At 39.8% G+C, this 57,671-nt stretch carries 42 protein-coding genes and 2 tRNA genes (2 of these 44 cut by a window edge); 17 read left to right on the top strand and 27 right to left on the bottom strand.

The window, feature by feature from the left end; genetic code table 11:
* The 3 genes from dapF to mltG all read left to right on the top strand — a co-directional run.
* Nucleotides 1-61: the final stretch of a diaminopimelate epimerase gene (dapF, locus tag NT175_05425; protein MCX6234155.1), read on the top strand. It extends 728 nt beyond the left edge of the window; 61 of the gene's 789 nt are visible here — the last part of the coding sequence; the start codon falls outside the window, past its left edge; its stop codon occupies nt 59-61.
* A gap of 62 nt (nt 62-123) precedes the next feature.
* On the top strand, nt 124-669 hold the full coding sequence (locus NT175_05430) for a GNAT family N-acetyltransferase (GenBank protein MCX6234156.1): 546 nt from the start codon (nt 124-126) through the stop codon (nt 667-669).
* Nucleotides 670-701: 32 nt separating this feature from the next.
* On the top strand, nt 702-1,799 hold the full coding sequence (gene mltG, locus NT175_05435; protein MCX6234157.1) for an endolytic transglycosylase MltG: 1,098 nt from the start codon (nt 702-704) through the stop codon (nt 1,797-1,799).
* 34 nt (nt 1,800-1,833) lie between these two features.
* Here mltG and ychF read toward each other — a convergent pair whose 3' ends face one another.
* The 5 genes from ychF to NT175_05460 form a co-directional block, all read right to left on the bottom strand.
* On the bottom strand, nt 1,834-2,931 hold the full coding sequence (gene ychF, locus NT175_05440) for a redox-regulated ATPase YchF (protein ID MCX6234158.1): 1,098 nt from the start codon (nt 2,929-2,931) through the stop codon (nt 1,834-1,836).
* A 65-nt stretch (nt 2,932-2,996) separates the two neighbouring features.
* Complete coding sequence (pbpC, locus tag NT175_05445) at nt 2,997-5,375, bottom strand: penicillin-binding protein 1C (GenBank protein MCX6234159.1); 2,379 nt, start codon at nt 5,373-5,375, stop codon at nt 2,997-2,999.
* Nucleotides 5,335-7,551, bottom strand: a complete 2,217-nt coding sequence (gene selD, locus NT175_05450) for a selenide, water dikinase SelD (protein MCX6234160.1) — start codon at nt 7,549-7,551, stop codon at nt 5,335-5,337. Before selD ends, pbpC begins: the two co-directional genes overlap by 41 nt.
* 34 nt (nt 7,552-7,585) lie before the next feature.
* On the bottom strand, nt 7,586-8,623 hold the full coding sequence (gene mnmH / locus NT175_05455; GenBank protein ID MCX6234161.1) for a tRNA 2-selenouridine(34) synthase MnmH: 1,038 nt from the start codon (nt 8,621-8,623) through the stop codon (nt 7,586-7,588).
* A 41-nt stretch (nt 8,624-8,664) separates the two neighbouring features.
* A complete protein-coding gene (locus NT175_05460; protein ID MCX6234162.1) occupies nt 8,665-11,853 on the bottom strand; it encodes a UvrD-helicase domain-containing protein in 3,189 nt (1,062 codons plus the stop codon).
* Between the two features lie 166 nt (nt 11,854-12,019).
* Between NT175_05460 and NT175_05465 the strand changes: the two genes are divergently transcribed.
* Nucleotides 12,020-13,264 carry a peptidase C1 gene (locus tag NT175_05465; protein MCX6234163.1) on the top strand — a complete coding sequence of 415 codons (1,245 nt, stop codon included), beginning with the start codon at nt 12,020-12,022 and terminating at the stop codon, nt 13,262-13,264.
* Nucleotides 13,265-13,280: 16 nt separating this feature from the next.
* Here NT175_05465 and NT175_05470 read toward each other — a convergent pair whose 3' ends face one another.
* Both NT175_05470 and NT175_05475 read right to left on the bottom strand, forming a co-directional pair.
* A complete protein-coding gene (locus tag NT175_05470; protein ID MCX6234164.1) occupies nt 13,281-14,357 on the bottom strand; it encodes a T9SS type A sorting domain-containing protein in 1,077 nt (358 codons plus the stop codon).
* 64 nt (nt 14,358-14,421) lie between these two features.
* Nucleotides 14,422-18,879 (bottom strand): translocation/assembly module TamB domain-containing protein, encoded by a 4,458-nt coding sequence (locus tag NT175_05475; GenBank protein ID MCX6234165.1) that lies wholly within the window; start codon nt 18,877-18,879, stop codon nt 14,422-14,424.
* Nucleotides 18,880-18,944: 65 nt separating this feature from the next.
* Between NT175_05475 and tsaD the strand changes: the two genes are divergently transcribed.
* Nucleotides 18,945-19,964 (top strand): tRNA (adenosine(37)-N6)-threonylcarbamoyltransferase complex transferase subunit TsaD, encoded by a 1,020-nt coding sequence (gene tsaD, locus NT175_05480; GenBank protein MCX6234166.1) that lies wholly within the window; start codon nt 18,945-18,947, stop codon nt 19,962-19,964.
* Between the two features lie 24 nt (nt 19,965-19,988).
* Here the strand turns inward: tsaD and NT175_05485 are convergent, their stop codons facing one another.
* The gene (locus NT175_05485) at nt 19,989-20,291 is read right to left on the bottom strand and encodes a hypothetical protein (GenBank protein ID MCX6234167.1); all 303 of its coding nucleotides are present in this window, start codon (nt 20,289-20,291) and stop codon (nt 19,989-19,991) included.
* Nucleotides 20,292-20,324: 33 nt separating this feature from the next.
* Nucleotides 20,325-21,884 (bottom strand): DUF4301 family protein, encoded by a 1,560-nt coding sequence (locus NT175_05490; GenBank protein MCX6234168.1) that lies wholly within the window; start codon nt 21,882-21,884, stop codon nt 20,325-20,327.
* An 84-nt stretch (nt 21,885-21,968) separates the two neighbouring features.
* Here NT175_05490 and NT175_05495 point away from each other — a divergent pair.
* The 4 genes from NT175_05495 to NT175_05510 all read left to right on the top strand — a co-directional run bounded on the left by NT175_05495 (nt 21,969) and on the right by NT175_05510 (nt 26,325).
* Nucleotides 21,969-22,055: transfer RNA gene (locus NT175_05495), tRNA-Leu, on the top strand.
* A 2-nt stretch (nt 22,056-22,057) separates the two neighbouring features.
* Nucleotides 22,058-22,141 (top strand) — tRNA-Leu (locus tag NT175_05500).
* A gap of 53 nt (nt 22,142-22,194) precedes the next feature.
* A complete protein-coding gene (locus NT175_05505) occupies nt 22,195-24,552 on the top strand; it encodes a hypothetical protein (GenBank protein MCX6234169.1) in 2,358 nt (785 codons plus the stop codon).
* A 24-nt stretch (nt 24,553-24,576) separates the two neighbouring features.
* On the top strand, nt 24,577-26,325 hold the full coding sequence (locus tag NT175_05510) for a hypothetical protein (GenBank protein MCX6234170.1): 1,749 nt from the start codon (nt 24,577-24,579) through the stop codon (nt 26,323-26,325).
* Nucleotides 26,326-26,363: 38 nt separating this feature from the next.
* On the opposite strand, the gene NT175_05515 is transcribed toward NT175_05510, so the two are convergent.
* Nucleotides 26,364-27,080, bottom strand: a complete 717-nt coding sequence (locus tag NT175_05515) for a hypothetical protein (protein ID MCX6234171.1) — start codon at nt 27,078-27,080, stop codon at nt 26,364-26,366.
* 105 nt (nt 27,081-27,185) lie between these two features.
* Between NT175_05515 and NT175_05520 the strand changes: the two genes are divergently transcribed.
* A complete protein-coding gene (locus NT175_05520; protein ID MCX6234172.1) occupies nt 27,186-28,742 on the top strand; it encodes a DUF5106 domain-containing protein in 1,557 nt (518 codons plus the stop codon).
* Nucleotides 28,739-29,953, top strand: a complete 1,215-nt coding sequence (locus NT175_05525) for a YCF48-related protein (GenBank protein MCX6234173.1) — start codon at nt 28,739-28,741, stop codon at nt 29,951-29,953. The genes NT175_05520 and NT175_05525 overlap by 4 nt, the downstream gene beginning before the upstream one ends.
* A 1-nt stretch (nt 29,954) precedes the next feature.
* Here NT175_05525 and rplT read toward each other — a convergent pair whose 3' ends face one another.
* From rplT to ffh, 12 genes are all read right to left on the bottom strand, one after another.
* Entirely contained in the window at nt 29,955-30,302 is a 348-nt protein-coding gene (gene rplT / locus NT175_05530; GenBank protein ID MCX6234174.1) for a 50S ribosomal protein L20, read from the bottom strand.
* Nucleotides 30,303-30,384: 82 nt separating this feature from the next.
* The gene (gene rpmI / locus NT175_05535) at nt 30,385-30,579 is read right to left on the bottom strand and encodes a 50S ribosomal protein L35 (GenBank protein MCX6234175.1); all 195 of its coding nucleotides are present in this window, start codon (nt 30,577-30,579) and stop codon (nt 30,385-30,387) included.
* A 33-nt stretch (nt 30,580-30,612) separates the two neighbouring features.
* On the bottom strand, nt 30,613-31,128 hold the full coding sequence (infC, locus tag NT175_05540) for a translation initiation factor IF-3 (GenBank protein ID MCX6234176.1): 516 nt from the start codon (nt 31,126-31,128) through the stop codon (nt 30,613-30,615).
* 81 nt (nt 31,129-31,209) lie between these two features.
* The gene (thrS, locus tag NT175_05545) at nt 31,210-33,150 is read right to left on the bottom strand and encodes a threonine--tRNA ligase (GenBank protein MCX6234177.1); all 1,941 of its coding nucleotides are present in this window, start codon (nt 33,148-33,150) and stop codon (nt 31,210-31,212) included.
* 75 nt (nt 33,151-33,225) lie between these two features.
* On the bottom strand, nt 33,226-34,251 hold the full coding sequence (locus tag NT175_05550; protein MCX6234178.1) for a deoxyhypusine synthase: 1,026 nt from the start codon (nt 34,249-34,251) through the stop codon (nt 33,226-33,228).
* A gap of 15 nt (nt 34,252-34,266) precedes the next feature.
* Entirely contained in the window at nt 34,267-35,109 is an 843-nt protein-coding gene (gene speB / locus NT175_05555; protein MCX6234179.1) for an agmatinase, read from the bottom strand.
* A gap of 11 nt (nt 35,110-35,120) precedes the next feature.
* Complete coding sequence (locus NT175_05560; protein ID MCX6234180.1) at nt 35,121-35,738, bottom strand: pyruvoyl-dependent arginine decarboxylase; 618 nt, start codon at nt 35,736-35,738, stop codon at nt 35,121-35,123.
* A 306-nt stretch (nt 35,739-36,044) separates the two neighbouring features.
* Nucleotides 36,045-37,994 (bottom strand): OmpA family protein, encoded by a 1,950-nt coding sequence (locus tag NT175_05565; GenBank protein ID MCX6234181.1) that lies wholly within the window; start codon nt 37,992-37,994, stop codon nt 36,045-36,047.
* A gap of 23 nt (nt 37,995-38,017) precedes the next feature.
* The gene (locus NT175_05570) at nt 38,018-38,599 is read right to left on the bottom strand and encodes a 7-carboxy-7-deazaguanine synthase QueE (protein MCX6234182.1); all 582 of its coding nucleotides are present in this window, start codon (nt 38,597-38,599) and stop codon (nt 38,018-38,020) included.
* A 111-nt stretch (nt 38,600-38,710) separates the two neighbouring features.
* Nucleotides 38,711-40,030, bottom strand: coding sequence for a T9SS type A sorting domain-containing protein (locus NT175_05575; protein MCX6234183.1), 1,320 nt, complete (start codon nt 40,028-40,030; stop codon nt 38,711-38,713).
* Nucleotides 40,005-40,895: a bifunctional 5,10-methylene-tetrahydrofolate dehydrogenase/5,10-methylene-tetrahydrofolate cyclohydrolase gene (locus tag NT175_05580; protein MCX6234184.1), complete on the bottom strand. Its 891-nt coding sequence runs from the start codon at nt 40,893-40,895 to the stop codon at nt 40,005-40,007. The genes NT175_05575 and NT175_05580 overlap by 26 nt, the downstream gene beginning before the upstream one ends.
* A gap of 17 nt (nt 40,896-40,912) precedes the next feature.
* The gene (gene ffh / locus NT175_05585; protein MCX6234185.1) at nt 40,913-42,247 is read right to left on the bottom strand and encodes a signal recognition particle protein; all 1,335 of its coding nucleotides are present in this window, start codon (nt 42,245-42,247) and stop codon (nt 40,913-40,915) included.
* A 151-nt stretch (nt 42,248-42,398) separates the two neighbouring features.
* Here ffh and NT175_05590 point away from each other — a divergent pair, with 151 nt between their 5' ends.
* The 4 genes from NT175_05590 (at nt 42,399) to NT175_05605 (ending at nt 48,025) form a co-directional block, all read left to right on the top strand.
* A complete protein-coding gene (locus NT175_05590) occupies nt 42,399-43,583 on the top strand; it encodes a DUF362 domain-containing protein (GenBank protein ID MCX6234186.1) in 1,185 nt (394 codons plus the stop codon).
* Nucleotides 43,584-43,668: 85 nt separating this feature from the next.
* Nucleotides 43,669-44,484, top strand: coding sequence for a hypothetical protein (locus NT175_05595; protein MCX6234187.1), 816 nt, complete (start codon nt 43,669-43,671; stop codon nt 44,482-44,484).
* 110 nt (nt 44,485-44,594) lie between these two features.
* Complete coding sequence (locus NT175_05600) at nt 44,595-45,728, top strand: hypothetical protein (protein ID MCX6234188.1); 1,134 nt, start codon at nt 44,595-44,597, stop codon at nt 45,726-45,728.
* Nucleotides 45,729-45,775: 47 nt separating this feature from the next.
* Nucleotides 45,776-48,025, top strand: coding sequence for a glycoside hydrolase family 3 C-terminal domain-containing protein (locus NT175_05605; GenBank protein ID MCX6234189.1), 2,250 nt, complete (start codon nt 45,776-45,778; stop codon nt 48,023-48,025).
* 127 nt (nt 48,026-48,152) lie between these two features.
* Here the strand turns inward: NT175_05605 and NT175_05610 are convergent, their stop codons facing one another.
* From NT175_05610 to NT175_05630, 5 genes are all read right to left on the bottom strand, one after another.
* Nucleotides 48,153-48,866 carry a hypothetical protein gene (locus NT175_05610; protein MCX6234190.1) on the bottom strand — a complete coding sequence of 238 codons (714 nt, stop codon included), beginning with the start codon at nt 48,864-48,866 and terminating at the stop codon, nt 48,153-48,155.
* A 144-nt stretch (nt 48,867-49,010) separates the two neighbouring features.
* Nucleotides 49,011-49,457: a response regulator gene (locus NT175_05615; GenBank protein ID MCX6234191.1), complete on the bottom strand. Its 447-nt coding sequence runs from the start codon at nt 49,455-49,457 to the stop codon at nt 49,011-49,013.
* A 287-nt stretch (nt 49,458-49,744) separates the two neighbouring features.
* Entirely contained in the window at nt 49,745-53,248 is a 3,504-nt protein-coding gene (locus tag NT175_05620; protein ID MCX6234192.1) for a C25 family cysteine peptidase, read from the bottom strand.
* Between the two features lie 278 nt (nt 53,249-53,526).
* Nucleotides 53,527-54,057: a hypothetical protein gene (locus tag NT175_05625; GenBank protein MCX6234193.1), complete on the bottom strand. Its 531-nt coding sequence runs from the start codon at nt 54,055-54,057 to the stop codon at nt 53,527-53,529.
* Nucleotides 54,058-54,277: 220 nt separating this feature from the next.
* A complete protein-coding gene (locus tag NT175_05630) occupies nt 54,278-55,858 on the bottom strand; it encodes a sigma-54 dependent transcriptional regulator (protein ID MCX6234194.1) in 1,581 nt (526 codons plus the stop codon).
* A gap of 332 nt (nt 55,859-56,190) precedes the next feature.
* Between NT175_05630 and NT175_05635 the strand changes: the two genes are divergently transcribed.
* Together NT175_05635 and NT175_05640 are read left to right on the top strand one after the other, a co-directional pair.
* A complete protein-coding gene (locus tag NT175_05635; GenBank protein ID MCX6234195.1) occupies nt 56,191-57,339 on the top strand; it encodes a cysteine synthase family protein in 1,149 nt (382 codons plus the stop codon).
* A gap of 213 nt (nt 57,340-57,552) precedes the next feature.
* Nucleotides 57,553-57,671, top strand: the start of a protein-coding gene (locus NT175_05640) for a hypothetical protein (protein ID MCX6234196.1). 418 nt of this gene lie beyond the right edge of the window; the window shows 119 of its 537 coding nt (coding positions 1-119); it begins with the start codon at nt 57,553-57,555; the stop codon falls past the right edge of the window.

A 57,671-nucleotide genomic window follows, 5' to 3' on the forward strand; every position in this document is an offset into this window, starting at 1 on the left:
TTATGATATCTGGATAGAAGGACCTGCAGTTTTAGTTTACAAGGGACAAATCAGGTATTGAACACCCAGTCAAACCACCTAATAACGGAACCGGTTCTTTTCAACCGGCAGAAAAGTCATACTATGGCTGGAAAAAACATTGTACTCCGCGCACCTGAGCCAGCAGATATCGATCTCCTCTTTGAATGGGAAAATGAAAGGTCTATCTGGCAGATCAGCAATACTCTAACTCCTTTTTCGAGATTCGTACTCGAACAGTACCTCATGAATGCCCATCTTGATATATACACTAACAAACAACTCCGGCTCATGATAGATCGGATAGCCGATAGCCATCCAATAAAAACTATAGGCACCATCGACCTGTTTGATTTTGATGCATCACATCACCGTGCCGGAATAGGAATACTGATCTGCAAGGATGAACAGGGAAAAGGATATGCCTCTGAGGCTATTGAAATGATAATAGACTACTCCAACGACTTTTTACAGTTGCATCAGTTATATTGTAACATAGCGTCAGATAACACCAAAAGCCTGAATCTTTTCAAAAAGCATAAGTTTGAAATCGTCGGGCTCAAAAAAGAATGGTTATATATTCATAACCATTGGAAAGATGAATATATGCTCCAAAGAATTATTAAAAAATCTGCTGGAGTGACTTTGTGAATCAGGTTAACCATTGAATCCATTGACAATCAATGCCTTCATACTATCACGGTAAATACGGCTATCATGCAAGGAAGAAAAAGAAACGGAAGTTCTTCGTTATTCTCTTGATCATTGTCCTGTTTATTGTAATCATTCCCCTGACAACGACAGCTTATTTTGCTTTTAGGGCTTTTTTTAATCCTAATGTATGGATAAAAGATGGTTCTCCTACATCAGTCTATATTCCGACAAATACCAGTTTCGATGACCTAAAAACCATGCTATACAGTAAAGGGATGATCATTCACAGGAGGACATTTGAATGGCTGTCCCATTTCAAAGACTATGATCAGCATGTAAAGCCAGGCAGATATATCGTCTATCCCGGAATGTCAAATAATGAACTTGTAAGAATGTTGAATGCCGGAGAACAGACACCTGTGAAGGTTATAATTAACGACATCCGTACAAAAGAGGAACTTGCCGGGCACATTTCCAAACAAATAGAGGCCGATTCCGTATCCTTGATACAACTAATGAACGCTGGCGAATATATTAAACAATTCGGATTCACCGATCAGAACATATTGATGATGTTCATACCCAACACATATGAATTCTATTGGAATACAACCGCCAGTAAATTTATGGAACGGATGAATAAGGAGTATTCTACTTTCTGGAATTCTGAAAGATTAGCAAAGCTAAATCAGACAGGACTGAGCAGAGAAGAGGTCACAATTCTGGCATCCATTATCGAAAAAGAAACCAATAAAAACGAAGAAAAACCAAGGATAGCCGGTGTATATTTAAACCGGCTAAGGAAGGGTTGGCTATTACAAGCTGACCCGACTGTTGTATATGCTGTTGGGGATTTTTCCATACAAAGGATTCTTTACAGTCATAAAGAAATCGACTCACCATATAATACTTATAAAATTGCGGGGCTTCCTCCAGGACTTATTTGTTTGCCCTCAATAGCCTCTATCGATGCGGTATTAAATTTTGAAAAGCACAACTACTTCTACTTCTGTGCCAGGGATGACTTCTCTGGTTATCATGATTTTTCAGCATCCTATTCTCAGCATCTCATCAATGCCCAACGTTATCAGAAGGCATTGGACAGGATGGATATCAGAAGTAGATGAAAAATGAAGGATGAAAAATCAGTAGCCGGGTATTTTAGACATTGAACCGAATATGGAGGATATCGCCTTCCTGGACGAAATAATTCTTTCCTTCGACCCAGAATTTTCCAGCTTCTTTACATGCATGTTCAGAGCCGAATGTGATAAAATCATCATATTTAATCACTTCAGCCCTTATGAATCCGCGTTCCATGTCACTATGAATAACGCCGGCGGCTTGCTGGGCGGTCATACCTTTATGAATGGTCCAGGCTCTTACCTCCTTTGGGGCAGCAGTAAAAAATGATTCAAGGTCAAGTAATTTATAAGCCGACCGGATGAGCTTATCCACCCCCGGTTCATTCAATCCTGCATCGGCCAGAAACGCTTTTCTGTCATCCGGATTCTCCAGCTCGGCGATCTCTGCTTCCAGCTTGCCAGCGATGACCAGCACTTCAGTATTTTGATTTTTTAAAGCTTCACGCACTTTTTCGACATAGAAATTTCCGCTGACAGCAGATGCATCGTCGACATTACACACATATACAACAGGTTTATCGGTCAGCAGGAACAGGTCGGAAATGAAGCGCTTGTCTTCATTTTCAATATGCGCAGTGCGTACCGATTGGAAATTTTCGAGGTGCTGTTTGAGAACATGAAGAATTTCGAGACTTTTCTTTGCCTCCACATCGCCGGCTTTGGCTACTTTATCGAGCCTGGGTAGTTTACGGTTTATTATATCAAGATCTCTCACCTGCAATTCGAGATCCAGTATCTCTATATCACGAACCGGATCAACCGATCCTTCAATATGTGGTAAATTATCATCGTCAAAGCATCTTAAAACATGAATAATTGCATCCGATTGCTGGATATCGGCAAGGAATTTTCCACCTGCACCATCACTCTGTGAAGATCCCTTAGCCAAGCCTGGTATGTCGACGATCTCAACTGTAGCATGGGTGATTTTAGCGGATTTGACAATTTTATCAATAGCATATAACCTGTTATCAGGTACCGGGATCACACACAGATTTGATTTGGAAGAGCTGAAAGCGGCGCGGGAAGTAGCAGCCTTTGTACTTGACATACAATTGAATATTGTTGTTTTTCCCGTACCCGACAGGCCAATAATACCGCATTTAAGTGACATAATAAAGAAATTTAAGTAACAAAGATAAGAAAATGATTTATGTGCTACAAGTTGGAAGTCTTAAGCTACATGAATTTTACAGTAATCCAGATATCGGTATTTCGGCCTTTATCGTCATTACATGAAATTTTCACTCTCCCTGTTTCAGGCTGGAAGAAGAGTTTTCCGGTCGGCAGTGATGAATCAAAAAATTTGTCATTGATATACCAGTAAATTTTGCTGACATCGTTTTCGACCTGGCAGGAAAGCAATAACTTTTGATTCTTGCCGGCCAAAAGGATATATTCTGCGCCATTTGACAATGATGAAATGACCGGTGCATGACCGGCAAATACGTGCTGACATAATGGATTATGAGGGGGTATCAGGTCATAAGGTATATGTTTCATATCGAAAAAGCTGATGATTTCCGGTGGGTGATTAGGGTATAAATGTATTACATATCCCTCTTCCGGGAGACATAAACGGCAATATGAAAAATTCTTATGATCATCGGTACAAACCTGGATTAGATGGAGACATTTTTTATTAGATGATATTCCAGGAATATAATAATCCATCAGCAGATCAGTACAAAAATCGTTTGGCACAGCCCCCGACCTGGCGCACACCAGACGGTAATCAAGATTTTCAGGGGGAGAGAACCAATCCTTTTCCGACTTCTCGTTTAATATATTAAAGATAGAGAAAAGTAAAGGAGCTGCATACTGAGAGCCATTAAGTTCCGGGACACCATATCCGTTGAAATTACCGATCCAAACACCCACAGTGTAATTTTTATTGTATCCGATACTCCAGGCGTCACGCCGGCCGTAGGATGTGCCGGTTTTCCAGGCAATCCGCGGCAAATCGAGGCGGTTTTCAAATCCCGCAGGCATATCCGGACGCTTTACACGTGTGAGCATTTCTGTCACCAAATATGTAGCAGATGAATCCAAAAGGGTATCTTCATTATATATATTGTGTCCTCTGTAATACTGCAGATCGGAGAAAAGCCCATCATGTGCAAATATCGAAAACAGACCCGTTAGCTCCTCCAGTGTAACACCACAGCCACCAAGAATAACAGATAATCCCAATTTTTCTTTATGTCGTTGTATTGTCTTAAAATCAGCACTACTCAATTTCTTTATAAAGAATTCCAGAGATATTTCATTTAAAAGTTTCACAGCTGGGACATTTAAAGACTGTGTAAGTGCATCTTCAACAGTGATATATCCCCTGTAATCCTGATCATAATTCTCCGGAATATAGCCATTGAAATTTTCAGGAACATCAGTGATGACAAATTTGGGAGTAATCATGCCCTTATCTATAGCCAGAGCATAAAGGAAGGGTTTTAGTGTGCTACCGGGTGAGCGTGCGGCTTTGATCCCGTCAACCTGCCCTTGATCCTGCCGGTTATAAAAGTCAGCCGATCCCAAATAAGCTTTAACCTGCCTGCCGGCATTTTCGACGACAATAGCCGCTGCATTAGTAATTCCTAGATGACGTACTTGTTTGATGTACTCTATTGTAAGGTTTTCTATGCGTGACTGAATGGACCGGTCGATATAAGTAAATATTTGATCTTGTCCGGAATTTTCGGAGTGCAGCCGGATGGCTAAGTGCGGTGTTAATCGTGGGGGGGCATGTCGTAAAGCATCAAGTGGTTCTTTCATAGCATCCAGCGTTGCTGTCTCAGCAAAAAATCCTCGGCTATGAAAATATTCAAGCCACATATTCCGCACTTTTTCAATCTCGGGATTATCTTTTCCTAATACTAGTCCTCTTGGGTCATTAGGAATGACAGACAGGGTAACCACCTGTGCCAGGCTAAGATTTTGGGGCTTTTGCTGAAAATATATTAATGCTGCAGCTTTCACACCTTCAACATTGCCACCGTATGGGATCATATTCAGGTACAACTGGAGTATCTCATTTTTTGAAAGGTGCCATTCAAGTTGTAAAGCTCTGAACATCTCAATGATTTTATTGCGGTATGTTCTAGGCTTTGGTTCCAGTAGCCTGGCCACCTGCATGGTAATAGTTGAGGCACCCGATACCCGTTCTTTCCTTATCATGTTTTTCACAACAGCACGAATCACAGCTACTGGATTTACACCAAAATGGTAATAAAAGTATTTATCTTCTTTAAAGGTTATAGTTTTTTTCAGGTCATCAGTAATCTCATCTGGTAAGGCTTTCAGGCGCCATTTATCATCTTTGCCCAGGAAAACATAAAGAAGTGAGCTATCCTGAGCCAGGATTTCCTGAGAGTATGGGATTTCGGTATTGACAGGATAAAGATGATCCAGAATAATAAATAGTCCAAAAAAAATGACTATACAAACTGATAAAATGACAATTGAGCGCGGCAGGCGCCTTATTGTATCAGTCGCCAACTGGCGATATCTGCTTATATCACTTATTAATGACTTTAATCTTTCCTTCACCCTTTTCATTAAATTGTCCAATAATAGCAGCAGAATGAAGACCTTTCTGATGGAGTTGTTCTATAAGATGGTCTATATGCGGATCCGGGACAGCGAGCAGGAGACCACCGGAAGTTTGCGGATCACTAAGAATCAGTTGCAATGGCAATGTAATCGAGTTATCCCAGTCCAGCCAGGGTGCAACAAAATCCAGATTATTCTTTGCACCTCCAGGAAAAATATTTGAGGGAATAACATCCCACACTTCGCTGATGACAGGTACTTTATCATAGTAGATAGTTGCATCGACCTTGCTTGAACGAGACATTTCAGACAGATGACCGGTTAACCCAAAGCCTGTGACGTCTGTACATGCATGTATTTGATATCCGCTACAAACCTCAAAAGCCGTGCGGTTCAGTTCACACATTATTTGCACTATTTTCGCTTCCGTTGCTTTATTCACCATTCCTTTTTTGAGTGCGGTTGACAGTATGCCTAATCCCAGTGGTTTGGTCAGAACAATCCAGTCACCGGGTTGAGCTGTGGAATTCCTCCATATTTTATCAATGTTTATGATCCCCGTAACAGCGAGTCCAAATTTGGGTTCATCGTCTTCGATAGTATGGCCACCGATAATGGCCACATCAGCCTGCTTAGTGATATCTGCGGCACCTTTCAGGATAGTTGAGAGTATACTGATTGGCAGCCTTCTGGATGGAAAAGCGACGATGCTAAGTGCAAATCTGGGCTGTCCTCCCATGGCATAGATATCGCTCAATGAGTTGGCGGCGGCAATAGCTCCAAAATAATATGGGTCATCCACAACCGGAGTGAGGAAGTCAAGGGTTTGAACAATGGCCGTTGTTTCATTAATTCTGTAAACAGCCGCATCATCAGATGTGTTCAGGCCAACCAGGACATGGGCATCATCAGGCAGAGGCATATTTTTGAGGACCTGTTCCAGATCCTGTGGTTTCAACTTGCAGGCACACCCCAAACCATGAGTCAGCTGAGTTAACCTGACATCGGTTGATACTTCATTTCTGGACTCCATGTTATCTGAAGGAGTAAATTTCCTGACTGCTGTTATAATTTCATCAGAAGCCTTTTCTATTTCTGCTAAAGTTGTGTATTTACCGACTGAAAAACGGACTGTTCCCATTGCATATAAAGCCGGCACATTCATAGCCTTAAGTACTGGAGATATTTCTTCGGTTCCGGTATGGCAAGCAGCACCGGCCGATGCCGCCACCCGATTCATTTCAGAAAGCAGCAGGTTGGCCTCTATCTGTCTGAAGCCAATACTGAGTGTATTGGGTAATCGTAATTCAGGATGACCATTCAAATGGATATCATGTATGGATTCCAGCAGTCGGTTATGTAACAGATCGCGCATTTGCTGCATATGGTTGATATTCTTATCGAAATCGCGAAGGGCAATTTCAGAGGCTTTACCCAATCCAACTATTTCCATGACATTTTCAGTGCCTGCCCTCCTGTTCATTTCATGATCAGCGCCATGCATATATTTTTCTAAATTCGTACCACGTCGCACATACAAAGCACCGACACCTTTTGGGGCGTACATTTTATGACCTGCCAATGATAATAAATCCACATCCAGTTCTCTGACATCAGTTTTAATCTTTCCCACCGATTGTGCAGCATCAGTATGGAAAGGAACCGAATGCTCATGACAAATTCTTGCCAGCTCGCCAATAGGTTGTATGCTGCCGGTTTCATTGTTAGCATGCATTATGGTCACCAGAATTGTTCCGGGCAAGATCATTTTATGCAGGTCAGCGGGATTCACTATTCCATATTCATTGACAGGCAAATAGGTGATCCTGAAACCATTTTTCGCAAGATACCTGCATACTTCACTAACGGCCGGATGCTCAATAGCGCTTGTTATGATATGATTGCCTTTATGCTTGTTAAGGTTAGCAATACCTTTTATGGCTAGGTTATTCGACTCGGTTCCGCCACTTGTGAAAATAACTTCATCAGCTGAGCAGTTGAGCAAATCCGCCACCTGGATTCTGGCTTGTTCCACAGCTTTCCTGGCCTGAATGCCATAGTAATGAGAACTAGATGGATTGCCAAAAGCAGAATCCAGAAATGGCATCATAGCATCTATTACTTCCACATCAACCGGTGTAGTGGCATTGTAATCAAGATAGACCGGTAATATATTATCCACTATATTCATAAAGTTTTCTATGTTTTCATCGCATTTAATGGAAGCTGAGGGAGCGTTGATAAAATATCCTTATTTGGTCAGCATTCTCTGAAGGATTATCCGTTTCCAAAAGGAGATGAAGTTTGGGTTGATTTATCCTCGACTCAATGCTGTATGTGTATGTTTTATCATAATAAGAGAGAACGATCTCAATGGCTTTCCTGAAATCTCCCTGTTCTATTGCTTCTAATACAATTTTTGTGTTGACACCGCCAAGACGTTTGCTGATTCGCAAAACTGCATTTTTAAGTTGAAGTTGATTCATATTGGCGTATTCTTTTTCTAGTCTGTCGATTCTCTGTGATTTTTCTGTTTCCAGGATCAGCAAGGGACTTCTTAACAACTGTGCAAAGAGGACATCCGGGATTCTGTCAAATCCGATAGACTGGCTTTCATCCTCGATCCAAGTTGTCCGTGATAAGTCGAGATTCATCCACTCCCAATGGAGATCATTCTCAAATTGTTCATTAGTTGGTTGTCCGGGCAAACCCAGAGATCCGAATGCAGATCCCTTGTGCTTAGCAATATCTTCGAGGTCAATAATCTGTTCTCCTGATGTTTTTAAGGCATTAAGAATTAATGTTTTACCACTTCCGGTCATTCCTCCGATGACGACGAACTGAGCTATTCTTAAAAAATCCTGTCGAATAAATCTTCTATAGGCTTTATATCCTCCCTTAATAACAGTAATATTCAATCCTGCCACATCCAGCAACCATGCCATAGCCTCGCTGCGCATACCTCCACGCCAACAATGGATTATCAGTTGCTTTCCTTTAGCTATTACCAGCGCTTCTCTTACCAATTCCGGGATTCGTGGTCCGACAAATTCAAGCCCGGTGAAAACGGCAGAATCCCTACCTGATTTATTGTACATTAATCCTATCCTGGCTCGTTCGTCATCACTCAATAAAGGTATATTATATGCACCAGTTATATGTCCACGGCTGAATTCAGCTGGTGACCGAACATCAATAACGGGAATCGTTCCCAATAGTCCGGCTATTTGATCAATATCTGAATATCTGATCATGAATTTATCAAAGCAGGATTAAGAATATTAAGGACATTACCTTACCCATTGACTTCAACGACTTTATCGGGTCGTTCAATATAAAGAAGAAATTTTCTGATATTCCCGTATCCCATTTTAGCCAAGGTATGAGCATAGGTATTGATCTGCATTTCATGCTTTTCATCGGGGCTGCCTGTTTTATAATCAAAAATCAATGTTGCATCGGAATTAAGCACAAGTCGGTCGGGACGATAAGTCAGGCCTGAAGGCAATAATACTTCTGATTCGGTGAGTACGTTTAATCCCGGTTTAAAGTAATCATTTATAACCGGATCCTTTACTAAATCCAATATCAACCCGCTGAGTTCAATTTTTTGTTCCCCATCAATAATTCCTGACCTGACATAATCGGATAACACTGGATCAACATCATCCTGAGTCAAGATTTTAGAAAGGATAGAATGAATGAGATTCCCCCGTTTCCGACTTCTTTCAGGATCCGTAATGTCCCAGATTTCAGGGGCTTGTGTGCTCAATAGTATAGTATGAGTCCATTCGCCAGTAGTCAAAGGTCTCAGGTTATAATTCCTGTCATCTTTCTCTTTTCTTATATCCTGACAGACTACTTTACTTCCAAATGTATAAACCGTACGGTCCTCACTCCAGAAGCCACGTTTTTCGAGATAATAACGCAATATTGATGGGACTGATTTCACCTCTTTGGATTTTAAAGGCGGCATTACTGAAATGATGTATAATCTATCGACCGGCCTGGTCATCACCACATATAGCAAATTGATCATATCCAACATTGACTTTTCATTTTCCTCGTCATACAGCGGGCCGAATTTGGATTCTTTTAATTGGGAGGTGACCGGAATCAAGGCTGTATTAAGTCCAGGTAACTTCTTCTCTTCCAGGTCAGTCCAGACATTATTTTTCGCCAATTTAAGCTTTTCGTCAGCAAATGGAAAAATGACAACAGGGAACTCCAGACCTTTTGCTTTGTGTATGGTCATGACACGAACGGCATCCGAACCCTCGGGGATCTGAATAGAAAGCTTTTCGTTGTTTTCATTCCACCAGTCAAGAAATCCATAGATGCCCGAGTTGTATTTGACAGTATATTTCAAAACAGCATCAAGATAAAACTGTAAATATGGATTATCATGCCTATTCATATGGAAAAAACGGATCAACTCCTCGTTCAGGTCGTACACAGGCAATTTCAGAAGGCAGGATGGATCAATTTCAATTTTCAGACTTTTAAGAAAGGATAAAAACCGGTCGTGAGTGTATGGCTTTTCTTCAGAGATAAAAAAATTATTATTCAAATAAGAATCCAGGGTCATATCCGGAAGAAACTTATTAATCAATAAATAATTGACTATCTCTATTTCAAGTATTGCTCCCGGCGAAAGTAGATATTCAGTAAACGCAATAAGAAAACGGATATCGGGTGAGTTTTTTAACAACAATGATTCATATGAAACAACATCTATTCCTTCTTCCAGTAAATATCTTGCCAAATCACTGGCATCATCATTCTTCCGACATAAGATAGCAATATCCTTTAAGTGAAATTCATCATTCTGAAGTTCCGCGATTAACTCCTTCACCCTGGAAAAATTATATTCCTCAAATGAATCAGTTGCATTCTCTTTACTATGGAACTCGCATTGCAAATAGCCACCGATGTTTTCAGGCTGATATTGCTGATCATGCTGGTCATAAATCTTCCTGAAATCATCTGAAAGAAGTTGTTTTATTACGGTGAAAAAATCATTATTAAAGCTGACAATCTCAGCTTTAGAACGGAAATTCTGTTTAAGATGCAATATTTCATGATTTTGAAGGATACTCCCTTCAACCTCCGATAAAGAAGGATTATTCTCTTTCTTAAAAACTTCAGGCAATTTGATGAATTGTTCGACTTCACCGTTTCTCCATCGATAAATTGCCTGTTTACCGTCACCGACAAGCATATTCAAGTTTCCGTACGATAGCGAATTATGCAAGAGGGGCAGGAGATTTTGCCACTGGAGGATGGAAGTATCCTGAAACTCATCGATGAGGAAATGCCTGTATTTTTCACCAAGTCGCTCATAAATGAATGGTACAGGTTCGCTGACAACAAATGATGCTAGCCTCTTGTTGAACTCTGATATATGAATAAACCTGTTACGCAATTTCATCTCATTCATCACCTTCTCAATTTCATTAAGAAGGGCCATTGGGAAAATATTGCGCTTCAATATTTTACTTACTAAATATTCCTGGTAATTACGTTCCCTAATTACTCTGATTTTATGGTAAGCATCCAACAAATACGGTTTTAACATTTCGATGGAGGCTTTATCATCAGTTGTCGCTGAATTGCTGCACCACCGGTCGCTGTCGATTGTCTCCCTGACACGTTGGTTGGGTTCCAGTTTATCAAATTCCTTACGGAAGATATACTCGAAATACTTTATCAATCCCTGTGTATGATAATAAAAAGCACTCCGCTGGATGTGATTATCATCAATTTTTTCCAGAACTGCCGAAGCAAGGCCAAATAGTGAATTCTCAAAAGTATAGACTATTTCGCCAAGTGTTCTGTTGATCTGCATGAAGTCATCGAAGGAAAGATTCTTCAATTTCTCCAGATACTTCTCCCCTTCTTCGTTTAAAATAGCTTCGGTAAACTTCTGCAGGTCATAATCGATTTGCCAGCTATCTTCCTGGCTGACTTTTGTTTCAATAAAATCCATGAGCACCCTGGTCAGGTTGGACTCAGTACCTGCCTGGCTGATCAGAAGGTCAATGGTCTTAGATTTAAGATTATCCGTATCCAGTTCAACATCAAAGTCATAAGGAAGGTGAATATCATGAGCAAATGTTCTGATGATTCTGTAAACAAAGCTGTCGATAGTGGAAATGGCAAAATCTGAATAATGATGCAAAATAAGCGTCAGCGCATCTGAAGCTCTTTGAGTGACGGTTGAGGCATTCATGCCTGTTTTTTCCATGATTTCCGGTAACAGAAACCTCACGGCAACAGATTGTTTAAACTGCTCCGGATCAGAAAGCTGCCTGAGATAAAGAAGCACACGCTCCTTCATCTCATTAGCTGCTTTATTTGTAAAGGTGATGGCCAGTATATTCCTGAAGCGGGATGGATCAGAAATCACCAGTTCCAGGTACTTTTTAACCAGTGTGAAAGTTTTCCCCGATCCGGCAGACGACCGGTAGATCAACAGGCTCATGTATCATAATTTGCGCCAATAAAATTACGCAAATTTCTGATCGGTCTAATCTTTATATGATCTGCTTTTTATGGATGCAGTGTTGAAAGGGAAGTCATCAATGTTGGTAAAAAAATCTGTACTTTAGCCAAGCATAAAAATGATACAAACTTTCAATTTTATTCAGATGAACAGAAAAATTTCTATTTTATTTTTATTGTGCATCCTCTTCAACTCATCTTTAACAATCGCACAGGTAAAACCAGCTAAGGACACAGGTGTATATAAAGAAAAGCAATCCGGATATTTCAGGGATGTTATCCTGAAATCCATTAATAAAGATGACCAAAAGGATGGGGAGTCAGGATCTTCAACATACTTTACGGTTGATTTCACCGGGTATAATTTCCCAAACGACATCACGAAGTATACCACATTCTGGCATAATCCACCCCTTTCGCAGGGTATAACAGGCACGTGCTGGTGTTTCGCAGGAATATCCTTTTTCGAATCAGAAATAAATCGTCTTGCAGGTATTCAAGTAAAGCTATCGGAAATGTATATTGTATACTGGGAATATGTTGAGCGTGCCAGAGCATTCGTAAGGAACAAAGGAGATATATATTTTGCCGAAGGTTCTGAAGCCAATGCTGTCATCAGGACCATGAAAACTTACGGAGCTATACCATTCGATGCTTACACGGGCAAGCCAAAAGATCAGGAATTTCATGACCATGGCAAAATGGTTGATGAGATGAACAAGTTTCTGACTTTTGTCAAAGAGAATAACTTCTGGAATGAAAAAACCATTATTGAAACCATTCAGTCCATCTTAAAAAGTTATATGGGCGAACCACCTCAAAAATTTACATTTCAGGGAAAAGAATTTACACCGGGACAATTCCTTACAGATGTGCTCAAATTAAACCTATATGATTATTATAGTTTTATGTCGACAATGGAATTGCCCTATAATGAAAGAGGAGAATTGGTTGAACCTGATAACTGGTGGCATTCAACAGACTATTACAATGTGTCGCTGGAGGATTATTTTAGTATTATCACCAATTCTGTTTCAAAAGGATACACAGTTAGTATTTGCGGTGATGTAAGCGAGCCCGGCCATAGCAGCAGGGAAAAAGTATCGGTCATCCCATCTTTTGATATACCTGCTGATTTTATCAATGCCTCTTCACGGCAATTACGACTGGTCAATCAGAGTACAACCGATGACCACTGCATTCATATTGTCGGTTACACGATTCAAGATGGAACATACTGGTTTCTGGTAAAAGATTCAGGCAGCGGAGCATTTGATGCGCCCCCACAAGGGTACAGATTCATGCACCAGGATTATATCAGGCTGAAAATGATGAACATCCTTGTGCATAAGGATGTGGCGAAACCTGTACTTGATAAGATTATCAAATAATGGAAAATCAATGGTATCACTTAACAATTAATCGCTGAAAATATAGAGCATTTTCATTCCGTAAAACAACCAGATAAATACCATTGCTCTGCTCCAACTTGCTGATATTAATACTTATAACCGGGTTTCCCGCAGGAACATGGTGATAATCCCTTTGCAATAGAATCTGGCCTGTGACAGAATAAATCTCAATTTTAAAAGGACCCTGTTTAAATCCGGCAGTATTCACATAGAATAAATCATCGCAGGGATTTGGATATAATTCCAGAAATCCGGTTTTGTATTCATCAGACTGGATATGAGTTAATATTCGCAGTGAATCAATATATTTGACTGTGGTCACAAGTCCTTCCTGGGTAACCTGTAAAAGTGGTTCGCCAAATCCATTCGCCATCCATTTGTATTCAGTCAGTGTTCTGTTAATGGGGAAGCCGATATTCAGGGTATCAATATAGAGACTATCATTAATCTGAAGATCTGACTTTATGCGGAGTGTTTCAAAGGTTCCAAAGGGAGTGGTCAATGTTCCCCAGCCATCGACAGTATTTTTCCGATGCCGGGATGTACTGTAAAAACCAAATCCCGGGACGCCAATGCTATAAGCCGAAGAAGATGAATCCACATCCCCGTATTCAACAGGGAAATTATAATAGACATCAGGGTCATCATATTTTAGAGGCAATGGTATCCCATTCACAGTGAAAGCATAACCTGCTTCCCAGAAGGCGCTGTTTGATCCTTTATAATAATTATATACATCCGTCACCTGCAAGCCCGGGATAAGATCAAAATTTGCCTGTTTCTGGGCTACTGTTGCAACAATCGGGTAGAAAAAAATAAGCTGATAAACCAAAGGTGTCGACCATACGCTGACAAATGTGTCGACTTGCTGGTAAAGAACACTCAGAGTCGAAAAATCCCAGGTATAATCCTCACCTGTAAGAGTGAAGTCAACAGTACCCGTTGTGAGAGTATTGCTTGACCGGATTGTATCACCTACTTCAAGCATATCATCCGAAGTAATGGTTATTTGTGGTAAACCAGATATTGAAAAAAGCACTACCCAAAAGGAAAGGAAAAGAAATCGTTTCATAAATATATTGTAATAAAGATAGTGACGCTAAAATACAAATATTTTGTCAGGTCAAGATATGTTACTAACGAAGTACGACTTTATTAACTGCTTCGGCTTTCTTACGTTTTCTTTGGAACAGATCGCCGAATCGATTAAAATCCTTCCGATATGACACGCCGACACCTTGTGTATACGGTGCGTTATCATTCGAAAGGTCGATGGTGTTACTTTTATTATATGCTCTGACCCTGAATCGTCCATCAGGTGTGATTTTAGCCTCGATGAGTACATCGCCGACAACCTGACTGGCATTATTTGCCGAATTCTGATACCCTCCAAAACCAACAGAACCGTTTATCAGAACACGATCATTAAATAATTGTGTTGAAAGAGCGAGTTCCAGCTGTTCAGGCGACATGGCATCACCTTTAACATAATTTACACCGATATTAAATTCGTCACTTATCTGTGAAAGCCAGTTGCTAAGCTGATTGGCAAGTATTTCGTACGTATTTATTCCCATACCTGACATCACGTTATTTCCTCCTGTACTAAAGCTAAAGCTGTTTAGCACCAGAAGTGAAAGCACCTGCCGGGTCATTGACATCTCATTGGTTGTGTCGATAGCAGAATAAACGATATTCCTGACATCTTCGGATGCATCCGGAAGGTCAATGCTAAAATGGATATCCGGGTTAAAAAGGCTCCCTGTTAATCCGATGGTGCAGTTCACAGGAATACGTTGTGAAAGAGCAGACGTATCACCTGTCGTTACCGGCAGACCGCTCAAACTTGGTCTGACCTGATAAATGGCTTTCAAGTTGACACGTGCATCATAGATATCACCAGTCCAGGATATAGTGCCTCCCTCCTGAATTTTAAAAGTCCTGCTAATCAGGTTTTTCATTGTAAAGTAAAATAAACCTGAGTTCATAATGTACGTTCCGTTTATATTGAACTCACCATTGGGATTTATACCCAGTTTCATCAAACCATCACCGGAAACCTTAATATTACCCATCTGCATGGGTAGAAAAATCTGAATAACTGCATCGTTGGTCACATCAAGCTCAAAATTCATTGTCAATCCACTGATCCCAGGATCATGGAGAGGGGCAGGTCTTCCAAAATCCTCACTTGACCTGAATCGGATAAAATTATTCTCCGACACATCGGCCGTGTAACTGATAGGGATGAAAACCCTGGTACCTTTTTCTGTTTTCGCCTTAATATCAAACATAATATTTTCAACAGGGCCGGTGATTTTGACTACTCCTGATGCCAATGCGTCCCCATAAAAAAGAGGACTTTGTGACGGAGTGTTACTCATACCCATAAAATCTGATGGTGATATCGCAAGATCCAAACGGATATCACTGAAAAATTTATGATATATTTTGCCATTGACGATGGCTGAACGTCCCAATGTATCATAGACAGTGACATTATTAAAACCAATATAATCAGTGCCAAATTCTATATTGTCGGACAGTGAATAGAGCGTATTCAGAAAACCAATCCTAAACTCTGTCCTGCGGACCTTTACATTACCTGTAAGCTTCGGTGATGACTTGCTGCCCTTGAGATATAGATTGCCTGAAGCATAACCGTTAAAGGAGCTGAAGAATGATGCGAAGAAAGGATATAGTGTGTGAAGTTTATAATTATAAATATTAATGGTAAAATCGAATGTATGTTCATTATCATTGGGGTAATAGGCGCCAGTCACCTCTAAAGTCCTTGAGACAGTATCGGTGCCTTGATAAAGAATTTCAACAGTAGTCGTCAGCTTTGATGCCACATTATCCCAATTCGTTTTGAGTGTCATAACCCCAAGTTCTTCCTGGTTGAAATTGAACTTCCTTACAGTCAGATCACCAATAATGTTTGGTGCATTGATAAGATTTGCAAATGTTACTTGACCGTTTATAACACCCTTCATATTAATTCCTTTATTCTTAAGAAGAAGGTTAAAATATGAGATGTCAAACTGATCAAATTTTACTGTTAGCTGGTCGGAAGGATTTCCTGATACAGTGCCGTCGATTTCCAATCCTACATGAGGGCCAGATACTGTAAGCTGTTTAATTGTGACGGCGTTGGAGTCGATCAAAATCTGGTTATCCGGTCTTATTGTCCAGGCGGAATCATTAATGACCATTGATCCTGAGGCAATCCGGCAATCAATCAAAGGATATTGGGTTAAAGAAATTAATCCATCAATATTACCGGAATTTCTGGAATAAGTCAACGAATCATTCCAGTATAAACCAATACGAACGCTGTCGCTGGCAAACCTGGTATTTATTTTAAGGGCATCAATACCCAGTTGGAGAGTATCACCAGGACTCGCTTCCTTAAACCATAAATGGCTTGCCCCTGTCATAATTTCGAAGTAATCGTCTGTTGTATGCCCATTCAGATAATAATTTTCAAATTTTCGACCTGCTGCAACAACTGACTGAGAGTTGAATAAAACTTCCATTTGACCGGTCCTTGAATCAAAAGTCCCGGTCAAAGTCGAATTTGGCGATATAGTTATTCCTGGAAAAAACAATTCAGATATTATTGAAATGTCCTTTAAATTAACTGACAGATCAAATCTCTGGGGGTTAACTGTCATTTTAGTAACAGAATCCTCTGGAATAAGGTGTGTTAAGTACCTATCAAAGACTTTTGTAAATGCCTGAGGCAATTTCGTGAGATAAAATTCACCTTCAATACTGGCATCAATAAAATCAGAAACCAGGGTGATCTTTCGAAATGTTGAATTCGGACTGGATGCAATAAGTTCCAAATTATTCAGCCTGTATTCCTTTTGATGTTCTATGTAAATTGTGTTGCTGAGTTTTGCCTTTCCGATAAGATTATCCAGATCATTACCGGCCATATTAACTTCAATATATGTTGAAAACATAGCCAGTGTATCTCTTTTACTGAGTCCCAGGTCAAAAAGCCTGGCATGCTGAATATCCGCGATAAAATCAAACTGGGGACTTTTACCGTTGAAATCGATTAGTCCTGTGAAATTCAAGCCAATAAAGGGATCATCAACGCTTAAAAGACCATTGAATTTTTTCTTGGAATAGTCACCTGCAATTTTGATTTGTTTATACTTATGATTCCTGAATTCCAGGGTGTCAATCAGTACATCCATTTTAACATCGACAGTATTATTATTAAGTCCGTGGCCGGTAACGGAGGCAACCATATCCATCCTTCCAAAATCCTGCGATAAACCCGTCAGGATACCCAGATTGAGGTCTATGGCCTCAAGTTTACCACTGTATCCAACTATTTTGGCAGCCCGGTTATTTTTTAGCAGAATATCGGTGGATAGGGTACCAATTTCAGTGTAAAATGTTGCCTTTGTAACAAAATCATCATAAAATCCTGCAAATGTGCCAATGACACGAATATTTCCCAACACATTCAATATGTCAGGTAAGTCAAGATGGTTGTCAGCATTTCCCGGAAGGTAAAACTGTTCAATATCTCCGGCATTTGTTGATAGTTCTTTAATTTTAAGCTGTACATATGTCTCTTCAATATTGGGTAGTCCTGATACATTAATGTTGCCTGAAAAATAGGTTGAGCTCCCAAATAATAAAAGGAAGTCACGCAATTTAAGGTTGGACACCGGACCCGATATCTTTCCTGACAAAGTGATTTTATTATTCATACCATTCAAAGCAGATGAAAAATAGGCAATATCCTCCATAAAGACTTCCGAGTGCCGGATTTCTGCTTTGATAGTTACCGCATTAAGGAAATCCCCGAATCCGGTAAATCCATTGTACGTCAAACCCAGGTCCAGATCAAGCAAGGAATTATTCGTTTCAATTTTAAGATTTTTAGCATCCAAACCTGCAGGACTAAAACAAATCCCTGCAGAAAATCCCCGTAAGTCAAATCCGCTCCGATCTTTGAAGGATAAGTTCTTGATGTTACACCATATCGTATCTTCAATCATTTTCAGGTCGGTCAGGCTGATGTTCAATCCATTGAGGTCAAGATTAGAAAAATCAATAAACCGCGAACTGTCTGGTTCTGTCTGGAGTACCTCATTTTTAAGTATAAAATGGCAATTCTTCAGATTCACTCCAGTACATGTCACTGTCCATTTCTTACTTATTGGAATGTTCTGTAATGTATCAGTGGCTGTTAAAATATTAAAGATAAACTGCAAATTGTACAGGCTGTCGCTGCGGTATGTCCTGAGTGCGATCAGGCTCTCCTCAAGGGTGACCGAATTCAGCTCAATAATGTGATCCCTGATTTTTATCCTTCGCAAATCAAGACGTATTTTCTTGGCATCCAAAATTTTATTGCTACGAAGGTCATCAATGGAAAGATCAGTAACAACAATATCCAGGAAGCCACCGATGTGTATGGTTCCAACTGAAATGGCAGTATTGAGTTTTTTCGACAAGTAGGATGCGGTTTTTTTTGCGGCATAAGTCTGAACAGCAGGAATCTGGAAAAGACCATAAAGAATAATCAGAAGCGCAATGACGGCAAGCACGAAGTAAAGGAACACCCTAAGTATCCTTTTTTTTATACTTTTGCGTTTGATATGATTGTTAGCCTCTTCCACAAGTTGCAATGGATATTTATATTTTGGGCATAGAATCCTCTTGTGATGACACTTCAGCAGCTGTAACACATAACAACGTCATCCTTTCCAATGTTATTGCCAACCAGGATGTGCATCGGAAATATGGTGGTGTTGTGCCTGAGTTAGCTTCACGGGCACATCAGCAGAATATCATTCCTGTTATTGAACAGGCGCTGCACTTAGCAAAGATAAATAAAAAACAATTGCAAGCCATTGCATTTACAAGAGGACCGGGGCTTCTGGGCTCTCTTATCGTGGGTACGAGCTTTGCAAAATCCTTTGCGATGGGATTAGGCATACCGCTTATAGAAATAGATCACCTGGATGCACATGTTCTGGCTCATTTTATCCAAAGAGAAGATCTGCAGCATGATGTACCTTCCTTTCCATTTTTGTGTATGACTGTATCAGGTGGTCATACTCAAATCGTCCTGGTAAAGGATTATTTTGACATGGAGATCATAGGCCGAACGCTTGATGATGCTGCCGGGGAGGCGTTCGATAAAGCAGCAAAAATCATGGGACTCCCCTATCCTGGTGGGCCAATGGTCGACAAATTGGCTAAAGAAGGACACGCTGATGCTTTTAAATTTCCTAAACCCAGTATCCCTGATCTGGACTATAGCTTCAGTGGGTTAAAGACTTCATTCCTGTATTTCCTGCGCGATCGGTTAACTGAGGATCCTGATTTTATAGAAAAAAACAAGTCCAATCTTTGCGCATCTCTTCAGTTCACCATTGTGGAGATTCTGATGGAAAAATTGACGAAGGCTTCTGATATTACCGGCATTAAGGAAATCGCTATTGCTGGTGGCGTTTCGGCTAATTCAGCATTAAGAAAAACTATCCTTTCAAAGCAAGTATCCCATGGATGGAGGACTTATCTGCCACGTTTCGAGTATAGCACAGACAATGCGGCCATGATTGCGGTGGCAGGATATTTCAAGTATCTGAGAAGGCAGTTTGCCGGGCAGGATGTATCGCCCTATTCACGAAGCGGGAGATAATAACGATTATTCACTATAACCAATTTAAACCTGCCCGGAAGGATTGTCACCTGAGGGTGAATATTTCTTAAAGTTGAATACCCTATTACTTCTTCGTTCATAGTTTTCCTCACGCATGGCCATCAAGCGTAATTCATGGATAAACTGATCGATGGTGGTGTCATCAAAGCCTTTTTCCCTGGCAGCATCTTCCAGTGTCAGCCATAAAGGCTCTCCGCAAGCGATACACCGTATACCTTTCTGGGATAAATAGTGTAATGTAAATGGATATAAAGTCACAAGGTCATCAATTGAAATATCACGTGTTATTTGTGTTTGATTTTTCATTTCAATGATGAATTTTCAGTGTTATAATTTTCATTATCTTCCCTGATGTTCCTCTCTCAACAGGTCATTCACAGTTTTAACGGGATTGAATGTAATCACAGGCACCTCAACAAAAATAGTTATCCATTGGGCCATGGCGCCATTCCATAAACCGGGTAATTCCTGAGCTTTGATATCCCTGCCATCTTTCGATTTTATAGATATAAATCCTGTGGATGGATCTATATATTTTAACAGGTCAATGGGTTCTCCTTTGTAGTTCTTTACACCACATACGATGTCCACAGGATTAAAATGAGTTGATCCATTGAGGATATCTCTCTGGGCAGGATTATTACTGTCAATCTGTGATGTTTCAACAATCTGCAGGGATATGGTGCCTTTTTCATTTTTCACCCAGAATGGTCCTCCTCCAGGTTCACCGAGATTTTTCACCATACCACATATGCGGATTGGCCGGTTCAAAAGATCAAATAGATGGGAAATTTTTTCTGGTTTTGTAAGACGCCCAAAATCTTCACTTATGTCCTGCATCAATTCCTGACGACAGAAATGACATATTGAAGCGATCTGCTCCTCGCTAACCGGTGATTCCATTATCCTTAAAAAATCTGACATATCTCTTTGTAATAGAAGCAGATATCCACCAAACGCTTTCTTATACAGGATGGTTTCATTTAACAGCCTTTCAGGAACAACATTGTCAATATTTTTAATAAAAATAATATCACCTTTCAAATCGTTTAAGTTCTCGATAAGTGCACCATGTCCGGCCGGACGAAAAAACAGGTTGCCATTCTTATCGCGGAATGGTCTGTTATCCATGTCGACAGCGATAGTATCTGTAGATGATTTCTGTAAGGAAAAGCTGATATCATATTTTACACCAAACTTTTTTTCATACTTATCTTTAACAAGTGTGGCATGTTCGGTGAATTTATCCATATGCTCAGGCGACACAGTGAAATGAACATTAACCTGATTTTTGCTATCCCGGCAATAATTTGCTCCTTCAACAAGATGCTCCTCAAGAGGTGTCCTTGCGCCATTAGGATAATAATGAAATTTTAACACACCTTTTGGAAGATTGGAATAATTCAGACCATTCCGGGTCAGGAGGGAATTAACAATGGACTTATAATCACCACTTTCCAATGATCTTTCTATATCTCCTCCATTTGCCTTCATTATCTTTTCCAAATCGGGAAAGAAGGCAAACTGATGAATATCCTGAATAAACCGGTATATAGAATGAAAGCCCTTATCTTTCACAAAGTGCTCATAAACATGTTTACCATCCCTTATTCTCTCGGTAAACTCAAACAAATGTTTGAACATTCGGCTGGCGGCTCCGGAAGCAGGAATAAATTTTATCAAATGGCATTTCTGAAAATTTTCATCATAATAATCAATGTATTTATTAATTTCAGATTCATTAAAAGCCTTGATGCCGTGCTTCACAGTAGCAGGGGCTATAAGGTCAACAAAAGGAAAACCATGAATAAAATTTTCAATCTGGGTTTCAATTTTGTCCAGATCAATGCCTAATGAACTGATTTGATTAAAATCCCTTGGGGATAAAGAGAGAGACATAAATCTACTGTTATTCAAAAAACAAAGATATATAAAATATAAAATTTTTATTTTGGATTTTTTTCGTATTTTTGCACTCCCTTTGCCCAGGTGGTGGAATTGGTAGACACGCTACTTTGAGGGGGTAGTGTCCGGTCGGACGTGCAAGTTCGAGTCTTGTCCTGGGCACCAATGCCCAAGTGGTGAAATTGGTAGACACGCTACATTCAGGGTGTAGTGGCCTTAAGGCCTTGCAAGTTCGAGTCTTGTCTTGGGCACCCTGAGATTTAAAAACCCCGAAACTTTTCGGGGTTTTCTTATAAATACATCCATGTCAGAAAGACTTCTCATTGCCTGGTTTTTTTGTTCAGCATTATTTTCCCCATTCAAGGCTTTTCAACAGGAAAATATTCTCATCGACACTGTCATTCATGAAACTGTTCATTATAATCTCCACAATGAAATCCACCACAAGGATCCGATCATCAATCATTTTATCAAGATTATCTCCGAAAGCATCAATAAAGACACTTACTCGACGGTATTTACCTGCTCTTTATCACACCGGGAAAAACTGAGCTCTGTAAACGATACGACTCTTATCTTCCATATTACCATTAACAGAAAAAACTGTTCAGGCGATACCTTCTATAAGGATTTCAATATCTCAGAGTATTTATACCCCTCCTGTGTAAGTTTTAATGTGAATATTACTTCAAATGGAGTGGTGTCACTTTATAAAATCCATTTTTCAAACATCTTTTTCAATAATAGCGATGTCTTTGATACGAGTTTGGAACTGATAAATTATGTTGATACCAGCGCATTTCAAATCATTTTTTCGGATCTGTCACTCAGCTTCAGAACAGAGGATCTGGAAAAATTTGATGATAAAATAATGGAAATCAATAATTATTATGTTTCAGGCAGTATCATTGACACTGCCATGAGAATCATTGACAAATGTGAATTATTTCCAAATAACAGGCTTCCTGAAGTATTTACACACTATATAGTGACAGATCAAATCATTCACCACCTGACCAACAATCACTTTGGTGTGGAACTTGGCATTGAAATGCATGACACGATAAAATATTATGACCGTCTGGATCTGCTCATGCGTCGGCAGGTCCTACTAGGGGACTTTCTGAAAGAAAAGATGGCTTTTTCACATCCGGCATTGTCCAGACAATTTTTCCTGAATCTGATCGGCCATTATATTGACCATTTGCTGTCGTTTTTCGATCAGGCGAAAAAGTCCGACTTACTTTCCGGGTCGATTTACTATGAATATGGTAAGACGGAATTTACAAATTCGAACCTGGCAAAATATGTCAGCCTTATTAAACCGGCCACTTACAATGAAAAACACAGCATTGCGATATCAGTTTTATTGAAACAAATCACTAATATATACTACACCCTGTGTCTTCATAAAGCTGACTCATTAATCAGCGAGGGTAGCTATTACGAAGCATGCGACCTGATATTAAATTCCACCAGTCTTTGTGAACATTATGGCGGTCAGAAGTACAATGAAGAGATGTTTATAAGGTTATCGCAGGCAGCCTATGGAATGCATGATTTTTATATCCTTTTATCCCGGAAGGCTATGGAAGCCGGAAACACAGACCTTTCAGAAAATTACCTGGAAAAAGCAGCAAAAATTCAGGAAGAAAACAGTATGTACATCATTTCTGCAGAGGCCGTCAGAACAGGGTATAAGATCATTTTTGATACATACATAACAAAAGCATTCCAGGAAGCCGGCTATGTTCCTAATGATACGCTGCTGACTATTCTCGGGGAAGCAGAAAAACTATCGTTACGCTACGGTTTGGAAAAGGATCCCCGATTTGATTCCTTGATTATGAATGCAGGAAAAACACCCATCCTGCAGAAGCTGAGCATAGCAAGGATGCACATCTGGGGCAATGAACCGGAAAAATCACAAACTCTCTATGATGAATGTCTCGTGATGACCAGCACCTACCGGTTAACTGAAGATCAGGAAATTTCTGCTGCACTTTCAGACCTCAAGGAGATGATCAAAAAAAGAAGATGCTTAAATGCTGAGCAGGGTTATATCGACTTGCTACTTGATGCAGAAGATGTTATCATGAACAATAATTATCTGACACTGGAATCCATATTGAAAAAGGCAATAAATCTATCTCAGGACGACACCTCGTGTATTATAAATGTTGATGCTGCGATCGCATTGTCACAAAAGTATTCACCGGCCATCAGCTATAAAAAAATGACCGCTCTTTTGCCAGAAGCTGTCATAGAAGGCAACTGCAAGAAAGCCATCAAACTGTTCATTGAAAGCAAGTGCTTTTATGAGGAAAAAAATATCGCTTCATTTGGGATGGAGATGGTCACTCTATCAGAAATATGTAAAAGCTATGGCAGTAATGAAACGCTATTATGCTTAGCTAAGGAATTAATCGATCTTAAATATCCGGAAAATACTCTTTCGATATTACATCATTTAGAAGACAGACAATTTCCTGATAAAGAAACCCTTACTATACAACAAAGACTCGGCAGAGAGCTGGCATCGGAGGATCAGAAGCTTTATCCCGATATTAATCCTTTAATTAAAATCAAGGATTATGTCAATGGGAAAAAATGGTTCAGTGTCTTTCAAAAAGCTTATCTTAGCACCTGGGAGCAAAAATAGAATAATCAAATTTTCTATTAGGTTATGTCTAAAAAGGAGACTCTCATCTTCCATTTGGTCTTTCTCGGCTTATTCATTATTGCAATTCTTTTAAGTGAGGAAAGACTTTATGCCGACGCAGGCTACTACCTGTCACGGGTAATTAATGCCAGGAGCTTTTGGATAGAACATGGCCGCGTTGTGCTGGCCTTTTCACAGATAATCCCTTTAGCGGGTGTCATATTACATATCCCTCTCAAGGTAATCATCATTATCTATTCACTAGGGCACGTCCTCTATTTTTATATTTTGTCGCTCTTCACATATTACTATCTCAAAAACAGATATGCCATAATAGCACTCATAGTGATGCAATTGGCAGGTATTACCCACGGTTATTTTTGTCCGCAGTTTGAAATGTATTATGGCGTAGGATTGCTGGTCGTTTTTTATGCTTTATTACAAAAAATCCCTTTAAAGAAATGGGAACTTATTCTGTTGGTGATTTTGGCTATTCTGATCTTGACCAGCCACCCGGTGAGTATACTTCTTTTAGCATTTACCATCCTACTTGACATAATTGTTAAAGAGAGAGGTATCAAAAGACTTCATATTTTTCTGTTGATTCTTGTTATTGCCGGAATCGTCTTCAAATCCCTCACAATGAGTGATTATGAAGGCGAAAAAATAAACTATCTCTTTAGTTTTAACCGGCACCACCATCATCTACAGATTATCAGCCTTTCCTATATGGCGAAATTGTCCATTTATCTCATTACATATTACTGGGATCTGATAATGATCTTCATTTTGTCAATGATTTACCTTTATTTCTCCAAAAAATCACTTCAAGCCGCACTTATCGTACTTTTTTTATCAGGTTACATCATTCTTATTAATATTACCAGTGATGGTCTCCAGACAGGCAGATATATGCAACAGGTATATTTTCCGATAGTTCCCATACTGGTGATACCATTCATCTTTGAAGTCTTCAGAAACACAAAAGGAATCAGTCACATTTCAAGTATAGTAGTCATTGCCTCTATTGTTATCTTTAGGATAATACAAATCGTTGAAGCGGGAGAGGTTTTCGGGCAAAGGGTCGCATATATCAAAGGTCTGGCAGCTTATGGCAGGCAAATGCCGGGAGATAAATTTTTCATAAACGAAAATGAAGACAAAAATCTGACAATGCCTTTCGGCTGGTCATTGCCGGTCGAATCTATATTGTACTCTTCTGAGAAAGGAAGAGATTTCACAGTATCACTGATCACTCAATCTGATTTAAACTTCAGGGATAACAGGATGAATCTGAAACCTGGCCAGTTTATATTCCAGCAGTGGGATATTTGTGAAGTAAGCTATCTTAATCCTAACTACTTCACACTTTGTAATGGCCTTTACCGGGAACTTGAAATGATTCCGATAAACATGACATCATTCGGTAAAAATTTGAAACTTTCATTTCATTATTCCAGATTATATACATTTAAAACCGGTGAAGCTGTCTATCTGCCGGTTAATATTGAGAATCTTAATAGTACTCCTATTACAGGTGATTTGCAAAAGAAAATAAAGATAGCTTATCACTGGTACAAAAATAAAGAACTCATTGAATGGGATGGTATCAGAACACCATTGAAAAGTTACATCATAAAAAAATCCGAACAGGATATACTTGTCATCACTCCTGATCAACCCGGAAGATACAGATTAGTCATTGAGATGCTTATTGAGGATCAGGCCTGGTTTGGGAATAATGTTGAGAGAGAAGTGGAGATTACTCAATGATCAATTATCAATGATCAGATATGAGAGAGGAATTATCGTTATTTGTCATTTATTATCTTCAGTAATTGCTTCAGTTCTGCTTCGATTTCTTTACGCATGTACACTTCTTTTTCAAATGCAGACCGTAATTCCAATAATTCATTTTCAAGGGCTTCTTTTTCGGCGAGGAGTAACTGATTGGATTCTGAAAATTTCCCGATTTGGTTACTTACATGTTGTCCCTCTGTTTCCAGCTTCTGGATAATGCTGTTTTGACCGGATATTTGTTTATTTAATCCGGCAAGATAAGTGTCTTTTTCAGAGACCAACCTTTTGCGACGCCTGAATTTGAAAATGTAAATAATCGCCACAATTAGAAATGTAAGGAACAGTAAGCAAACGGCTCCCCCTATAAAAAAAAGGAAATCAAATAAAAGATGAAGATTTTTGACTTCGGTTTCAGATTTTCCGAGTGATTGCTCTTTTTCAGTTAACTGCTGCTGTAAGAAAATAGTTTTCTCACTGGCTGTCTGGAGTCTGTTTATCAGATCAGGAAGCACCGAATCGATTATAATATCATCAGTTTTTACGATAGCTTCAAGGCTTTCGGAATAATTCCTCATATTGATCCATGTCCGACGTGTCATCGTGTCTTTGATCAGGAGGTAATTCTGGAAAGATTTGCCACGGTAGTAAAGCAATGAATCCATGTCGTGCTGTGATACGGCATCAAAGACAGAACAAAAGAGGATGATTGTCAGAATCGCTAATCGCATCAGTTCGAATTAATGTTTGTCGGCTCTTTCTCCGGATATCCGTAATGGGAACAAAGGTTTAAAATCCTATACTAAAATACAAATTTCTGATCATATAACGACATAATGAAGGTAATCACGGCAGAACCTTTATTTAAAATATTTACCTTTGAGAAACTTAAAAATTCATTACCTCCTGTCAAGATGTTGAGAAAGGGAACCGTTTATACTTTACTTATAGTTGCTCTCTGCTCATTATTTGTTGGTGCCGCCCCTGGAGGGTATAAAATCATTATCAGGATTAACCAATTATCGGATACTGTATGCTTTTTAGCCAGTTATTTCGGTGACAAGACTTTTCTGATCGATACAGCCTTTTGCAATTCCTCAGGAGAGTGTGTATTTCAGGGCGATACCACTCTCGATGCCGGAATGTATCTAATAGCCGGACAAAAGAAAAACAAGTTATTTGACTTCATCATCACCGACAGGCAGAATTTCCGAATTGAAACCGATGCAGCAGATTTTACAAAACAAATGAAGTTCAAAGGATCAGAGGAGAACACCTTGTTTTATGAATACATCAATTTTTTGTCGAAGAAATATAAAGAAGTGGATTACTGGCAGAATTTGCTAAAGCGACCTTCCCAGGGAGAAGATTCGGTTGTCATTATCCGTTCAGAGATTCTAAAGGTAGACAGGGAAGTAAAAGACTACCGGAACAATGTCATTTACCGTCATAGCGGTACTTTTCTTGCCACTTTTCTCACAGCTTCCATTGAACCAGAAATACCTCCTGATCCCGGATCGATGAGCGGCAATACAGATTCCTCTTTTGCTTACCGGTATTATAAGCAGCATTATTGGGATAATTTTGACCTGAATGATGAGAGGTTATTACGAACCCCCTTATTCCAGAAAAAAATCGATGACTATTTTGCGAAACTTGTCATTCCTGTAGCAGACTCACTATGTCAGGAAATTGACCGTTTATTGCTGAATGTTGCAGGTAATAATGAAATCTTCAAATATCTTCTGTGGAATTTTATCGTCAAATATGAGCGTTCAGAAATCATGGGGATGGATGCTGTTTTCGTTCACCTGGTAAAAAAATATATTCGTCCACAGCGCCTGGATTGGCTTAATGAAACTGTGAGACAAAACCTTATCGACAGGGCTAAAATACTTGATCCGCTGCTTATCGGCAAGCCGGCTCCTGTTATGATATTGCTGGACACGAATGACATTCCTGTTTCGCTTTATAGCATAAATGCACAATACACAATAATATATTTCTGGGAAAAAGATTGTGGTCATTGCCAGAAAGAGACTCCGTTATTAAAAGCCTTCTATAATAACAGCCATGATAGCCTGAATTTTGAAGTCTATGCAGTATGTATCGACACATCTATCGTAGCATGGAAAAAGTATATCCATGAAAAAGATCTCAGATGGATAAATGTCAATGGCTACCTAAGCATGACGAGTAATTTTCATGACCTTTATGATGTGCATTCCTCACCTGTTATGTACCTGCTTGATCAAAAGAAGAACATTCTGGCAAAGCGAATATTGACGGAACAGATAAAAGAACTCATCCTGAAAAAGGAAAAAATGAAAAATGAAATGTACAAAATAAAATTGATAAAAATGTATAATTATTTTATAACCAATGTATTATGATTAAAATGAAAATATCTAACAAGTGGTTTCTGCTTCATGTTCTCTTTCTTATATCGACGATGGTATATTCACAGCGTGGATGGACTCCCCAGAGTTCTGGGATCACAAAAACACTCACAGATGTGCACTTTGAGAGCAGCACTAAAGGTTGGGTGGTCGGATACAATGGAACAATCCTTAAAACAACAGATGGCGGAGAGAACTGGGAACTGCAAATACTCCAGCCATCCACCTATTGGGAAGGTGTTTGGTTCACCAGTGATACTACCGGCTGGGTATGCGGAACAATGGGCAAAATTTATCATACAATGGATGGTGGTAACACCTGGACCGAACAGATTAACGAATATATCGTTGACCTTTATGATGTTTGTTTTATAAATTCAAACACTGGCTGGATTGTCGGCGATAATGGTGTCATTTTAAATACCAACGATGGAGGTGAACATTGGTACTTCCAGTTCTCAGGTACCATGCAGAAATTATTATCCGTATCATTCAGCGATGTGAACAATGGATGGGCAACAGGTGGAACTGAGATCGGAGTACTGATTCATACTTTAAATGGCGGCGATGTATGGACCATCAGGGATCCAGGTATAAATGAATTGTTGTACTCGGTATTTTTCATCAATCCTTACATAGGATGGGTTGGACTGAATAATATGATTGTACATTCGACCGATGTTGGTGATCACTGGACTGAACAGCTGCCTGAAGGGGCTGACGGACCTATTACCGCTCTTTTTTTTATAAATGAGAACAAAGGTTGGGCTCTTCAGGGAGATAAGCTTTATTATACCACTACAAGCGGGGCACAATGGACACAGCAATTTTCAGCACCAGCATATAAGTTTTTCAATGGGATCCATTTCAGTGATGAAAACAATGGATGGGTCGTTGGTAAAGATGGGATCATCTTTCATACTACCGATGGGGGAATAAGTGATATAACAACCCTATTGTCTAATATGTGGAATATTTTTCCTAATCCCGGAAACGGATTATACACCATTTCTCCAGACAATAGCATTTGTTTCAAAGATAATTTCATTCAGGTGTATGACGCAGAAGGGCATCCAATATTGAAGCCTTTTTCCGTTAATGGAAATAAATCTATATTAGATCTGATGGATTATCCTGATGGGATATATTACGTTCAGATTGGAAATAAATCGGAATCAACAGTTAAAAAGGTGATCAAATTCTGAATCAGCTTTTAACAGCATCAACGATAGCTTTGAACGCTTCAGGATTATTCATGGCTAGGTCGGCCATGACCTTACGGCTGATCCTTATATTTTTCTCATTCAGCATACCTATGAATTCCGAATATGATAATCCATACTCTCTGACCCCGGCGTTTATTCGGGTAATCCACAGACTGCGGAAATTTCTTTTCTTCTTGCGTCTGTCGGTGTATGCATACTGAAGGCTTTTCTCGTAAGCATTCTTTGCTACTGTCCAAACATTCTTTCTGGCCCCAAACTGGCCTTTGACCCGCTTGAGGACTTTTTTTCGTCTCGCTCTTGAAGCGACTGAGTTAACTGATCGTGGCATTTTTGTTCTTTTTTTACTTCAGCGTTCCGGATCAAGGAAACTTAGGTGCTGAGAGTAAGTTAATAATTAAATTTATTACCGCTTACCGGACAAGCATCTGTTTGACTTTTCCAGCATCCGTTTTATCCACAATGGTAAAATAACCGAGATTGCGTTTACGTTTCTTGGATTTCTTTGTCAGGATGTGGCTCTTGAAAGCATGTTTCCTTTTCAGCTTGCCGGTACCGGTGAAAGAAAATCGTTTCTTGGCACCGGATTTCGTCTTCATCTTTGGCATTTCCTGCGTGTATTTATGGTTTTAATTCAGTTTCTATTTTTTAGGTGTAATGATCAGGGTCATACGTTTTCCTTCCAACCTGGGCAATTGCTCGACTTTTCCATATTCAGTCAGGTCATGTGCAAACCTAAGCAGGATAATTTCCCCTTGTTCTTTATAAACGATTGAACGACCTCTGAAAAATACATCGACTTTCACTTTTGCACCCTCCTGAAGGAATTTTATTGCATGTTTCAACTTAAAGTTGAAGTCATGATCATCTGTATTTGGGCCTAACCTGATCTCTTTAACAATGATTTTCGCCGTCTTTGCCCTCATTTCTTTAAGCTTCTTTTTCTGGTCATAAAGAAACTTCTTATAATCAATGACTTTACAAACAGGTGGATTAGCTGTCGGAGATATTTCCACCAGATCAAGGTCAAGGCTTTCAGCTATTCTGATTGCATCACGGATGTTATAAATACCCTGTTCAATATTTTCTCCTACAACTCGTACTACAGGCGATCTGATTCCCTCGTTTACCCTGTATTTATCTTCCTTTTTGGTAATATTCCTTTGTCCTCCAGGATTATTGAACGTTGTTGCTATTGTTTATTCCTCCTATCGTTTTGTTAATAAATGAATTAAATATTAATTATCTAATACTTTCTCAATCTCTTCCTTCACGCGGCGTGCAAAATCAGCAACTGTAAAAACACCTATATCACCCACTCCCTGCTTTCTAACAGAAATCATGGCCTGCACCTCTTCTTTTTCACCGACAATAAGCATGTAGGGAATCTTACTGACCTCAGCATCACGGATCTTCTTTCCCGCCTTTTCATTTCTCTCGTCAATTCGGGCGCGAATATCGCAATTATTCAGCAAATCTAAAACTTTTTTTGCATAATCAAGATATTTTTCGCTGATTGGCAATATGATAGCCTGATCGGGAGTAAGCCATAACGGGAATTTACCGCTGGTATGTTCAATCAACAGTGCAACGAATCGTTCCATTGAGCCAAAGGGGGCACGATGGATCATGATCGGTCTGTGCTTTTGATTATCACTGCCTGTATACTCCAGTTCAAAACGTTCAGGGAGATTGTAATCGACCTGTATGGTTCCAAGCTGCCATTTTCTCCCGAGTGCATCTTTAACCATGAAGTCCATCTTTGGTCCATAAAATGCAGCTTCGCCATACTCGATGACAATATCAGGCAGGTTTTTTTCTTTTGCTACCTCCAGAATGGCATTTTCTGCTTTTTCCCAATTCTCGTCAGATCCTATATACTTTTCTTTATTACTGGGATCACGTAGCGATATTTGGGTGGTAAAATCATTAAAATCCAATGCCTTGAATATCGTATACACGATATCCATCACGCCTACAAATTCCTCTTTAAGCTGATCGGGACGGCAGAAGATATGTGCATCATCCTGAGTAAAACCTCTGACACGAGTAAGACCGTGAAGTTCACCACTCAGTTCATAACGGTAGACGGTTCCAAATTCGGCATAACGTATCGGAAGGTCTTTATAGGAATGTGGACGGTCTTTGTAAATCTCACAATGATGCGGACAGTTCATCGGTTTAAGGAAAAATTGTTCGCCCTCTTCAGGGGTTGATATCGGCTGAAATGAATTTTTACCATATTTTTCGAAATGACCAGAAATCTTATACAGTTCAACATTGCCGATATGAGGAGTTACAACCGGTAAATAACCTGCCTTCTTTTGCAATTTTTTCAGATAATTTTCCAGACGCTCACGAAGCTGCGCACCACGTGGTAACCACAATGGCAGTCCAGATCCCACATTCTGTGAGAATGTAAACAGTTCAAGTTCTTTCCCAAGCTTACGGTGGTCTCTTTTCTTTGCTTCTTCCAATAGTTCCAGGAAATCGGTCAGGTCTTTCTGCTTGGAAAATGTGATGCCATAAATCCGTGTCAGTTGCTTTCGCTTAATATTGCCTCTCCAGTATGCACCGGCAATAGTCAGCAGTTTAACAGCCCGGATAAAGCTTGTATCAGGGAGGTGAGGACCTCTGCACAGATCGGTAAAAGTGCCCGATTTATAAAAGGTAATAGATCCTTCCTGAAGGTCATTGATCAGCTCAAGTTTATATTCATCGCCCTTTGCAGTAAAATATTTTGTCGCCTCAGCTTTTGTGACTTCTTCCCGGATGAATGTCTGGTTTTCCCTGGCCAATTCAAGCATTTTGTTTTCGATCTTCCTCAAATCATCTTCGGTAATGGAATAATCCATAAAGTCGACATCATAATAGAAGCCATTTTCAATATTCGGGCCGATGCCAAATTTTACCCCTGGATAAAGGCTTTCGATGGCTTCAGCCATCAGGTGTGCAGAGGAATGCCACATGGTGGCTTTACCTTCCTCATCGTCCCAGGTCAACAGGCGAAAAGTAGAATCATGGTATAGGGGCCGGGAAGCATCCCACACTTCACCATTAATTTTGGCTGAAAGAACTCTTCGGGCCAGACCTTCACTGATGCCGGATGCAATATCTATGGCCGTAACACCTTCAGGGTATTGCTTAACGGAATGATCAGGAAAAGTAATATTAATCATGACTATATGTCTGCTTTTCAAAAATTGGGTGCAAAGATAAGGATTTTATTATAAGAGAATTGTAAGGAATTATCATTAAGCGTCAAATATTTTTGCCCATTCCCATTTGCGGCGATTTTTCCATGTTCCTTTATGATAACAATAACTAAATATAAGAGGCAGGACAGTAGTAGCTTCTGCAAAGACCATCTGTTCATATACGGTATCCACTTTACCCCATGATGAGGCCTCCTTAAGTGTCGAACTGGAACAGGCTCCGTCACGGGCATCAGCAACAGTTATTTGGACAGCATACTTATGCATGGGTACATTAAAACCAAGAACTTCAGCACAAACAACTGTATCCTGGGCAAAGTTTTTAGGCACTCCCCCTCCGACCATAAACAAACCTGTACTCTGTGCTTTCATCTTGATTTTAGTCAGCTCCAAAAAATCCCTGACCGAATCAATGGTAACATGTTTATCAGGATTTTCCCACTGATGCTTGACTAAACCAAAACCTGCACTGCTATCGATAAATGCCGGGCAGAAGATGGGGACATTATTTTCAAAAGCAGCCTGTACCAGGGAGTCCTTTTTTTTCGAATATCTTACCAGGAAACGTCCCATTTCCCTGATAAATTCACGTGAAGAATAGGGTTTTGGCTCGAGAACTTCAGCTATTTTTTGAATCGCACTGTCGCACATTTGCAATTCTTCTTCATCAATATAGGTATCATAAATCCTGTCGATATATAATTCTCTCAGCGTCTTATCATTGACAAAAGGAGAACCTTTATAATGTTTGAAACCCAATGCCTCAAAGAAATCCATGTCAACTATGGATGCTCCTGTTGCAACGATCACATCGATCATGTTATTTTTCACCAAATCCACATATACCTGCATACAACCGGCAGCGCTGGTGCTTCCTGCCAGTGTAAGGATGACTGTGCAATCCTTATCGTCCAGCATCCGTTCAAAAATGTCAGCCGCAGAAGCTGTATCGCGGGATGAGAAGCCCATGTCGCGCATGGCAACGATAATAGGTGTGGCATCAAAAGACTTAATGTCAATGTGTTTGATAGTTTCTTTCAGAAAAAATTTCTTTTCTTTCGTCATGTGAATTTTCATTTTTCAAAGACAGAACTTATAGCTAAGCATTTTATATACGAGTTTTGCAGCAAGAAAATCAGAAGATTTATTAGCAGGATTGGGGCATAGTTCAACAACATCAAAGCCTACAACATTTAGCGATTCATTAACTTTCCTGAGAAGGGTGATCATCTGATAATATTCCAATCCGCCTGGTTCCGGTGTACCTGTGGAAGAAAGGACTGACGGATCAAATACATCAAGGTCAAGGGTGATGTAAACATTTTTTGAAAGCTGACCTATGACGTCATTCATCCATTCACTCCGGTCATAGAGATCTTTGGCAAAAAACACATGGTGTCCAGTCATAAATGGTTTTTCATCCACATCCATACTTCTTATACCAACCTGCACATAGGGGCATATTTCTCTTACCCTGGCCATCACACAAGCATGGTTGTAAATGCTGCCTTCGTATTCGTGACGGATGTCGGCATGAGCATCCAGTTGCAGAACACTGAAATCGGAAAATGATTCAGCATGGGCGATAATTGAACCAATACTGACGGAATGTTCTCCACCAAGAGTCACCACAAATTTCCCAGACTTAATATAGTTATTCACCAACTTGTATACTGAATGCACCATTTTTTTGGGAGTGCTATCGTGACTTATAGGATCAGAAGTATAAATACCAAACCGAAAGACCTCACTATCGGTTTCAATGTCATATAATTCCATATTTGCTGATGCTTCGATGATAGCTTCCGGACCTTTATCAGATCCTTTGATCCAGGTACTTGTTTTATCGTATGGAACAGGTAATACTACAATGCGCGATGTTTCCAGTCGCGAAAATTCATCTGGAATACCAGCAAAATTCATTGGTATTGTGCTTAAATGGACTGTTTGAAAATGCTGTCATTACCATTTTTGGATAGCACCGGATAAAGGTAGTTCGTAAAGCAAAGAGCCACCAGTGCTGTACCATACTTTTTCCCTGGAATAAATGATTCAGTAATAATTCGTTTTTCTTTCAGGGAATAGTCTTCCTCAAATCCATTGATGTATAATTCATTCAGGCTATCCTTAAGAAGAAGTTCGATTTCGTCAGTTGAGTAATTGCCATTATGTTCACACACCAGTCCGCCGAATTTTTCATTACTTCTTCTGTCATAGAGCCAACCCAGGATGATACCGGCGCTGACGCGTTCACCTTGTAATGAGTTACCGACAGCCATGATGGATTCCATCACAGATCCATGTACAAGGTTTTTAGGTCTTTCGATTTCCTGAGCTATGGCAGGCATGATAGAAGAATAGGTCATGATATTGACCCGTTCTATTCCGGCGGCACGGAGAGCCAAATGATATGAACCGGCATGAACCGTGATATCACTTTCTCCGGAACCTTTGGTAACGAAATACTCTCTGGGAATACGATTCCCGATCACCATTCCATTAAGGCCATTTACCTTCGGAAAGGATATTAAAGGTAACGTTTGAGTAATCATCTGTGCACATAAAATTAACTTTGTTTGTTAAAAGGGTATATTTTCTGGTCTACCCGTTAACTACCAACGTATATAATTGATTGCCAGATGATTACCCAACCATATGTCCTGCCTTTTATCCGTTTTGGCTATGGATGTCGGTTATGTGGCACAACCCTCTGAAAGGCTGGTAACCAATTATATACAATAAAAAAAGCAAAAACACTTGCTATAAAGTCTGCAAAAATAAAGGTATTTTTCTATATAATAGTTAAAAAAATATAGAAATAATATTAGAATTTTACTAACAAGGAATTTGCCAGAGAATTATTGAGCGCCTATTATCTTAAATTCAGTTCTGCGGTTGTGATTTCTACCTTCAGGTGTATCATTGCTGTCGATGGGCTGCGAGGAACCATATCCCCGGTAATCCAAACGAGATGAAGGAATTCCGCATTTTACCAGAAAATCGTACACTGCCTTGGCTCTTCGCTCAGATAAGTCACTATTATAGGATAAATTTCCGACATTATCCGTATGCCCTGAAATTTCGATTTTTAGATTTCGGTTTTCTTCAAGAAAACTGATCAATTTTTGAAGTTCAGATTGTGACTCATCTTTGATGTCTGATTTATCAAAATCAAAAAATATATTGTTGAGAACGACCGTCTCGCCAGGTTTCAACGGCTTCAAGGGAATGTCTTTAAAAAAAGGCGAAAGCTCGGTATTTCTGCCTATCAGGGTAAAATTATCTGAATAAAAAAGATATTTATCTTTTGCCACATGCAGAGAATAGTTTTTATCGGAGGGAAGGCAGAGAATAAATTCGCCTGTGACAGGATCAGAATTGGATTCCACGAGTGTATCACCTGTTTTCAGATCAATGAGTGTAAAGGATGATCCAAGCCGGATATTCGTTATGGCATCATAAACAACTCCTTTAAGATAAGTCACCGGAACAGGCTTAATACTTGAATCAATGACAAAGCTGTAGATATCACTTTTTCCTGAGCCTCCTGACATTCCAGATGAAAAATAGGCATTCAGGCCAGTTGCATCAATAATGATATTGATTTCATCGGCCCACGTGTTGAGAGGATACCCAAGATTGACCGGCATTGACCACTCCCCTTTAACATCTTTCCGTGAAATAAACAGGTCATATCCACCCATTCCCATATGCCCCCTGGAAGAGAAATAAAGAGTTTGCCCGTCGGGATGGATGTATGGTGCCATCTCATCCTCTGAAGTATTGACAAGATCACCAAGATTTTCAGGTCGACTCCATTTCCCGTCAGGTTGTATGGTTGATTTCCAAATATCTGATTTTCCTATACCTCCTTTTCGAGTACTACAAAAATAGAGAGTTCGTCCATCTGAAGAGAAACAAGGTTGTGATTCCCAGGTAGAAGAATTTATGACGGGACCCAGGTTTTGGGAAGTTGTCCACCCCTCTCCAACCTTTTTACTGAAATACAAATCGCAACTTCCATAACCATCATCCCTGTTACAGGCAGCAAAAAATATATATTTACCATCAGGAGAAATACATAAAGCCCCTTCATTATCGATTGTATTTACAGACGGTCCCAGCGACGTGGCCTTTCTCCAGAAACCGGCATCATTTTCAGATACATAAAAATCCTCATTAACCACATAGCGATTCGCTTCCCCGGCTATTTGGTCAGGTTTTCTCCTTGTCAGGTATAATTTTTTCCCATCAACAGTTATAGCGTTGACATATTCATCATCAGGCGTATTAATGCTATCACCCAGGTTCACCGGCTCAAAGACAACCGGATTTTGTTGCAATTTAATGGCAAAATCGCAGTCACCAATGTATTTCGCAATAATTGATTTTTTGGCCTGAGAAATTTCCGGATAATTCCGGCATACTGTGAAATGTTCCCTGGCCTTTTCATATAAACCTGAGCCGAGTTCAAGTTTGCCTATGAGAAGGTAAACTTCCGGATAAAAATCCGGATTTATCCCAATAGCAGCAGTGTAAGCATCAATAGCCTTGGCATATTCTTTAAGCTCTGTGTAAATATCACCTAACAGCAGATATGCCTCGACGAATTGCCGGTCAATGGCAATTGCTTCCAAAGCTGATTTTTCAGCCTGGAAATAATCAGATGAAATAATATTTTTTCCGGCAAGGCGATAATACTTAATAGCTCGCTTTGAATCTGTTGTCAGGATTTCCTTGTTAACCTGGCAATAAACTGGATAGGAGAAATAAAATGCCAGGCAAAATAATATTACAAGGGATTTCATGCGCTCAAGTCAATAGTTATTTTCTACGGGATACCAATATATTTATGACTCTGTAATGAGATCCTCCATTCAGGATGCTGCATAATGTAATCAGTTATTATTGGAATTATGGTAGTACGCCTGCTCCACTCAGATTGAAGCAGCAAGTTACAATTCTCCTTCACTTTAGAGGCGCACTCTTCTGCCCATTCAAAATCACTAATATCAGAAATAATAACTTTCAATTCATTCGCTTTATTATATAATTCATGTAATGAGTTTCTATTCTTTTTGGGTGATAGGCATATCCAGTCCCAGACACCGCTGAGAGGATAAGCACCTGAAGTTTCAAGGAAGGTTCTGACACCAGATTTTCTGACACCATTGCATAGAAGATCAAGGTTATATAAAAGTGGCTCTCCACCGGTCACGACCACTGCCCTGGCTTTGCAGGATATAATATGACTGACGATTTCCTCAACGGGTGTTAAGGGGTGAATTGCAGGATTCCAGGATTCTTTCTCATCACACCAGTGACAACCAATATCACAGCCTCCAATCCGCACAAAATATGCTGCGCTTCCGGTATTCATACCCTCGCCCTGGATACTATAAAACTCTTCCATTAACGGAAGCAGTCTCCCTTGACGGAGAGGTTCAGTGACTATGAAATTCTGCAACTTTGAAAACACCATTAAGATCAATATCAGTTTGGATGCCGGAGAATTGCTTTAAAATCATTCAATTATAAGCTTTTTCAATATGAACTGGTCTGCCGATGTGACTTTGATAAAGTAAGTGCCGTGTGTAAAATCCTGGGTTAAAATATTCAATGAATAAGTCTGTTGCGGGGATACAAAAACCGTGTCATCATTATAGACTTTCTCGCCATCGGTATTAAATATATCTATCACAAGGCATGAATCAGGGAGATCGGAAACCAGCAGGGATGCTTTTTCATTTTTAAGAGGATACAAAACTTTGACTTTAAAGGGATCAGGTAAATCATAAGCCAGATCACTCCTTACCGGGGAAGTCCATCGCCCGGTATTGACCCTGAAAATACACTGCGGAACAGAAGACTGCTCTGTTGATATGAGAATATTTTCATTATCGGTATAAGCAACACTTTCAGTTTTTGTGACAAGAAGACCTGGAAAATCAATTCTCCGTTTATTACCAGAAAAAAAATCATTGGTTTTATAGCCGAACAATATGGTTATAAATGATTGAAAATCAGAACACCCAACAAGTGTTAAGTGTTTACCATCCGGACTTAATCCTGCACCAGTAATAAGTCCCTTCACATTATAGCTATTACGTGGAGATATCTCATAGACGCCAGGCATAATTGGTAAGGTATAAACTTTTGTGGCATTGTCTTCCCAGTTTTTAGTAAAAAGAAAGAGGCTGTCATCCTTGCAGACCAAAGCCTCGCAATCAAAATTATGATGATACGGATTGAACTTGTAGTTTCTCTGATCAATGTAAGTAAAATAAATGACTTCAGTTTTTACAGTTGCATTGCCTTTTTCGGGTATTTGCCGTTTGGATACTTTATAAATACATAAATCTTTCCTGTTGCCTGCTTTATTTCCAAAATCACCGATATAAAGGAAAGAAGAGTCCTGAGTAATATCCTCCCAGTCCTTGTTACTGGTATTTTTTAAAATGATCGTTTGTATCACTTTACCTGTAATAGTATCGATCTTATAAATTTCAGCTTCTCCTCCACTGTCATTGATGGTCCATAATCCACCCTTAAAAAAAACCAGACCTGATGTTTCGCTGACTTTGTCATCGAGTTTTCGTATATAAAGAGGGGGGGAATAATTTGTCGGCCCATACAGGCATGAACCATCATTCTCAACAGCGTCAGACCGGAAGTTGATAGCATGGGGGTCGGTACATCCGATAATCTGCGTGTAGCCATTTAAAGATGACACCAATAAAACAACAATGATGAATATCTTTTTAATTAGCATGAATAACTGATAGACTAATCTGAAGTCAGACCTGCATTCTAAAACTTTAATCTTCACTCTTATAAACTTCATTTTTAAAAGCCTTCAATGTATTGACAAGGAGGGCGGCTCTGGTCATGGGGCCAACGCCTCCGGGCACCGGAGAAATAAAACTGCATTTTTCGGAAACCTCATCAAATTTCACATCCCCTACCAGCGCAAATCCTGAACTTTTAGAATCATCGCGCACGCGGTTAGTTCCGACGTCAATAACCACAGCATTCTTTTTTACCATATACTCCCGCACAAATTCCGGTCTACCAATTGCAGCTATAAGGATATCAGCTCTTTTGCAGATTTCCTCAATATTTTTTGATTTACTGTGACAAAGTGTAACAGTGCAGTTTCCAGGATATCTTTTTTTTGAGAGCAGGATACTAAGCGGGGATCCCACAATATGACTCCGTCCCAGAATAACGCATTCCTTACCTTCTGTCTCTATTTGATATCTTTCCATCAGTTGAAGGATACCAAAGGGTGTAGCTGGCAAGTAAGCAGGCATATCAAGAGCAAGCCGGCCGATGTTAACAGGGTGAAAGCCATCCACATCCTTCGATGGTTTAATGTGTTCAATGATCCTGTTCCAGGAGATATGAGCTGGCAAAGGAAGCTGAACTATCATTCCATTGACATCGTCATCCTTATTGATAAAGTCGACCGCTTGAAGTAGTTCTTTTTCCGAAATTGTGGAGGGATATTTATATATAGAAGAAATTATACCCACTTCCAGGCAGTCTTTTTCTTTGTTTCTCACATAGGTCTGGCTGGCAGGATCATCGCCCACGAGAACAGCAGCCAGGTGGGGAGTGGTGCCCTGCTGGTCGATACATGCTGCCACTTCTCTGGCGATTTCGGCTCTTATTTCAGAAGCCATCCGTTTACCGTCAATTAATTCCATTCCTATTCAGATTAATTTTATCTTCGAGGTCTGTTGCGCATCATTCGCATCATATTCTTCGCCCCGCCTGTTGTTACCATCTTCATCATCTTACGTGTATCATCAAATTGTTTGATAAGCCTGTTGACCTCCTGTATCGAAGTACCGCTGCCAAATGCAATGCGTTTCCTGCGGCTGCCATTGATAATGGATGGATCCTGGCGTTCCTGAGGAGTCATTGAAAAAATTATAGCTTCCAATCCTTTAAAGGCATTATCATCAAGATCCACGTCTCTAAGGGCTTTGCCCATGCCTGGCAACATTCCGACAAGGTCTTTGACATTTCCCATCTTCTTGATTTGTTTAATCTGCGACAGGAAATCGTCAAAATTAAACTGGTTTCTGGCAATCTTCTTTTGAAGCTTTTTGGCTTCAACTTCGTCATATTGTTCCTGGGCACGCTCTACCAATGAAACTATATCGCCCATACCCAATATTCTGTCAGCCATTCTTTCCGGGTAAAAAACATCAATAGCGTCCATCTTCTCGCCGACACCGACAAATTTGATAGATTTATTTACTACAGCTTTAATTGTAAGGGCTGCACCACCCCGTGTGTCGCCGTCGAGTTTAGTAAGAATGACTCCATCGTAATCCAGCCGGTCATTGAATGCCTTTGCTGTGTTCACAGCATCCTGTCCTGTCATGGCATCAACGACAAATAGTGTTTCCTGTGGTTTGACAGCCGATTTAATGGCTGCGATCTCGTTCATCATTTCCTCATCTACAGCCAGACGACCTGCTGTATCAATAATAACGGTATTATAGCCCCTGCTTTGTGCATAGGACACTGCGTTCCGGGCGATCTTGACCGGATCGCGGTTGTCGTCCTCAATATAAACATCCACACTGATTTGCTCTGCAAGTATTTTGAGCTGTTCCACAGCTGCAGGGCGGTATACGTCACATGCAACAAGCAAAGGGCTTCGCCCCCTTTTTGTTTTAAGATAATTGGCCAGCTTTGCACTAAAGGTGGTCTTACCGGAGCCATTAAGGCCGGCCATAAGAATGATGACTGGTGCACCTTTGAGATTCAGTTCGGCTTTTTCCCCGCCCATAAGGGCTGCAAGTTCGTCATGCACTATTTTTACCATAAGCTGCCCCGGCGATACTGCACTTAATATCTTTTGTCCAAGAGCCTTATCTTTGACCTGATCGGTAAACTGCCTGGCAATCCTAAAGCTGACATCTGCATCCAGCAATGCCTTCCGAACATCTTTCAATGTTTCGGCAACATTAATCTCAGTAATATAACCCTGACCTTTCAGTATCTTGAAAGCCCTGTCAAGCCTGTCACTTAAATTCTCAAACATCGCGCTGTTTACATTATCAAATGGCAGGCAAAATTAATAATTTTTAAGGTTGATGGATTTGCTGTTTATAAATCAACTAAAAATATTGAATCTGTAAACATTATCTATTCTGATGAATTCGATAAATTTGAAAAGACAAATCTGATGTAATATGAAAGCATCACGCGATAGTTCAAAATTAAGCCGCCGCCGGTTCTTTCATCTGGCCGGATTGGGCAGTATGGCATTGATGATCACACTATCATTCTTCAGGAAATCCGTTGCACAGGATGTTACTGAGAAGAAAAAACCGTCAACAAATATCAAGGATGCTTTAGCGTTTCCCAGAAAGGATACTTCCTTACCGGGTAAATTTCCTGGCAAAGTAGTTAAAGTTCATCATGAGAGCTGCATTGCAGGGAATAAGATTGATCAAAAGGCAGCAGCAAAAATGGTGGAAAAAGCTTTGCTACAATTGACAGATATGACGACTATTGCTGAAGCATGGAGGATGTTTGTTTCCCCTGGCGATGTCGTCGCATTAAAGGTCAATCCGATTGGTGGCAAAGTATTATCAACAAGTCTTGAGATCACAGAGGCGATCATTTCACAACTCGAGCAGTCAGGCGTGCCACGACAGAACATCGTTATCTTCGACAGACGTGAATTCGAACTGTTTGATGCAGGTTTTACCAAAGAACGGTTTCCCGGAATAAAACTTAAAGGAACAGAACTGAAAGATAAGGATGGTTCCTTTTATGATCAGGATGGACGCTTATACAGTGAGCAAATGATTGATAAAGAATGGTTTTACTGGGCTGATGTGGAAGGGGAATATGATTCGGAGACTATGCCATATATGATTAATGGAGGTAAATATTCGTATTTCAGCAAGGTTGTTACTCAGGAAGTCGATAAGATCATCAACGTACCTGTCCTGAAAAACGCGGGCACATCCGTGACACTATGCCTGAAAAATCTGGCTTATGGCTGTGTAACCAATACGGGGCGATTGCATAAAGATTTGTGGAGTGACACCTTAGCAGAAGCATGCGCCTTCCCTCCCATCAGGGATAAGGTCGTACTGAATATTGTCGACGGCATTAGAGGTTGTCATGAGGGCGGACCCGGCGCTGATCCGCAATATATTTCAGAATTCAAAACACTTTTGGTTGGAACTGATCCCGTTGCCGTTGACCGGATTGGTTATGAGATGATACTTAAGAAACGGATAGAAACAGGCATCCAGCAAAAAGAGACACAAAGGGGAAAAGAATTTATGTTCATGGCTGAAAACCTCAACCTTGGTATTGCCAACCTGGACAATATTAAGGTTGAATCACTTGATCTGGTTTGAAATAGTCTATAACGATACATCCATTTTTAAAATGAGATTATATTTAAGCGCACTTTTTCTAAGCCTGGCGTGTACTATTAGCCTAATGGCACAAAGACCTGACAAAACACCTTTTATTGAACCAAAGGATATTTCCGGTGGAACAATAGTCCGATCTTCGGTTTATGAAGGTAATGCCTTATGGGGATATATCGACGGCGGTGCAGATATATATCTGGAATATGGATTTTTAAGGGTCTTCGTTCAGGAAATAGACTGGCAAGGCAAGGTCATCAAGATAGACGTCTTTGAAATGTCAGATAAGGAAGCAGCTTTGGGGATTTTTTCTCTCCACCGTAATAATTGTGAAACCATTGACTCACTGCCTGTTCAACACTGTTACAATCCATATCAGCTCATTATCTTAAAAGGATGTTATTATATTTCCATAATCATCTCAAAGCCACAGAATCAGCAGATTATGGTACTCCTAGCCAGGATTGTCACTGATAAAATACCTGATGATACGATCATCTTCCCTGATCTTTTAACAAATGAACCACTAAAGCAACACTTACCATTATTAAGATTCTTCAGGGGAAAAATCGGTTTAATGAATGGCTATCCTCAATTTGAAGAGCTGTTTGGCAATTACCAGGGAATAAATATCTATGTAATACCCGTCAAAAAAGGTGATACCATCATCGATATAGCTTATATTATCTTTAGCACACCACAGGATATGCAGCGATTTTGCGAAGCCAATGAATTTCTTGAAAGTGAATACGGCTACTTTTATTCGAGAACAGAAAACGGTCTTACGAGGAAAGCAAAACTCTTTCTTCCCAAGGCTATGCTCTATATGGAAACCAATACAGTTGACTCCCGGTTTGCCGGCCCTTATTTAAGGCTGTTTGATTGATTTGAAAATTTCAGGATAATGCTTAATTTTATCACATTAATACTCCGGAAACCAGGTAAAAATTGTCATAATGTGATCCACCCTTAAAGAAATCATTTTGGCCCTTTTATATGAGGAAGAATATCTATATCAAAGAAATTAGTTCTACCAGGGAATTAAAGCAGTTCATCCAGTTCCCGCTATACCTTTACAGGGGGAATAAAAATTACGTTCCTCCGCTCATCTTTAAGGAAAGATCCACACTGGATTCGAGGAAGAATCCTGCCTTTGAATTTTGCCAAGCGAAATATTGGCTGGCTTATAAGAATGACAAGATAGCTGGCCGAATAGCCGGAATAGTGAACCACAAGTACGTTGAAAAAAGCAATGAAAAATGTGGCCGGTTCAGCTGGTTTGATTTTATAGATGATGAACAAGTTGCTGCGGCATTAATTGAAACAGCCGAAAACTGGGCCAAACACATGGGCATGGTAAAAATTTACGGGCCTTACGGATTTACCAATCTTGATAAACACGGTATGCTCGTGGAGGGATTTGATTATTTGGCTACATCTTCGTCTAACTATAACTTTCCATATTATCCTGAGATTATTGAAAAATTTGGTTACCAAAGAGATACTGAATTTGTTGAGTACAGTTTTAACCTTCCGGAGAATGTTCCCCAAAAAATTGAACAGATTGCTCACATTGCCATGGACCGGTATAACCTCAGAAGTGGTGTAGTGCGGAATAAAAAGGATATGCTGAAGTACAAAAAGGGGTTCTTCAGCCTTCTTAACGACGTCTATAGCACATTTTCGTCGGCTGTCAGACTAACTGAAGAACAGATAGAACTTGTCATGGAAGGATATTATAAATTTCTGGACCCGGATTTTGTATCATTTGTACTGGATAAAAATGACAGAGTTGTGGCTTTTGGCATCACCATGCCCTCGCTATCAAAGGCTCTGCAGAAAACCAAAGGCCGCTTGTTTCCCACAGGATTTTATCCTTTATGGAAAGCCCTTAAGAAAAACGACACTCTTGATCTTTTACTTATTGGAGTAAATACTGAATATCAAAGTAAAGGTGCCAATGCCATTGTCATTTCTGAATTGGTCAATTCTTCCATTAAACGAGGGATCAAATATATTAATGTCACACAGATGCAAGCCGATAATGTCAAAGTACTTTCACAATGGAAATATTTTGAAAACAGCCAGTTAAATAAGAGATTCAGGTGCTATAATAAAAATCTGACCTGATCCGGATGCAGATTTCTGCTGAATAAAAAATTAAATAGAATTAACAGATGAAAACCAAAAAAATCCATTTCTATTCTATCATCCTGTCAGGGATATTCGTTTTTATTTTTATAGCCGGATGCAAAAACAACAAAAGAGAAACTATATTCTCTGATAAGATGACAGAATTGAAGATCGACTCTATTCTGTCGCTCATGACCCTTGAAGAAAAGATTGGACAGATGACATTATTTACAAGTGATTGGGACGTAACAGGGCCTACCATGCAAAGCGGATATAAGGAAAACATCAGACGAGGGCGTGTAGGGGCAATATTTAATGCCTATGGTGTAAGATATGTCAGGGATATGCAACGGCTGGCGGTTGACAGCACACGTTTACATATTCCTCTGATGTTCGGTTATGACGTGATTCACGGATATAAGAGCATATTCCCCATTCCTTTAGGTGAAGCAGCAAGCTGGGATATGGAAGCTATTGAGAAATCAGCAAGGATAGCTGCAATTGAAGCTTCTGCAGAAGGCCTCAACTGGACATTTGCACCAATGGTAGATATTGCCCGTGATCCTCGCTGGGGCAGGATTTCAGAAGGGGCCGGGGAAGACCCTTATCTGGGCTCTATGATTGCAAAAGCACGGGTTAAAGGATTTCAAAATAATGATTTGGCGGCAAATAATACACTTTTGGCTTGCGCTAAACACTATGTAGCCTATGGAGCCGCTATCGCAGGACGCGATTACAACACTGTTGATATTTCTGACCGGACTCTCCGGGAGACATACCTCCCACCTTTCCATGCCGCTGTTGAAGCAGGCGTCGGAACGATCATGTCAGCGTTTAATGAAATCAATGGCATCCCGGCCACAGGTAATAGATATACGTTGAGGGTCATTTTAAAAGATGAATGGAAATTTCAGGGTTTTGTTGTTACCGACTATACATCAATTAATGAGATGGTACCTCACGGCATTGTTGCAAATGAAAAAGAAGCTGGCGAGCTGGCCCTAAATGCCGGTGTTGATATGGACATGCAGGGTGCAGTATATAATAACTACCTCTCCGGGTCAATCAAAGAAGGAAAAGTTGATATAAAATTTGTGGACGATGCTGTGAGACGTATATTACGTATGAAATATGCGCTGGGACTTTTTGATGATCCATACAGGTATTGCGATGAACAAAGGGAAAAGGAATTGGTCATGTCAAAAGACAACCTCGAATTTGCGCGCAAAATAGCTAAAAAATCAATTGTGCTGTTAAAAAATAAAGGGCATCTATTACCTCTGAGGAAGGAAACCGGAGTTATCGCAGTTATAGGCCCGCTTGCCGACAATAAAAAAGAACTCATTGGGTCATGGTCGGCTGCAGGTGATTATAACAAATGCATAACATTGCTTAAAGGGATCGAACGTAAAGTCGCACCCGAAACGAAGATCATTTATTCAAAAGGATGTAATATCGACGATGATTCAACGACAAGATTCGATGAAGCCATTGCAGCAGCCAGACAGGCTGATGTTGTCATTGTTGCTGTCGGCGAAGGTGCATGGATGAGCGGTGAGGCTGCCAGCCGATCATCGCTCAGAATACCAGGTGTGCAGGAAGACCTGGTCAAAAGGATATACGAAACAGGAAAACCAGTTGTTGTTGTGCTGATGAATGGCCGGCCGCTAACTATTGCATGGATGGACAGCTATATCCCGGCCATTCTCGAAACATGGTTTCTCGGTACAATGGCAGGTGATGCCATTGCCGATGTGCTATTCGGTGATTACAACCCTTCAGGCAAGCTGCCCGTCTCATTTCCAAGAAGTATTGGCCAGGTTCCGCTATACTATAATTTCAAAAATACGGGCCGCCCTATATCTGAAAGCAAATGGACCAGTAAATATCTCGATATGCCCAATACCCCGCTTTATCCTTTCGGTTATGGACTCAGCTATACGGATTTCAAATATTCAGAGATCACTTTAAGCGATAGCGTAATGAACATGAATGGTACACTTAAAATTTCTGTTACTGTAGCTAATACAGGTCAAAAAGAGGGTGAGGAAACAGTTCAGCTTTATATCAGAGACATGGTTGCAAGCATCACCCGACCTGTTAAAGAACTTAAAGGATTCAGGAAAATATCGCTGAAACCGGGCGAATCAAGGCAAGTGGATTTCGAGATCTTAGCAAAAGATCTGATGTTTTATGACAGTGAAATGAAATTAATCGCAGAATCCGGGGAATTCAAAGTATTTGTCGGCACAGATTCAGAGAATACTAAAAAGGCCGGATTTGTTCTTAAATAAACGTTTTAATTATTTAATACCCAATACATTTTCCTGGCAGAATAAGATTTAAATATAGTCAGCCGAAAAGGTGAGGTACAGTATTTCTTAAAGGCATTGATTTTTAAAAGAATACATTACACGCCCATCAGTTCCCCGATAACAATACACATTTAAAAACGGCTCTTTTATCCATCTCCAATACATAATAGTATATTCCAGGGGGTAATCGATCACCTTTACCATCTCTTCCATCCCATTTAATAATTCCCCTCACTGTGCCGGATAATTCAAATGATCTGACCACCTGTCCGAAAGCATTAAAAATGAACATTTGTTGCTGACTATTCAAAGGAGATGAATACTGAATACATGTTGCATTCTTAAAGGGATTTGGATAATTCTGTGAAAGTCGTGAATTCCCGTCATTTTCATCTGAATTTATTCCAACTCCCCCATAACAATCGCTCTGATATTGATCGATAATATTTATTGTATCGCGTAATGCCGACTTTGAAATAGTAAATGATGTAGAACCATCATAAAAAAGGGTGTCAGGAGCGCTAATTTCCGTATGATACACATCAGCAGAATAAATTCCCGGTGAAAGCGGACCGACCGTCACAGACATATCAAAATAACATAAACAGAAAGCCGCTAAACCAGTATCTTGCTGTAACCATTGCAAATGGTAGTCATTGAGTGTACACTGCATCATATAAAGAGCACCGCAGTTACGTTCAGCATTGGTCTGCCATAAGGTTACTTCATTTCCATTGACTTCGGCATAGATATTCCTATCCTGCCCCATTACTAATAAAGAAGTCAACACAAATACTGCAAGAAAAATCATTTTTTTCATCATGCTTTTTATTTAAAGGAATGAGAATCATAAAGGTACAACAATGCACATTGAATTCCAAGTGCAATTAGAAAAAATTTATAACAGGAAATGCTATCGAAAAAAAATAGTTCTCTGATTTTGAAATCTCAGATAAAGGAATACTTATATGAATTTGTTGGGAGCTGTTTCATTAAAGGTCAACCAGTAAAGTCCAAGATATTTAATGGCCTCAATAAATTTCTGAAAATCAACTGGTTTCCGGATATAACTATTAGCGCCCATATCATAACATCTGACGATGTCATGTTCTTCCTTTGATGACGTTAGAATAACAACCGGTAAGTGTTTTGTACGATCTTTCGTGCGAATCATTCGTAGAACTTCAAAACCATCAACCTTCGGGAGTTTCAGATCAAGAAGCACCACGGCAGGTAACGAAGGTTGTGTGATACCCGGATTGTTACTTTCTCCAAAAAGGTAATCAACAGCTTCAGCACCATCAGTCTTTATCACGACTTTGTTTTTTATATTATTCTTCTTCAATGCCCTAAGCGTAAGTTCCACGTCATCAGGGTTATCTTCAACAAGCAAAATGATTTTTTCTTTCATTTTTATCATCAGTTTTAAAAGTAAAATACAATGTGGCATCCTCACCTGTATCTCGGTTCGTGAGATCTTTGCGAGATTCAGCAGGTCATCTCAATAAAGATAAGCATATGCTCACTAAAAATACAATTTAATCTACCAATTAATAAATATCGGGCCGAAATCCTATTATTTACATTCGAAATAAATAAAAAGAGGCAAGCCCAGGTGCCTGCCTCTTTGTCACCCTTTCCTATGAAAAGCCCCTTACCTGGATAGGGGATGACCGTAGACTATCCCTTTGTCCTATACTATTGCAATATAATCCTTTGCACTGTTGATGTTTGTTCTCCATCAGCTTTGAAGAAATACATTCCCTCAGGAAGAAATGATAGATCCAGCATTCCGGAATAGTTCTTTTTGCTTTCAACTTTATCAGACTGTAATACCAGCTTACCATTTAAATCAAGAACCTGGTATCTGAAGTTTTCATTTCTGTCAGAGGACATTTCATAAAAAACCACACCTGGAGAGGGATTGGGATATACATTGAGCGATATGCCCGAATTATCCCGGTTCTGCTCGAAAGTTATGTTAATAGTTTTCTCGTTCACACAACCATTATTTCCTGTGACATAAAGCTTTATTTTCTGCAATCCCACTCCGATTCCTGTAGAATCTACGAAGAGACTTGAAGCTGTTTGTTCATAAGGCAACCATAGATAGTTTGCAATATCTTCTCCATATGCATCCAGGACAATGTTTTGATTTACATCCAGAATTGTATCAGGAATACTGTTAATCGCAGGAAGTGCCATAAAGTCTAACACCATTTCATCAGAAACGATCGTTTCAGCATAGGCATTAATGGCTTCAAGTTTCAGGAGGACATAACCTTGTTTGACATCATCAACGCCAGGAATATATAGAGTGCTAAGTGCTTTATCATCAATAAAATATCCATTTCCGTATGTTGTCCAGAGAAGAGATGTATAGTTATTTGCGTAACCAGATAATTCATAGTTTCTGTCGGCACATATCGTAGCATCTTTACCCGCAAATGCGCTGATACTATCATTATCTGGGAGGTAAAGATCATCAATCCAGGCACCGTCCATTCCTGATGTACCTTCTTCATCTTTTATATACTTCCACTCAAGTGTATGCATTCCCTGAGGAACGGGATAGGTATATTCTGACCACTCTATTTCACCGCTGTATTCAGCAATGATGATACCGTCGACCAGAAGCTGCAGTTTATCTTTATTTAGCTCACACGATACTTTAGCCCAGAATCCGACATAGTCGTCATCCAACGCGTTATAGTCATAAAGTATGGACGAGTATTCATTATCGGTGACAATTCCGGAGTGAGCTGAGAAACGCCCGCTTTGAGCATAGGTTTCATCAATTTCCCAACCGGATGTACCGGCGAAATCCCACAACTCCCTGATTAAACCAGAGTTTTCAAAAGTTTCATCAGGCACTGAATTAACAGTAAATTCCCAAATATTGCCTTCTGCCAAGCCATTTGCATTAACCGCATCCACCTTCCAGTAGTACACTTGTTCATATGACAAGGGGTTATTCAGAGTGATAATCGTATCACTTACTATCTGACCATTGATCAAATTAGATGGGGGATTATCCGTACCAAAATATACAATATAATAAGCGGGTCGTGCCCCAAACCCCTTTTCCCAATTTAGTTTAGTATATGGGGATACCATCTTGCTGTGGTTCTCAGGAAAAGGATTAACGGCAACTGTCGGGTATTTGATAACCGGAATCCGACTGATAAAAGGGATATGATTAAATGAAGTCACAGCGATTGTAATGCTGTCGGACTGAATAGTTTTATTAAAAAGAATGGTGGCTGAGCCATCAGAAATATATCCTGAACCGATGATTTCACCTTGTGAAGTAAAGGTAGCCAAACCATTATTTACATTCGCAATAATTGTAATCTGTTCACAGTCGAAGGCAATTGCAGCGGGATGCTGAACATCCATAACCGATGGATTATCAGTTCTGATCTGTAATGAAGGATCACCAAAAACGACCCATGTGTCAGTTGCTTTGTACCCGGCCTGATAATATTTATCATTCATAGCCATGCATCCACTTGCTGTTAAGCCACCAAAGGTGAATTTCATATTAGCGGGTACATTTGAAGTAAGGATGTCAATCATTTCATCCTGCGCAGCCATTGGTGGATACCAGCTCTGCGTAGACGTCGACATAAATGCAGCCACAGCGCCTGTCGGGTTACCATTTTTTGACGCTCTCAACCATATTTCAGCCATACAAGTACCATTGACAAAATTACCTGCAAGGCATCCGACCGAAATGATGAACGGGTATTTACCATTGTTGTTAAGAGTATTTATATGGTCGTTATTAAAATTTGATGTCGACCAGTTGGATGTGCTGCTAATGCCGGTATACAATAGCAGACCGGCACCATTATTAATTCTGTCAGCCACCATTTCCCATGTCGGATTGCCATTCTGGTCGTTATTTCCCTGGGAACCATCGAATAATTCAAAATTTGAAGTATAGGTAAAGTTGATCAGATCATTTTGCATATTTCTCACATGCTGGTAGTCACGTTCATTATCATCACCGGGACCCAGTGAAGAAGCGATTCCAACAGAGTTTTTCAACCATTCTCCTGAAGAGTAAGGATATCTCTCATAGTTGATTGTTTTTTGAACCTGGACTCTGAGTTGATCTGAGTTCTCAGCAGAAAAGCGGCCAACAAACAAATCCGGATAATGGTCTTGTCCTGCAACAAAAGCATAGCTGATATCCGAAGCACCCGATTCAGACATATATGGAGGCACCTGCTGGGCATCACCTACAATGAGAAGGTATGTCAGTCCATTATTATTATAATAATTCTCAACATACGTTTTGATGGCATTTGCATCTCCAATGGTAGCCACGTCAACCATTTCAGTTGGGATTCCTATAGTTTTTTTCCATTCAATAAATGGTGCCATTGTTTGCATAAAGGGACCATAAGAAATGATGAGCATCATTCCATTTTCTGATACAAATTCATAACGCTTATCAGTGGCATTGCCGGAATTTAGGAAATGGTGATTATATAACGCCAGGAATTCAGGTTGAATAGCTGTTAATGCGCTGGTTCTTAATAATGGATTTTTCCCTTCCCTGCCAGTAGAAGTTATCTGAACCGTTATTTCATCATAGACCCTTAATATTTTCGTGACCGGATTATACTGAAAAGGATATACAATCACGGTTTGGCCACGGAAATCCCTCATAATGAAGGGATCGCTAATTTCGGCCAGGTTACCCGGAAAGAAGGCATCCGTAGTATAGACGTCACTATATTCAAACTGTACCCCAGACGGATTTAAATTTCTTGAAAGGTCTCCTTTTGACGGGATTATATCTATATTAATGTAATCAGTATAATGAGAAGAGAGAATGCTCACAGCCATTTCATCCTTATCGGGGATAATGACGGAGGAAGTTAGTTTTACGAGATCAGGGCAGCCAGACAGTAAAAGCGGTGTGGAATTTTCAAGACGGACATAGGAAGCATTTCCTCTCTGCGACATGGCATCATTCAATATAAAGCCATCAATTGTAAAACTGATGGTGGAGGTAGTGATATCAGAAGTCAATAAATTGATCCTGGCCGGAGTAGCTTCAGGTGAATTGATCACTGTCCAATTAGAACCTGAAATAACTGTAGAGTATAATAAAACTGCCCAGAGGATTTTAATTCGAAGAAAAGCGCGGAGTATTTTTGCAGTGGAAATCATAACTTTAAATGTCATGATACCTCTATGCCAAAATACATGCCAGGATTTAGAACATTCTATTTAAATATTGATTGTCAATTTATTAGATTAATTTTTTTATTTAATTTTAACTGAATTATTACTTAATAAGTCATTATATTTAATGATTATCATTAAATATAATACAAAATAATAGTACTCTCAACAAGTACTATTATTTTTGTGTCATAAGGTTTATGTGAACAATAAATCGAACGTTTCGTAATGGTCAAAAGACCATGGAAAAGATTCCAGAGATGGAATTAATTCGGTTATTAAGGTTTATTTGAAGGATTCACTTTAGTCGGTTCGAACATCCATTCTTCGATGCGTTCGGGTGGAGCAAGGATTAGCATACCTGGGGTTGAATACATATTACCCGGCATACACAAATCCTCATTGGATTTGTCAGTACCTGCAGTGGGAGTTTTATAGCTTAAGAGCTGAGATGTACCATAAAGTTTACAAGGTGTGCCCTGAGGTGTATTGCAGGTTGTCTTCAACACATAACTTTTAGTATTCCAATTAAGGGAAATAAAATCTCCTGTCTGAACCTCTCCACGACCAATTGGTAGTGAAACGACTCCATTCTGATCAGTCAGCGGATTATGAAGCTCACAATATACAATCTCACCATTCACTCCGGTTTCTATTATCGTAATTTTAATAGTAACAGTCTGATTGGGAATAATCTTACCATCTTTATCTTTTATTGTCGACTGTAAAGATATCTCAACAGGCAACTGACTATATAAATAAGCAACTGAAAAAAGAAGCAGTGTAAAAGTAAGTATCGCTTTTCTCATTTTCTGATTGTTATTTTGGTTAGTTTTCACTTTGATTAAATAATTATGGCGTCTTCTTCAGGCAACTATTATACCATTTAATTAAAAAATGTATTTCTCTTCTAATATATTGAATATATGATAGTTAGCTATCAAAATTCGACAAACTTCTGATAGCACCATTGCAATAACCATTATATTACATGGTTTTTGTGAATAATCATGGAAAAAATCAAGGTAGCTATGATTGCTTACGGACAGGTTTTCTGATATCAAGTTTTCGCATCCTTGACCGCAATGTTTCGGGGTGCATATCCAGTATCCTTGCTGCTCCATCCTGGCCTTCAATTTTCCAGTATGTTTCTTCAAGGACATCTGTGATATAATTTTTCTCAAGTTCCTCAAGCGTGGGACGCCGGGTATCCTCATTCTTACCTGATTCAGCAGTATCAAGTTTATCGGAGAGAACAAGGGTATTGCTTCTTGAGGTAATCATGGCCCGTTCAATGATATTCTCAAGTTCCCTGATATTTCCGGGCCATGCATAATTCATGAGAGCCCTCATAGTTCTCTGTGGTATGCGATCAATGGACTTTCCTACTTTTTTATTGAACCGGTTGATGAAATGATTGACCAGCAGGGGAATGTCATCTTTTCGCTCACGTAATGGTGGGACTGTGATGGGATAAACATTGAGACGGAAGTAAAGATCTTCCCTGAAGCGACCTTCCTTTACCTCATTCAGGAGTGTTCTGTTAGTGGCAGCGATAATCCTGACATCGACTTTATGTGTATGGGGGCTGCCAAGCCGTTCAAATTCGCCATTTTGAATGACACGTAATAGTTTAACCTGCAATTCCAGTGGTAATTCACCAATTTCGTCAAGAAAAATAGTGCCTTTATCGGCCAGTTCAAAGCGGCCCATCTGTGATTTGACAGCACCTGTAAAAGCGCCCTTTTCGTATCCGAACAACTCGCTTTCGATAAGGTTAGCCGGCAACGCTGCGCAACTTAATTTCAAAAGAGGCCGGTCTTTCCGCGGGCTTTCATGGTGAATAGCCCGGGCGAAAAGCTCTTTCCCCACTCCTGTTTCTCCTTCAATAAGCACTGATGTATCGGTGGGGGCAACCCTTTCAACTTTCGACAGAGCATGGCGTAATGTATCACTCACGCCAATAATTTCCTCAAAATTATGTTCCAGCATGATTTCTTCGCGCAGCACGATATTTTCTGCTTCAACCTGCTCTTTTAATAGCCGGACATCGGATAATGCTTTACTTAATTCAATTTCTTTCTCCTGGAGATTATCCACTGCCAGCCTTAATTCATTATTCAGGTCTTCAAGTTTTTTATTGACATCTGTGAGCTGACTGGTTCTCTCTCTCACCTGATGTTCAAGCCACTGATTGACTTCTTTAAGCTTTTTCCGGTTCGATCTGATCTCCAGTTGGGTTTTTACGCGGGCAAGAAGCTCACGGATATCAAAAGGTTTGGTCACATAATCCTGGGCACCCAATTCAAAACCTTCGAGAATACTTTCTTTTTCGACCTTGGCAGTGAGAAAGATAATGGGGACGTCATCATACTGCTGAACTTTCCGGATTTTTTCACAAACCTCAAATCCGGACATTCCAGGCATCATGACATCAAGAAGAATAAGATCAAATTCTTTTTTTTCAATCCAGGTAAGGGCTTTTTCACCGTCTAAAGCAAATTCAACTTTATATTCATTTTGTTTGAGAGTACTGCCTAATAATTGAAGATTCTTGGGGGTATCATCAACAATCAGGATTGTAAAATCATGGCCATCATGTATTTCCATATAATACAAAAGGATTGGTGAACACTTGTAAAATAGGGTAAAAACACTTTCGGGTTACGTTGGGGTCGTTAATATATGTTAATTAAATACTGTATTTCACATTTTTAAATCATTTAATTCATTTGCTTTACCATATTACGGTATAAAATTATAAAAAATATAATTCATTGATCAACATTTTTTTCTGTGTTAAATTTCGAAGTCATTCTCAAGCAGGTCTCATTAAATTACTATTTTTGCCTGGCAGGTCTATATATCTGTTCGACGGCCCAACATGTGTTAAGAATCTTAACCGGGCTTAACAATGAATTTATCATCCATATCCGGTTACTATGAATTATAAACAGGCAAAAAACATAAAGGGACTTGCCAGCCTGATAGGCAACACACCTTTATTGGCAATAGAATTCAAATATAAAGGGGAAGACCGTATTATTTATGCAAAGGCTGAGAATCATAACATGACCGGAAGCATAAAAGACCGGATGGCATTTTATATTTTACAGCAGGCCTATAATAAAGGTTTGTTGCAACCGGGTGACCGCATTATCGAAGCCACCAGCGGTAACACAGGGATATCTTTCAGTGCCATTGGCCGGGCTCTTGGCCATCCTGTGACCATATTCATGCCAGATTGGATGAGTAAGGAACGGATAAACCTCATTCGCAGTTTCGGTGCACAGATTAACCTGGTAAGTAAAGCAGAAGGAGGTTTTCTGGGCAGCATAAGCCGTGCAGAAGAATTGGCAGTATCTGAAGGCCATGCTTTTCTGCCTCAGCAGTTTTCGAATGCAGATAATATTAAAGCTCATTACATGACGACCGGGCCGGAAATCTGGTGGCAGATAAGGTACCGCAACATCATCCCTGATGCCTTTATCGCAGGTGTCGGAACAGGTGGAACTATTATGGGTGCAGGACGATACCTGAAAGAAATGAATCCTCAAATCAAGTTACATCCGCTTGAGCCTGCAAGCTCCCCAACACTATCAACAGGTCACAAGGTTGGAAAGCACCGTATTCAGGGAATATCCGATGAATTTATTCCCGCTATTGTCAACCTGAAAGAACTGGATGAGGTCGTGGCAGTCGACGATGGAGATAGTATCATCATGGCACAAAAGTTAGCGGTTATGGGACTTGGTGTCGGCATTTCATCCGGAGCCAATTTCATAGGAGCATTAAAAATACAGAATGAGTTAGGGAAAAATGCCGTCGTAGTGACCGTATTTGCTGACGATAATAAAAAGTACCTAAGCACAGACCTCTTCATGGATGAACCCATCAAAGACAATTTGCTTTCACCACATGTTCAACTCCTGGGGTTCAGATCATTCAAAAGGATCTGTTATACATGTTGTGATCCAATCGACTGCATTGAAGCCAATTTTCCGGATCCCGAATTCAAATATCCCCTTCCCTATTGTCCGAGAAGAGCATCGTCAAATGAAGAAGTAAAGAAATCAGAAAGGATGGATTAGTACTTTTTCCCAATGGAGGAACTTTGCGATTCAGCAACTTAATTTCGGTTTATGAACCGGGAGGGAGTACTCTCCTATTCACCAATATATTATTATTCAATTTATTATGATTTATTGTTAATCCAATCCGTGAAGTTTTCGTGAAGTGGTTGCTTTTGTCTTTTTTCTCCGTTAAAATCTGAATATCTTTGTGTTAATTTTATAACATAATACATGGAATTATCACCTTATCTTCAAAAAAATTGGTCAAAAATTGAGATTGATCATTTAAAATTCATCCTTGAACAGGCTGAAAAAACACTCAATGCAACTGTGGAAACAGCAAATGGTCA

The organism is Bacteroidota bacterium (assembly GCA_026391695.1).
GTDB lineage: Bacteria > Bacteroidota > Bacteroidia > Bacteroidales > JAGONC01 > JAPLDP01.

Excerpts from the sequence above, each read along its gene's own strand:
- pbpC (MCX6234159.1), bottom strand. The coding sequence starts at position 5,375 with ATGAAAAGGGTGAAGGAAAGATTAAAGTCATTAATAAGTGATATAAGC.
- NT175_05605 (MCX6234189.1), top strand. The coding sequence starts at position 45,776 with ATGAAAACCAAAAAAATCCATTTCTATTCTATCATCCTGTCAGGGATA.
- speB (MCX6234179.1), bottom strand. The coding sequence starts at position 35,109 with ATGAATTTTGCTGGTATTCCAGATGAATTTTCGCGACTGGAAACATCG.
- NT175_05600 (MCX6234188.1), top strand. The coding sequence starts at position 44,595 with ATGAGGAAGAATATCTATATCAAAGAAATTAGTTCTACCAGGGAATTA.
- ychF (MCX6234158.1), bottom strand. The coding sequence starts at position 2,931 with ATGTCACTTAAATGCGGTATTATTGGCCTGTCGGGTACGGGAAAAACA.
- NT175_05490 (MCX6234168.1), bottom strand. The coding sequence starts at position 21,884 with ATGTCTCTCTCTTTATCCCCAAGGGATTTTAATCAAATCAGTTCATTA.
- NT175_05635 (MCX6234195.1), top strand. The coding sequence starts at position 56,191 with ATGAATTATAAACAGGCAAAAAACATAAAGGGACTTGCCAGCCTGATA.
- NT175_05595 (MCX6234187.1), top strand. The coding sequence starts at position 43,669 with ATGGCACAAAGACCTGACAAAACACCTTTTATTGAACCAAAGGATATT.
- NT175_05460 (MCX6234162.1), bottom strand. The coding sequence starts at position 11,853 with ATGAGCCTGTTGATCTACCGGTCGTCTGCCGGATCGGGGAAAACTTTC.
- NT175_05565 (MCX6234181.1), bottom strand. The coding sequence starts at position 37,994 with ATGAAATCCCTTGTAATATTATTTTGCCTGGCATTTTATTTCTCCTAT.
- NT175_05485 (MCX6234167.1), bottom strand. The coding sequence starts at position 20,291 with ATGAAAAATCAAACACAAATAACACGTGATATTTCAATTGATGACCTT.
- NT175_05510 (MCX6234170.1), top strand. The coding sequence starts at position 24,577 with ATGTCTAAAAAGGAGACTCTCATCTTCCATTTGGTCTTTCTCGGCTTA.
- thrS (MCX6234177.1), bottom strand. The coding sequence starts at position 33,150 with ATGATTAATATTACTTTTCCTGATCATTCCGTTAAGCAATACCCTGAA.
- NT175_05580 (MCX6234184.1), bottom strand. The coding sequence starts at position 40,895 with ATGGAATTAATTGACGGTAAACGGATGGCTTCTGAAATAAGAGCCGAA.
- rplT (MCX6234174.1), bottom strand. The coding sequence starts at position 30,302 with ATGCCACGATCAGTTAACTCAGTCGCTTCAAGAGCGAGACGAAAAAAA.
- NT175_05525 (MCX6234173.1), top strand. The coding sequence starts at position 28,739 with ATGATTAAAATGAAAATATCTAACAAGTGGTTTCTGCTTCATGTTCTC.
- NT175_05470 (MCX6234164.1), bottom strand. The coding sequence starts at position 14,357 with ATGAAACGATTTCTTTTCCTTTCCTTTTGGGTAGTGCTTTTTTCAATA.
- rpmI (MCX6234175.1), bottom strand. The coding sequence starts at position 30,579 with ATGCCAAAGATGAAGACGAAATCCGGTGCCAAGAAACGATTTTCTTTC.
- NT175_05575 (MCX6234183.1), bottom strand. The coding sequence starts at position 40,030 with ATGAAGTTTATAAGAGTGAAGATTAAAGTTTTAGAATGCAGGTCTGAC.
- mltG (MCX6234157.1), top strand. The coding sequence starts at position 702 with ATGCCTTCATACTATCACGGTAAATACGGCTATCATGCAAGGAAGAAA.
- mnmH (MCX6234161.1), bottom strand. The coding sequence starts at position 8,623 with ATGATCAGATATTCAGATATTGATCAAATAGCCGGACTATTGGGAACG.
- NT175_05520 (MCX6234172.1), top strand. The coding sequence starts at position 27,186 with ATGAAGGTAATCACGGCAGAACCTTTATTTAAAATATTTACCTTTGAG.
- NT175_05630 (MCX6234194.1), bottom strand. The coding sequence starts at position 55,858 with ATGGAAATACATGATGGCCATGATTTTACAATCCTGATTGTTGATGAT.
- NT175_05625 (MCX6234193.1), bottom strand. The coding sequence starts at position 54,057 with ATGAGAAAAGCGATACTTACTTTTACACTGCTTCTTTTTTCAGTTGCT.
- NT175_05620 (MCX6234192.1), bottom strand. The coding sequence starts at position 53,248 with ATGACATTTAAAGTTATGATTTCCACTGCAAAAATACTCCGCGCTTTT.
- NT175_05505 (MCX6234169.1), top strand. The coding sequence starts at position 22,195 with ATGTCAGAAAGACTTCTCATTGCCTGGTTTTTTTGTTCAGCATTATTT.
- NT175_05550 (MCX6234178.1), bottom strand. The coding sequence starts at position 34,251 with ATGACGAAAGAAAAGAAATTTTTTCTGAAAGAAACTATCAAACACATT.
- NT175_05610 (MCX6234190.1), bottom strand. The coding sequence starts at position 48,866 with ATGAAAAAAATGATTTTTCTTGCAGTATTTGTGTTGACTTCTTTATTA.
- NT175_05430 (MCX6234156.1), top strand. The coding sequence starts at position 124 with ATGGCTGGAAAAAACATTGTACTCCGCGCACCTGAGCCAGCAGATATC.
- NT175_05465 (MCX6234163.1), top strand. The coding sequence starts at position 12,020 with ATGAACAGAAAAATTTCTATTTTATTTTTATTGTGCATCCTCTTCAAC.
- NT175_05615 (MCX6234191.1), bottom strand. The coding sequence starts at position 49,457 with ATGAAAGAAAAAATCATTTTGCTTGTTGAAGATAACCCTGATGACGTG.
- tsaD (MCX6234166.1), top strand. The coding sequence starts at position 18,945 with ATGGATATTTATATTTTGGGCATAGAATCCTCTTGTGATGACACTTCA.
- NT175_05515 (MCX6234171.1), bottom strand. The coding sequence starts at position 27,080 with ATGCGATTAGCGATTCTGACAATCATCCTCTTTTGTTCTGTCTTTGAT.
- NT175_05590 (MCX6234186.1), top strand. The coding sequence starts at position 42,399 with ATGAAAGCATCACGCGATAGTTCAAAATTAAGCCGCCGCCGGTTCTTT.
- NT175_05560 (MCX6234180.1), bottom strand. The coding sequence starts at position 35,738 with ATGATTACTCAAACGTTACCTTTAATATCCTTTCCGAAGGTAAATGGC.
- NT175_05570 (MCX6234182.1), bottom strand. The coding sequence starts at position 38,599 with ATGGAAGAGTTTTATAGTATCCAGGGCGAGGGTATGAATACCGGAAGC.
- ffh (MCX6234185.1), bottom strand. The coding sequence starts at position 42,247 with ATGTTTGAGAATTTAAGTGACAGGCTTGACAGGGCTTTCAAGATACTG.